Here is a 55,110-nt window from a genome sequence, read left to right as displayed (position 1 = left end):
TGCAGGCAGAATCTAGGCGTTTTGCGGCCCTGCGTCACGCGATTACACGCAGGAAACGAATGTCAGGGCCCGAACGGTGCGCGAATGCACGCAGGCAGACAGGCCGGACTACTCCTTTGGCGGCGCCAGCTTGCAGGTGAACATGTCGTTCACGACGGATGCAAACTGAAGCTGTTCCTCGGTCGAAAGCGAGGTCACGAAGCTTTCCACGTCCCGCTTTTCGCGGCCGATGGTCTGGGCGGTGCGCTTGAACAGGTCGGGGTCCAGCTTGGCTTCCATCGCATCGGCAATGCAGGTGCAGGTTTCGACCGCTTCGCCTTCAGCCGTGCAGGACTTCACGATGGCCTTGTTGTCGCCGCCGCTGCAGGCCCCGAGCACCGCCAGGGCTGAAATGGAAAGGATAAGGTGGCGCATTGCGTCGGCTCCGTGATCGATTGAACGCGGAACTGACCATGAATCTTGGGTAAGGGAAAGCGCCTATTCCCGGCCGAGAATCTTGTCGATCTGGACCTTGGTGCCGAAATTCTCAAGGAATTCAGTCTTGACCGCCATCCGGTCATAATCCTCCTCGACCCAGTCGAGGAAGGGCTTCCACGCCTCAGGCGCGCGCCCGTCATTATAGCGCTCATAGGCATCGAAAAAGGCGTCGAGCATGCCGGTCTTGCCATGCTTGACGTGCAGGTATTTGAGCGAGAGCTGCTGGCGCGCCTCGGCAAAGGGCACCTTCTCATGCAGCAGCATGTACAGCACAGACATGATGCCCGCCCGGTCTGCGCCGGACTTGCAGTGCATCAGGGCGGGGTATTCGATCCGCTCAAACAGGTCGCGCGCGCCGAAAATGGCTTCCTTTGTCGGCGTATCGCGGGAAAAGACCTGGAAATCCACAAGGTCTATGCCCGCCGCCTCGCAGGCCTCTTTTTCCAGCAGGTAATAGCCCTTCGTGCTGGCGCCGCGCAGATTGATGATCGTCTTGATGCCGCGTGCCTTGGCATGGGCAACCACCTGACGCGGCGAGGGCTGGTTGGCCCGCCACATGTCTGGGGCAATCCTGTGCAGGTTGCTGAAACGGGCACGCAGGAAGCCGTGATCGCCCCAGACCAGCTCGCGCCGCGCCCGTTTGCGCCCCTCGGCGGTGGCGAGATCAGCGGCCTCATGCGGGCGCTTCTTCTTTTTGGGCGTGAGTTTCACCATGCTGCCCACGCGATTACAGGTGTGCCCCGCCCCCTGCAAGCAGAGGCGGCAGGACATTTTTCTGAGCGCGGTGCATCCAAACGGGCATCTCGCTGCATCTTACCCATGAAGCCGGACATTCGGAGCCGGTGAAACAATGAGAAAGACACCCTAATGGAAGACGTCCTTGTCCCTATTGTCCTGTTTTCTGTCCTGCCGGTCTGCATCTGGCTCGTCAGCCTGTTCAATTACAAAAAGCGCCTCACGGCCCACGAAACGGTCCGCCACGCCATTGACAGCGGCCAGACCATCTCGCCGGAACTGATCGAGAAAATGTCGCTGCTCGTCGACCCGGTCCGCGCTGACCTGCGCCGCGGTGTCCTCTTCATCGCCTTTGGTGCTGCTTTCGGTGTCCTTGGCCTCATGGTTGGACAGCAAGATGGCGATGCGATCATGCCGATGATCGGCGTGGCATCATTTCCGGTTTTCCTCGGACTGGCTTATCTTGGCCTCTGGGCATTCGGTCATGGCCGCAAACCGGCCTGATCTCTGGATCGTCGCCGCGGGAGGCAACGACATGCGTACCGACCCTGACCTGGCTGCCGATGCCGCACGTGGCAGCGAAAGCGCCTATGCCGAACTCGTGCGGCGTCACCAGGCAAGGGTGCGGGGCATGGCGCGCCGCCTGACCGGCACGGCCAGCGACGGTGACGATATCGCCCAGGCAACCTTCCTCACCGCCTGGCAGAAGATCGGCACCTATGTCGGAGGCACGTTTGCCGCCTGGATCTGCACGATCTGCTATCGCGAATTCCTGCAGGTACGGCGCCGCCAGAAAATGGAGATCGCGTTCGACGAAACGGCCGAGATCATCCCCTTCGGCCGCACGCAGGCCGACACGGCGAATGACAAGATGGACCTGTCACGCGCCCTCGAAAAATTGCCCGAGGCCCAGCGCATCTGCGTCACGCTCTGTGTCGCTGCTGGCCTCAGCCACCGGGAAGCCGCAGAAGCGACCGGCTGGCCGCTCGGCACGATCAAATCCCATGTGAACCGCGGCGTCGCCGCCCTTCGCAAACACCTTGCCGCCACTGAAGTGGCATGATGGAGTAGAAACCATGCGAGACGAAGATACTTACGCCGACCTGACCGCCCTGTTCGCGACCGAAGACCGAGCACTGGAGGCGAAGCCTTTCACGGAAGACGTGATGGGCCAGATCCGCGCGCAGGGCCGGGTCCGCAAGCTGTTACTGGTATTTTCCGGTATTGCCGGCGCGCTGGTGGCCGCCTCTCAACTGCCCAAACTGCTGGCCGATACGGTCGGCCTCGACACATCCATCACGACATCCATCGTGCAGGCGCAGACCGACATGGCAACGCTCGCCAGCTCCAACCCGCTCTGGCTGGGCGTGGCGGCGATTGTCGGCTTGAGCCTGTTCGCCGTGGCAGCGATGGAGCGGGCCTAGGCTTTCGCCCGCCAGCCCATGCCCTCGAGCAGCGCCTTGGTCTCGTAAAGCGGCAGGCCGACGATCGCCGTATAACTGCCATTGATATGGCTGATGAAACCACCCGCCATGCCCTGGATGCCATAGCCGCCAGCCTTGCCCTGCCATTCGCCGCTGGTGACATAGGCGGCAATCTCGCCGTCGGTCAGCCGCTTCATCCGCACGCGGGCGAGCACGGTGCGCGCGTTCACGCGGCCATCCGGCGCCTTCACGGCAATTCCCGTAATGCACTGGTGCGAGCGCCCTGACAGCAGGCGGAGGAAGGCCTCTGCCTCCATCGCATCCGCCGCCTTTTCCAGATTGCGCGTGCCGAGCGCGACGACCGTATCGGCGGCCAGCACATAGCCCGCTTCCGGACAGGCCGCCGCCTTCTCGCGCGCCAGGCGCTCGGCCAGCGCACGCGGCGACTCGTCCTTGCGGCGCGTTTCGTCAATGTCGGTGGGGGCGATCAGGTCCGGGACAATGCCGATCTGGGCGAGCAGTTCCCGGCGGCGCGGACTGGCGCTCGCGAGAATGAGCGGCGCATGTCCGGTAGACGCCATCGGTTTAGCGGAAGCGGTAGGTGATGCGACCCTTGGTAAGGTCGTAAGGGGTCATTTCAACCATGACCTTGTCGCCGGTCAGAACGCGGATACGGTTCTTGCGCAGCTTGCCCGCTGTGTGGGCGATGATCTCGTGTTCGTTCTCGAGTTTGACGCGGAACGTCGCGTTCGGCAGCAGTTCGACAACTGTGCCTTCAAATTCAATTAGTTCTTCCTTCGACATGAAGTCTCCAAATAATCTGCGGACCGTTGCGCCGCCGAAACGCATATAGGGGTGCGCCATAGCCCGTAGAAGGGATTCCGGCAAGCGCGTAAGGTCAGAGGGGCCCGCGCTTGTCCGCACGGCCATGCTGGCTTACGCCTGTAAGTCAGGGAGGATACCATGCTGGATCTTGATCAGTTCGTCGAAGACTGCCGGGCCGCTGTGACCGCCGACCCGACTCACAAGGCCGTTGCAGAGATCGTGACGCGCGCGCTGAGCGATCCGTTAAATGTGCTGGCTGCGGTGGGCGAGCCAACCGCCGGCGGCATTTTCCCGATCCATCGGGCAGACGACCTCACCATCCTGAATGTGGTCTGGAAGCCCGGCATGACGCTGATGCCGCACAATCACGAAATGTGGGCCGTGATTGGCGTCTATGGCGGCAGGGAAGACAATATCTTCTGGCGCCGGATCAAGGACGAGCCCTCCGGACGCATTGAGGCCGCTGGCGCAAAAGCCCTCTCCACAGGCGATGTCGCCCCGCTCGGCAAGGATGTGATCCACTCGGTCACCAATCCGATCCAGAAGCTGACCGGCGCCATCCATGTCTATGGCGGCGATTTCTTCGCCGTCCATCGCAGCGAATGGGACCCGGAGAAGCTGACCGAACAGGCATATGACGTGGAAAAAGCGAAAGCCATGTTCGCTGGCTGATGCAGGTGGCCCTAGCGCGTCTGCCCCGCATGCAGGGCGCAGATCAGCGTGAACAGGCGCCGGGACGTGTGGAAGTCCACATTGACCTTGCCCTCGAGACGCTCGGCGAGCAGTTCCGAGCCCTCATTGTGGATGCCGCGCCGGGCCATGTCGATGGCCTCGATCTGGTGCGGGGTCTGGTTGCGGATGGCGTCGTAATAGCTGTCGCAGATCATGAAATAATCGCGGATCACGCCCCGGAACGGCCCCATGGACAGGATGAATGTATGCACGTCCTCGCCCGCCTCATCGCGGATGGCGAAGACCAGCTTGCGCTCGACCTGCGACAGGCTGAGGGCATAGGGGCCCTTGTCATGGTCCGGCAGGCCGAAACTGTTCTCTTCAATCAGGTCGAATATGGCGACGCGGCGCTCATGCTCCGCATCAGGTCCCGACGCGCCGAGCGTCTCGTCGTCGATATCAATCGAGATCAGCCGGTTCTCACCCATCGGCCCCGCTCCGGTTGGTACGAATGGACACGGAACGGGCATGCGCCGGCAGGCGCTCGGCCTCGGCAAGGCGCAGGGCCGCCGGTGCAAGCGCCGCAAAGCCCTCCGGGCTGACGCGCTGGATGCTCATGCGCTTCAGGAAATCATAGAGGCCGAGGCCGGAGCCAAAGCGCGCCGCGCGGCTGGTCGGCAGCACGTGGTTCGAGCCCGTCACATAGTCGCCCAGTGCCTCAGGTGTCAGGTGGCCGAGGAAGACTGCGCCCGCATGCTGGATCAGCGGCAGGAGCGCGTCCGGATCGGCAATGGCCAGCTCCAGGTGCTCCGGCGCGATCTGGTTGGCAATGGCCGCTGCAGTTTCAAGGTCAGGCGCATCAATGATGGCGCCGTGGGCCTCCCAGGAAAGACGCGCGCGTTCGCCGGTCGGCAATTCCATCAACTGGTTTTCCACAGAGATTTCCACAGCCTTGCCCACAGACTTGTCCACGGTGATCAAGATGGACTGACTCGAGGGATCATGCTCGGCCTGCGAGAGCAGATCGGCGGCCACCCAATCGGGATTTGCGGTGTGATCCGCGATGATCAGGATCTCTGACGGGCCCGCAATCGTGTCGATGCCGACGCGGCCGAAAACCTGGCGTTTCGCCTCGGCCACGAAGGCATTGCCGGGGCCGACAATCTTGTCGACCGGCTTCAGGCGGCCCGCGCCAAAGGCCAGTGCGGCGACGGCCTGCGCGCCGCCAATGGGGTAGAATTCATCCACACCGGCTTTCAGCGCCGCATAGGCCACGGCAGGCGCGAGTTCCCCACCGGGTGCTGGCGCGACCATGACAATGCGCGACACGCCGGCAATCTTTGCCGGCACAGTGTTCATCAGGACGGAAGACGGATAGCTCGCGCGACCGCCGGGCACATAGACGCCAACGCTTTCCAGCGCCGTCCAGCGCCAGCCAAGCTCGACGCCCGTTGTGTCGGTGAAGCGGTGGTCCGCCGGGCGCTGGGCCGTGTGATAGGCGGCAATCCGGTCATGCGCGAAATCAATGGCCTTGCGCAGGTCAGCCGGGCAATCCGCCGCAAGGGCGTGAAGGTCGACATTATCAGACTGAAGGGTCGTCGGGTTGACCTGCAACTCATCGAATTTGGCCGTATAATCCGCCACAGCCTGACCGCCGGATGCCTCAACATCGTCGAGAATCTTGCGCACAATGCTGGCCACATCATGCCCCGTGCCGCGATCCTCCGCGAGGAAGGCAGCAAAACCGGTTTCGAAATCCGGCTGACGGGCATCAAATTTACGGACCATGAGGGGGGACCCGGCTTTCCAAAACCCGGTACATGGACTGTCATATCCCGGCTGGCAAGGCGCTGGTTAGGCCTCCATGCCGCATAGGCAGGGCAATGGCCTATTTCCGGCGGCGCTCGTGGCTCGGCAGGTTGCGCGTCGGCCAGACATAATCACTGTCCAGCAGCGTGGCATCGAGCACTTCAACATCCAGCGTGATCTCGCCGTCGCCAGCAAACAGGAGGGTCACCGTGCCGCCCGGCGGCTCCTCGGCTGGCGTAAAGGTGACTTCGAGCAGCGAGAGGATCAGTTCCGGGTCAACCTTTGTCACAGCCCGCGTCTTCGCCCCAAGCACGCCGTCAAAGGCCAGCAGCGAGCGCACACGCGCGCCCTCCCTGGGGTTCGGCTGGCCCGCCTCCCAGCGGAACCGGTTCAGCTCCAGTGAAAAGCGATGGATCCGCGACTCGTATTTCAGGCTGCCGGCCTTCACGACCGAATCCTGAACCGCGGCTGCAATGACTTGAAGGTCTTCGGGCGTCTCCGCCAGGAGACGCAGCGCTTGTGGTTCGGACATATTGGCCCCTTATTCGTCCTCGCCCGACAGGCGCTTGATATTGGCGCCGCAGGCATTCAGTTTTGCTTCCAGCCGCTCGAACCCGCGATCGAGATGGTAGATACGGTTCACCACAGTCTCACCCTCGGCTGCAAGCCCTGCAATCACAAGTGACACTGATGCGCGCAGGTCTGTCGCCATAACAGGCGCACCGGTCAGGTGCGGCACGCCCTTCACGACGGCCTCCTGTCCGCGCACCAGAATATTGGCGCCCAGGCGCTGCAGCTCCGGCGCGTGCATGAAGCGGTTCTCGAAAATGGTCTCGCGGATGATGCTCGTGCCATCGGCAACGCTCATCAGCGCCATGAACTGGGCCTGCAGGTCCGTCGGGAAGCCGGGGTGCGGCTGCGTGGAGACGCTGACCGCTTTCAGGCGCGTGCCATTGCGGCGGATGCGCAGCGTGGAGGCCGCCTCGTCGGCGTCCACCGTGACGCCCGCCTCGCGCAGCTTGGCGATCATGGCGCCAAGCGCCTCGACCGGGCAGCCGTCCAGCGTAACGTCGCCGCCCGCCGCCGCCGCCGCCATGGCATAGGTGCCCGCCTCGATCCGGTCCGGCATCACGGCATGCGTGGTCCCGTGCAGCTTCTCTACACCCTGGATGCGGATCGTGGACGTACCGGCGCCGGTAATCTTCGCGCCCATCTTGTTGAGGCAGTCTGCCAGGTCCTCGATCTCGGGTTCGCGGGCGGCGTTCTCGAGAATGGTCTCGCCTGAGGCCAGCGTGGCGGTCAGCATCGCGTGCTCTGTCGCGCCGACGCTCGGCATCGCGAACACGATATGCGCGCCCTTGAGGCCCCGGATGGCCGCCGCCTTCACATAGCCCTGCTCGACCTTCAGGTCCGCGCCCATGGCTTCCAGCGCCTGCAAATGGAGGTCAACAGGTCGTGCACCAATCGCGCAACCGCCCGGCAAAGACACGGTCGCGTGCCCGGAACGGGCAATCAAGGGTCCAAGAACGTTGAAGCTCGCCCGCATCTTGCGCACCTGTTCATAGGGCGCGATCGTGCTTTTCAGCTCTGCAGCATTGAGGTGGCAGGTCGACTCGCCCTTCGGCCAGTAGACCTCCACACCCAGAGTCTCCAGCAATTGCGCCAGGAAGCGCGTGTCCGCCAGGCTCGGCATATTGGTCAGCGTGATCGGCTCGTCCGTCAGCAGGCAAGCCACCATCAGCTTCAGCGCCGAGTTCTTGGCGCCGGAAACGGGAATGCGGCCGTTGAGCTCAGCGCCGCCAATAATGTTCAGTCTATCCATAAGGCGCACTTATAGAGCGGTTCACGGCGCGGGAAAGGCGTGATTGTGATACCTTGTGGCACGAGGTCAGAGACCTTGGATCAGGAAAGCCTGAGCGGCAAGGCCTGCAGCCCCCTCAGGCCTGACCGCTTTATCCACTTCAGCTGGTCCGCTTCACCCCTGATCTTCAGGTCCGGCCAGCGCCTGACCAGCTCTGCCAGCGCAATCTCGGCCTCCGCCTTGGCAAGGTACAGGCCCAGGCACATATGCGGACCGGTGCCCCAGCCGAGATGCCTGTTCGGGCGCCGAGCAAAATCCAGGTCCAGCGCATGGTCGAAAACCGCCGGATCAACATTCCCTGCGGCGAGCAGCGCCATGATCTTCTCGCCCTTGCGCAAGGTCCTGCCGCAGAACGTCATATCCGCGCGCACAAAGCGCGGCTTCGTGAATTGCACAGGCCCCGTGTACCGCATGAGTTCATCCACAGCGACCGGCAGGGCATCCGCGTCCAGCTGCCGGAACGCCTCGAAGGCGCCCGGCTCTGTCAGCAAGGTGAAGACACTTGTCGACAGCAGGTGCGTCGTTGTCTCATGACCTGCAACGAACAGCACGAACACCATCGTGACCAGTTCGTCCTCACTCAGCTGCTCGCCATCCTCTTCGGCATGGACGAGATCGCTCATCAGGCCGGGCCGAGGTGCACGCCGCACATCCGCGATCTCCGCCCGAAGGCTTTTCAACATCGGCCGCAACGCCAAAACGGCGCGCAACATCGCCAGCGGGGACTTGCCAGCATTGAAGCCCATCATGGTGACATTGAAATGGGCCTGCGTCGCCTCGCTCATGCCAAGCACGGTGTAAATGACCTGCAAGGGGAGCCTTCTGCAGAAGCCAGCCACAAGGTCCGGATCGCCGCTGGCTGCATATTCGCTGAGCAGCCTGTCGACCTGCGCCAGGATCTGAGGCCGAAGGGCATCGATGCTGATTCGCCGGAACGGCGCATCTGCAAGGCTTCGCAGACGGCGATGATCCGGGTCGTCAAGTGACAGGAGATTATTTGAAAGATCGCGGAAAACCTTGGGCAGGAAAGGCAGCCCAAAGGGCGATTTGTGCCCGGCATTGCGCGCATCCACGGCAAAATGATCACTATCCTTCAGCAGCCCCTGGATTGCCGCATGCTGCGTCACGGTCAGGACCGGGCCAAAGACCGGTATCCTCGCCTCACAAAAAGGCCCCTCTTCCACCAGTTGCGACAGCAAGGCATGTGGCGACCTTTTAAAAGACCGGGAGGCAAGGTCCGGGCGTATCATTCCGGTTTGCGGTCTTCAGGCGCGGGCGTCTTGTCGCTGGCCTTGCGGGAAGCGGCTTTTCGGCGCTTGAGATTCGCCCTCAGGGCCTCGGCGCGGCGGGCAGCTATTTGCGGGTCTTTCGGCGTGTGGGACATAAGTACAGCTTTTCGCGGCGAAACGGTCTTTTCATATGGGAACGCTTAAGCTAAAGCCGCGACTTGCAAACGGCAACGCCGCGGTAGCTCAGTGGTAGAGCGCGTCATTGGTAATGACGAGGTCGGGAGTTCAATTCTCCCTCGCGGCACCAGTTTTCCCCGAAAGTCAGGCTTGAGGCGCCACCCCGCGAGCGAGGTGGCGACAAGTCGTTTCAGCTATTTCAGGCCGCACTCTCCATAGAGGAAGTCCTCAATGGCCTTCAGCGACTGGCGCTGCTGGTCCGGCGTCCAGGGCAGGCTGTGAGGCTGGTCAGGAATGCTGACATATTTGGCCTTCGTGTGCCCCTTCACGGCGTTGTAGAACGCTTCGCCAAACGTATTCGGCACGCGCACGTCGCGGTCGCCATGGAAGATCAGCACCGGAATGCTCGCCTGATCGGCATCGCGAATCACGTCCTTGCCTGACAGGGCGCTGGCATAGGCCATGCGGCCAAAGCGGCTGCGGTCCACGCCAACATTGATCTTGGCGGATTCGGCATAACCGGCGCCGGCAATGGCGCACTGGAAGGGACTGTTTGTCCGCGTCGTTGCCGCCATCGCTGCATATCCGCCATAGGAATAGCCGAAGATCGCCATGCGGTCGGCCTTGGCCAGCCCTGTGGAGACAAGCCACGCGGCGCCGTCTTCCAGATCATCCTGCGCCTTGTACCCATACTGGCCGTCACCGGCGCGCCACTGGTCAAGCCCCCAGTCGGTGCTGCCGCGATATTGCGGCTGGAGAACGGCGAAGCCGCGCGATGTCAGGAACGGCATCCAGCCGCTGGCATCCCAGCCGCCAAAGTCCCGCGCCCAGGGTCCGCCATGGGGGAGGACGATTGCCTTGCCCGGGGCATCACCCTCTTTCCAGCCGGCAGGTGTGGTCAGCAGGGCCGGCGTTTTGCGGCCATCGCGGGCGTCGTAATAGACCAGCTTGGTATCACCAATGTCGGCCGGATCGATCCAGGGCCGGGCAGCGCCGAGCGATTGAAGATTCTTGCGGTCACCCAGCACATAATAGCGGCCGGCGTTCTTCACCGACGAAGCTTCGAAGATGATCTGATTGCGGTCGTCAGAGGCATAGATCACGTTGATATTTTCGCCCGGCATCGCCTGTTCGAGGCCCAGGACAATTCCGCCCAACTCCGGATCGACCCAAGTCGTGCGGACAATATCGGCATAGTATGTAAAGCCCAGAACCTTGCCGAATTCTGCCGGGACAGTGGAGGTTATCATGCCCGCAGCATCAAAATCAGGATGTGCGAAAACCGGCTCGTCGCTCAGCTTCTTTGTCTTTGGATCATAGGTATAGATCTGTGCCTTGTCCGACATCTTGTTGGTCAGGATATAGTAAAGCCCGGATGTCCTGTCCCAATGAATGACGTCCAGCTTGCGGCGATCAACGAGGTCGATCCGCAGCGCATCCTGTTTCTCCAGGCTGCCGCCTTTTTCGACCTTCAGATACGTGTCCTGGTAGAAAGTATCGGAAGTTTCGTCGAAATCGGCCTCTGACATCACCTCGCCGTCCCAAGGGTCGGCATAGCCAGCCGAGCGAGTGCCGGAGTTTTGGTAAACGACATCAACCTTGCTGTCTTTGAGGTTCAGACGGGCAAGCTCTGTTTCAAAGGATTTCGCGCTGAGGCGTGAAATCAGCACGGTGTCCGGGTCGCCGGCCATGCGGGAAACGACCGATCCACGGGCCTCCATGCGCAGGCACGTTTCAGTATTCTTGCTCATGCCGCGCATGCTGCCCATGTCGATAAAGGGCTCGTCAAACTTCTTGAAAGTCTTGTCGGTGATGAGCGTCTTGACTACCCATGTGCGCGTCGATCCGGTCGATTTACCCTCGCTGCACCCGCGCAATGAGCCCGTGAAAGGCCTGCGCACAGCCGTCAGAACATAGCCATTCTTTAGTGCCTGCAGGTATATAAACTCGCTGTCGCTGCCATCTGGCCCCGCGATGACCGGCGCCTTTGACAGGTCGCCGAGATCCCATGCCGCAACCACGGCGCGATCCTGGTCATTCCCTGTGCTTGGTCCGAGCAGAGCGAACATTGTCTTGCCGTCCGTCGTTACGGTGACGTTCTCAATGGCCGGAAGGCGGGCCAGGTCATCAATCGGAATCGGGTCCGCGCTGGCTAGGCCCACGATGGGCGCGGCAAGGCCACATGCGAACAGAAGCGAAGTCAGGATCGGTTTCATCATGGTCGGTTTGGTCTCCCTGATATCCGGTTTCGCCCGGCAGGCGCGGGCATGTCAACTCACGGTGTCTACGTGAAGCAGACGTTTCTTCCAGACGGCCTTTTCTCGGCATGGTCTTGCTGAAATAGACTTGCCGAAGCGCAAACCGTGCAGAGCTTGTGCAATCCGCGCACGAATTATGGCAAATATGTCACTAATGTCACTCTTTTGACCAATTTTGCATAATCGGCATTGATCTCTAGATTACGAGATCGCAACAATTCATGCAGGGGTAGTCGTCTTATTGCCGGAGTTGAGGCCGGGTCATTGACGGATGCTCTCCATGAAATGAGGGAAACGGAGAAGCCACTCATGAAACCAATGAATTACAGCGGTGCGCTCTTGCGCACGGTTGCCATTACGGCGTTGTGCGCCGGACTTGGCAGCAATGTTTTCGCGCAGGAAGCAGATGTAACGGAAGACGAGGCAATTGCCGTCGTCGCACCGACAACTGACGATGGAGACGAAAAAAAGCTTGATGTCGTGCGCGTTACGGGTTCGCGCCTGTCGAGCGAGTACACGAGCGTCGCACCTGTTGACATCATCTCGGCCGACAAGGCTTCGCTGGCAGGTATTTCGGATGTGGCATCGCTGCTGCAAACCGCAACTGTCGCAGCCGGTTCGCCTCAGGTGACCGCAGCCACGTCCGCTGCCTTCGTCCAGAACGGCGGTATCGGCACGGAAACAATTTCGCTTCGCGGTCTTGGCGCCAGCCGGACACTGACACTGATCAACGGTCGCCGCGCCGGTAAGGCCGGCACGCGCGGTGGCGTTTCGGCATTCGACCTGAACGCCATTCCACTTTCCGCCGTCCAGAACATCGAAGTTCTCAAAGACGGTGCGTCTTCGGTCTACGGATCTGACGCCGTGGCCGGTGTGGTCAACATCATCACCAAGTCGGGCGACACGTCCGAAGTCGACTTCTTTTATAGTGGTCCGGAAGAAGGCGGCGGCGAAGAGCTGCGCGCCAGCGGCGCATGGGGCAAGGATTTCAGCCGTGGCAACGTGCTTCTCACCTTCGACTATAATAAGCAGGAAGAACTTGCACAGGGCGACCGCGACTATTTCAACTGCGGTGAAGACTATGTCTTCGACCCAGAGACGGGCGAGCGCGCTGACCTGATCAATCCGGCCACCGGCAAGTACAAGTGTACGGATGCCCTTTGGGGTCACCAGTGGGTCTATGACTATCTCGACCCGAACTACGCGTCGCGTCCTTGGCAGCGCCAGAACTCGCTTCTGCAGTACGACTATGACGGTACGCTGGCCCAATACCTGCCAGCCTTCGGCCCAAGCGGCGCGGGCATTATCGCCCCTCCCGGTTGGTATGCTGTCGGCCTTGGCGAACTGCTCCTGCCAGGGGCAGATCCTGACCCGTACTACGGGCCGACAGCAGGCCTCTCCGAAGCCCTCGTCAGCGCCGACCACCCGTTCCAGGACGAAGCCACGCTCGTCCCTGAATCGGAGCGCATAACACTGTTCGGCACCGGTACGTTCGAGCTGACAAGCAGCGCTGAACTCTACGGCGAATTCCTGCTGAACCGTCGCGAAACGAAAGTGAACGGTTACCGCCAGTTTTGGTCCTACCAATACCTCTACGGCTACGACTACGGTGCGGGCTTTGCCTTCGGCGGCGACCCGGTGGCACTGGCCAATGGTTGGGGAGTCCAGCAACCTGACGTCCTGACCGGCGCAGGCCTCACGAGTTACTTCGGCCTCAGCGGCACTGGCGCGACCAACCATGCTGATGACCAGGTCACCGTGAACTACGTGAACCTTGTAGGCGGCGCACGCGGTAATTTCGACGGTGCTTTGACTGACTGGAACTACGATGTGTTCCTTCAGTTCTCGCAGTCCGATGGTGATTACACCACCGATGTCATCTATGATGATGCCATCACGCCCTATGAGTTCCGCAACAGCCTTTGCGAAGGCACGGTCACACCCGTTCGCGGCGTGCCATGTGTCGACGTGAACTGGTACAACCCGGACCTATTGAACGGCGAACTGCCACAGAACGAGCGAGACTTCCTGTTCGGCACGGCAACCGGCAACACGATCTATGAACAGGCCCAGATTGAAGCCTTCGTTGATGGTCCGCTGTTTGAACTGCCTGCAGGTACCGTGGAAGCCGGCTTCGGCTTCAACCGCACCCGTGAGCGCATCAACGATGTCCCAGCTGAAGTCTTCCAGGTCGGTAACGCCTGGGGCGCCAGCAGCGCCGGCATCACGCGCGGTTCGAAAACCTCGACGGCCCTCTTCGGCGAATTGGCCATCCCCCTGCTGAAGGACAAACCACTGGTCGAAGCGCTCGACCTCTCGCTGTCCGCACGCTGGACAGACGTGGACGTGTACGGCGACGGCACAACCTACAAGGTCGGGCTCGGCTGGCAGGTCACGCCATCCCTCAAGGCACGTGCAACCTACGGCACATCGTTCCGGGCACCTGCCCTCTACGAACTCTACCTTGATGCCCAGACATCCTTCGCGGGCCAGCGCACGATCGATCCATGCGTCAACTACGTGAACGCATTTGCCGATGGTGACATTTCGGAGCGTCGCTTCAACAATTGTGCAGCTGATCTGCCACCCGGCCTCGTGCCAGGCGGCGGCGGTGGCAGCGCAACTGTTTCAGCCAGCGGCAATGCGGGCAACCTGGAAGCCGAAACATCCGATGCCCTTAACATCGGCCTGATCTGGGTTCCAACATTTGCCAACTTCCGGGCGTCGATCGACTATTACGAGATCGAAGTATCCGACCAGATCACCCAGCTTGGTGCCGCAAACATTCTGCTCGGTTGCTACGAGTCGGACAATTTCGGCAGCGAGCCTCTGTGTAACCTGTTCACCCGGAACGACACCAACTACCTGATCGATACGGTCACCGACAACTTCATCAACGTCGCCACCCAGACGAACAAGGGTGTCGATATGCAGGCCGAGTACAGCCACGACTTTGCATTCGGGTCCATGACCCTCGAAGGTCAGGCCACGTACCAGATGGAAGACGAACTGATCCTGTTCGCCTCAAGCGACCCGCTCGACTCCAATGGTGAAGCCGGTGATCCTGAATGGGTCGGTGAAGCCAGCGTGACCTTCGAACGTGGTCCATGGTCGGCTTACTGGGGTGTCAACTATATCGGCGACACATCCAACATCGACAGCTACGGCGGCAACACGGGCACATCGCTCGGCAACCCGATCCGCTTCAAGCTGAAGACGGAACAGGTCGTCTACCACTCCGCCTCGCTGACCCGCGAACTGCCTAACGGCTTCAAGGTCCGCTTCGGTGTGGCCAACGTATTCGACGAAGCCCCACCAGCGGTGACCACGCTGAACCTCGGCGAATACAACACCGTCGGTCGGTCGGCCTTCTACTCTCAGTATGACTGGTTCGGCCGTCGCTTCTTCGTGAACATCAACAAGAAGTTCTAGTTAGACCAAAACACCTGATGGAAGCGGCGGAACATGTTCCGCCGCTTCTTCTTTGGGCGAGATGCGATAGTCTCACCTCCGGAACACAAAAGGAGATACCCCAGTGCCCCGTATCACGATGAAGCAGGACAATCTGAACGAGCGGAACAAGGAGTTCGTCCAGGCACCGCTGCAGCAGCCCGTGTTTCTCAATTCCGTACCGAAGTGCGGCACTCATCTCATCCGCAACATCATGCGTATGTTCGTGCCGGTCGAGCAGCAATACCACGACACGTTCCTGCAGATCCCCAACCTGCGCGGCCACCTGCGCGCCCTGTCGCCCGAAGCGCCCAAGCTCAGCTGGGGCCATATGCTCTTCTCCGACGATTCCGCGATGGCGATATCGCCGGCCCGCCACATCCTTCTCGTGCGCGACCCGTATAGCTGGGTCCTGGCGCGCGCCCGTTTCTTCCTGTCCGAAAATTTCGATGGCGGCATTGGCCATTTGCGTAGCGACAAGCTGGAGCCCGAAGTGCTGATGAACCTGATGATTTTCGGCATCCATGGCAAGGCCCCCGAACTGAAGGACATTTTCACCTTCAACGCCGCCGCATGGCTCGGAACCCACGCGTGCCTCTATCGCTACGAAGACATGGTGCAGCACCTTAAAGACATCAATTCCCTGCGCGCCGAGCAGTATTTCAGGCAACTGCTCACCGATTGCGGCATTGCCGTGCCAGATGACTGGCGCGAACGCGTCATCATTGGCAGCGACAAGGCCCAGAGCAGCACATCGCGCGACAACCTTGATGTCGACGATTCCCGCCTGCCGGATGTTCTGCCCGACGCGCAGAAAAAACTGGTCGACTATGCCGTGCCTGGCCTGCGGGCGTTGCTTGGCTACGCCTGACCAGCGCTCTTAGGCCAGCGTTCTGCGCATGGCGTCGTTCCAGCCCTTGATCAGGCCCTTTCGCTCGGCGTCGGCCATTTTCGGTTCGAACCGGATGCCCTGCACGGGGCGATCCTGCCATTCCTTGGGTGCCAGCCAGCCGAGCTGCATGGCCGCGAGGGCCGCTGCGCCGAGCGCCGTCATCTCGCGATAGTCGGGGCGCAGCACGGGCCGGTTGCAGATATCGGCCAGGAACTGCATCAGCCAGTCATTCGCAACCATGCCCCCGTCGACACGCAACTCGCGAATGCCCGCACCATCGGCCTCGAACGCCTCCAGCAGGTCCAGTGTCTGGTAGGCAGCCGATTCCAGACCGGCGCGCACCAGGTGCGCCGCCGTGGTCGCCCGTGTCAGGCCGCTGATCGTGCCGCGTGCATCCGCGTTCCAGTGCGGCGCGCCAAGCCCGGTGAAGGCCGGCACGATGAACACGCCGCCATTGCCCTTGAGACCCGCCGCGACGCTTTCGGTCTCCTCCGCCGAGTCAATCAGGCCGAGGTCGTCGCGCAGCCATTTTACCACCGTTCCCGCATTGAAAATCGAGCCCTCCAGCGCCATCGCGCCGCCACCCGGCAGTTCATAGCCGACCGTACCAAGCAGGCGGTTCTGCGAATCCGGCCGCTCAGCCCCCGTGTTCGCAACGAGGAAAGCGCCGGTGCCATAGGTGATCTTGGCCATGCCCGGCGCGAGGCAACCCTGCCCCACCAAGGCTGACTGCTGGTCACCCGCCGCCGAGAGAATCGGCAGCGCCGCGCCAAACAGGCTTTCATCGCTCATTCCGAAATCGGCGGCATTGGGCTTCACCTCCGGCAGCATGCCCATCGGCACCTTGAACAGCGCCGCCATGGCCTCGCTCCAGCCGCCCTCCTCACCAAGCCCGAGCCTATACAGCAGCGTACGCGAGGCATTGGTCACGTCGCTCGCATGCACCTGCCCGCCCGTCAGCTTCCAGATCAGGAAGCTCTCCACAGTGCCAAAGGCCAGTTCCCCCGCCTCGGCCCGTGCCCGCGCGCCATCCACCGAATCCAGGATCCAGCCAATTTTTGTTGCCGAGAAATAGGGGTCCAGCAGCAGGCCGGTCTCGGCCTGCACGGCGGCCTCGTGGCCCTCCGCCTTCAACGCCTCGCACACGCGCGCCGTGCGGCGGTCCTGCCAGACGATGGCGGGCGCAATGGGCTTGCCCGTCGTCCGGTCCCACACCAGCGTCGTCTCGCGCTGATTGGTGATGCCGATGCCCGCGATCTGACTGACGCCGCCCGCCACCTCTATCGCCTCACGGCACACTGCCAGCGTGCGTTCCCAAATCTCCTCGCCATCCTGCTGCACCCAGCCATCTTCCGGATAGGCCAGCGTCAGGTCCTGCTGCGCGAGGGCAACCTGCGCAAAGCCGCGATCGAACACGATGGCCCGCGTAGAGGTCGTGCCCTCGTCGATAACGAGCAGCCTGTCCTGTGTCGCCATGTGTAAGATCTCCCGCCGTAATTACTGTGACGGCGATGAGGGCGCCGCGATTCCCAATGGATTACACGGTGAGCCCGGCTTCTTCCAGCAGACTTGCAAGACCGAGCGTCGTGCGGTGCTCATAAGGCCCCCCGATCAGCTGCAGTCCGATCGGCAGGCCTTCGCCCGATTTCGCCACAGGCACGGCCGTCGCCGGCAGCCCGGGGAAGGTCGCAAGGCCCGCCCAGGCGAGCTGCGCGCCATAGGGCTGCATCCTGCCATCCACCGAAAGCGTGCGATTTCCCCAATCGGGTTCTGTCTTGTAGGGGAAGGCTGGCGTGCTGAAGATCGGTGCGATCACTACATCATATGTCTCGAACAGCTCGCGCCAGGCGCGTGTCACGCGCATCTGCTCGTCCATCAGTTCCATCCATTCATGCGCATTGATCGGCCGGGCGCCCGGCGTACCCCGCGAAAGCGCCGTATTGAGCATCTTCACATAGGTCTGATGGATTGCCGTCACGTCGGGCAGCAGGCTGGTGTCGTCAGACACCGTGGCGCCCGCCTCCGCCAGCGTATCGGCCAGATTGGACACGGCCGTCCGCGTATCGCTGTCGGCGGGAACGTCGGGCAGACCATCCAGCACAAGCACGCGATACTTGGCCAAGGCCGCATGGCGTGCCGCCGGCAGGTCGAGCCGATAGGCTGCGCCTGCTTCCGGCCCCGTTATCACGTCCAGTGCGACACTCAGGTCCTCCGCATGGCGTGCCATCGGCCCAACCACACCGAGGGGAACATCCACACCATCCGTTCCCGGAAAACCATGCCCCTTCAGCGGAATGATGCCATAGGTCGGCTTATGCCCGAACACGCCGCACATGTGCGCTGGCACGCGGATTGATCCACCGATGTCGGAACCGACTTCCAATGGCACCATGCCGGTCGCCAGCGCCGCCGCTGCGCCGCCTGAGGACCCACCCGGCGAGCGCGTCTCGTCATATGGGTTCACGGTGCGCCCATAGACCGGGTTCTCGGTCTGCCAGTCGGCAAGGGCGACAGGCGCATTGGACTTGCCAAGGATCACCGCGCCCGCAGCCTTCAACCGCTTCACAAGAAGCGCGTCCTCGGTCACCGGCAGGTCCTTGAACACCTCCATGCCCCACGTCGTGGGCAGGCCGGCGATATCGATGGATTCCTTCACCGTCATCGCCACGCCCAGCAGCGGGCGCGCATCATTCGGCTGGCGCGTCTTGTCGATATGCTTCGCGGCGGCGCGGGCGCGATCAAAATCACGCACGACGACCGCATTGATTGACCCATCCGTGCGCTCTATGCGTGCGATGGCCGCCTCGCAGACTTCGAGCGCAGACACATCTCCACGCCGCACGGCCGCTGCCGTTTCGCAGGCGCTTGCCGATCCGAGGTCCAGCCTTTCCTTGGTGGCCATGACGCCGTCCTCCTTATGGTTATAAGGAAGAGGCTACCACGCCGCCGAAATCTATCAACGCGGATCGCTGCGTGGCCCCCGGTCACCGAACCACCAGAGTGTAGCTGCCGTGGCCGCAAACGTCGCTGTCTCGACAATCTCCCCACGTGCCGCCGCACCACTGCCGAAGAAAACCATGCCGATGATCAGCCACAGCAGCAGCGTCAGGAAAGGCCGCATCACCCCGCGCACGGCTTGAACCCATTTATAGCTCTCTCCAATCGCCGCCTCAGCCGCCAGCGACGCCTCCAGCCCGCGCCAGCCACCCGCCACATCCTCCAGTCGCAGGTCCGCCTCGCTCGCCTGCTGCTTCGCACGCATCTGCGCGTCCAGCATACGCGCCTCATGCTCCCATCGCGCCCGTTCCTGCGCCTGTTCCTGCCGCCGCTCAACAAGCCCCGCCGCGCGCCCGATGACGCTACCGATGAGACCGAAAATGCCGCCGCCCGCCGCGCTGGCGGCGAGGCCCGCTATATCTGCCATGACCGTGTACTCCCCTTGTAATACCAGCGTGCAGGCTTGGCCCGCCGGTCGAGATGGATGAAGGTTTTCGCAAGGCCGACACCGGTAAAGCCCAGCCGCTCTCCCGCATTCAGCAGGGCAAACCGGTCGTGGCCTGCCAGCGCCAGATCGACCGCAATCGTCAGGTGCATCGACTGCGCTGCGCCGCCCACCGCCGCATTCCAGCCCTCGCACCGATGCCCGGAATTGACCACGAGGGGCCGTCCCATCGCACTTCGCAGCGCTTCCAACACATCAAGGAAATCCGGGTCATGCCAATAGGCGCCTGCGCAAAACCGCCCGCCACACCGGCAGGCGAGCTCGCGTGGCGTAAAGTGCGGCCAGCGCCAGCTGGCCAAATCAAGATCGGGAAAATGGGCAATCAGCATGGACGCAATCATGCGCCTCACGCCATTGCCGTCGGAAAAGAAAAACCCGCCTGCCGGTATCAGCGGACAAGCGGGCCATTCATTTGAGGGAAACCGCGTCGCCTATTCAGCAGCGACCTTCGCCTTCGCCGTATAGGCCTGACGTTTCTGCAGCGCCGCGCGCGCGCCATCATACTCGCGCTCCAGCTGGTCGACATATTCAGCCGTCGACATCCGCGTCTTGATCGACCCGATGCCCTGGCCGCAACCCCAGATGTCTTTCCAGGCCTTGGCTTCCTGATTGCCACCGGAGCCGAAATTCATCGCCGACGGATCGGATTCCGGCAGGTCGTTCGGATCGAGGCCCGCCTTGGCAATCGATGGGGCAAGATAGTTGCCATGCACGCCGGTAAACAGGTTCGAATAGACAATGTCGCCCGCCTTGGAGTCGACGATCATATCCTTGTAGCCTTCCACCGCATTGGCCTCATGGCAGGCAATGAAGGCCGAACCGATATAACCGAAATCGGCGCCCATGGCCTGCGCCGCCGCAACGGCATTACCTGTCGCAATCGACCCGGAAAGCGCCAGTGGGCCGTCGAAGAACTCGCGGATTTCCTGGATCAGCGCAAAGGCCGACAGCGTGCCGGCATGGCCGCCTGCGCCGCTCGCCACGGCGATCAGGCCGTCAGCGCCCTTCTCCAGCGCCTTATGGGCGAACACGATATTGATGATGTCATGCAGCACGATGCCGCCATAGGAATGGATCGCGTCATTCACTTCCTGCCGCGCGCCCAGCGAGGTGATCACCACAGGCACTTTCCACTTCACACACATTTCCACGTCATGCTCGAGCCGGTTGTTCGTCTTGTGCACGATCTGGTTTACGGCATAGGGCGCAGATTTCCTGTCCGGGTTCTTTTCGTCCCATTCGGCCAGTTCCGTCGTGATCTTGTCGAGCCATTCATCCAGCACGGGGCCGGGGCGCGCATTGAGCGCCGGGAAGCTGCCAATCACGCCAGCCTTGCACTGGGCAATGACCAGATCAGGATTGGAGATGATGAACAGGGGCGAGCCAATCACGGGTACGCGCAGGTTTTGCAGAACAGGTGGCAGGGCCATGGATTTTCCTCACAGGGTAATAAGCTTTGGTCTTTAACTAGATGCCCCCCAACGGGCGGCAAGCGGTAACGTCGGGACAGGCAACCTGCCCCCTATCTCAGCTTGAGGCTGTCGACACTGACAACCTCGTCGATCAACTTGTCTGCGTCCGTTCCGGCGATCTGTCCGCTGAGGATCAGCATGGACAGGCCGTGCACCAGCGACCAGGCGCGCAACAGGGCGGCCCGCTTCTGCGCCGCAGTCGCCTTCTCTCCCGCCAGTCCCGCTATCGACTGCCGTAGCAACCAGCCGGGCGACTCTTCCTGGTTCACACAGTTGGGATCGGCCGCAGAAGGCAGCGATGTATAGATCAGGCGGAACAGCGCCGGGTTGCGCACGGCAAAACGGACATAGGCCCGCCCCATTTCGGCAAAGGCTTCCTTGCCGTCTTTCCCCTTCGCAGCCGCCTTCTGCTCACGTGCCAGCTTGGCCATGCCTTCCGCCGCCAACGCGGCAAGAAGCGCATCCTTGTCCGGGAAGTGACGATAGATCGACGTCGCACTGACACCAATCTCACGCGCGATCTCGCGCAGGCTCAGCGTTTCTGCGCTGCCCTGCTCCAGCAGTTTCAGACCCGTCTCGATCAGGGCCGACCGGAGGTCGCCATGATGATAGCCGCCTTTGTTCGAACGAATGTTGACAGTGTTATCATTTGCGCTCATGTTGTCGCTGTAAACATTATTTGCGTGTGTTTCAACCCCGGAGATTCCCCATGGCCAGTTCAGTCGAGACTATTATCCGCGATAACGTCACCAAAGGCATCATGAAGGTCGTGGCGTTCAATCGCACCCGGCCCCGTCTTGGGAACAAGGAGAATACATTCCTGACGGGCATCCATGAGCCCGTCGAAGCCGAGCTGACGCTGGAAGACCTGGAAGTCACGGGCGAAATCCCTCCCACGCTGGACGGCCGCTACCTCCGCATCGGCCCCAATCCCGTCACTCCGCAAAATCCTGCCACCTATCACTGGTTCTCCGGCGACGGCATGGTCCACGGCGTGCGCCTCAAGGATGGCAAGGCCCTCTGGTACCGCAACCGCTGGGTCCGCTCGAAAGCCGTCTCAGCCGCGCTGGGCGAGCAGGATGCTCCCGGCCCGCGTCACGGCACGCAGGACAATGCCAACACGAACGTCATCGGCCACAATGGCAACACATGGGCCCTGGTCGAGGCCGGCGCTTTCCCGGTGCGCCTCAATGACGAACTCGATACGCTCGCCCATGACCCGTTCGGCGGCACACTCAAGAACGCCTTCTCCGCCCATCCGCATCTCGACCCTGCGACGGGCGAAATGCATGCCATCACCTATTACGCGATGGACCCGACCACGATCCACCACACCGTCGTCGATGCCTCCGGCAAGGTCATCCGTGAGGAACCCATCGCGGTCGAACACGGCCCCTCCATCCACGACTGCGCCGTGACGAAGCAATACGTTGTCATCATGGACCTGCCTGTCACCTTCTCGATGAAAACGCTGCTCGACGGCCAGTCCTTCCCCTATCGCTGGAACCCGGCCCACAAGGCCCGCATCGGCCTCATGCCCCGCCAGGGCACGAATGACGACGTCATCTGGTGCGATATCGCGCCCTGCTACGTGTTCCATCCGTGCAATGCCTACGAGGCCGAAGACGGCGCGGTCATCATGGATGTCGCCGTCCACGACACGATGTTTGCCGATAGCAAGCAGGGCCCGGACTCCGAGAAAATCACATTCGAGCGCTGGATCATCGACCCGGCGGCGCACAAGGTCACCCGCACAGTGCTCGACGAATCCCCCCAGGAATTCCCGCGCCCCGACGAGCGCTATACCGGCCGGAAATATCGCTACGCCTACACCATGGCCCTGCCCGAGGATCGCGGCTTCGAAGCCTTTGACCAGACCAAACTCTTCAAGCACGACCTCGACGCCGGCACCCGCGAAATCCATGATTTCGGCCCCGGCCGCGTGCCCGGTGAATTCGTGTTCGTGCCCCGGTCAGACGACGCGCCCGAGGGTGACGGCTGGCTGATGGGCTATGTCATCGACACCAATACCGACACGACCGACCTTGCGATCCTCGACGCGACAAACTTCACCGCGCCCCCGGTCGCCCTTGTCCACGTGCCCCATCGCATCCCGCCGGGCTTCCACGGCAACTGGGCCCCGACGACCTAGCTGCCTGCGCCTGACTTGAAGCGCTTGTAGACATACTCGCAGGCGAAGCACGTCGCCACGGTAGCGGCTGCGATGATCAGGTTCAGCTTGCTCGTCTGGAAATTGTGGACGAGCAGGGCAGCGAGCGCAGCAAGGCACAGGAAAGCGCTCATCGCCGCGACAATCCGCGAGCATCCGATCTCCGCCGCCTTTCTGAAGCCCACCATGTTCACCGCCGCAAAGATAAGCAGGAAACCGATACTGCCCGTCGAGGAAATGCTTTCCAGTTCCAGCGTGTTGACCAGCAAAAGCGTCAGCGCCGCCGTCACCAGAAGGCCAATTGGCTGGTTCCAGAATTGCGATGTGAACTCGTGCGGCAGCTCGTCATCCTCGGCGATCTCATAGCTCACCCGGCTGCCGCCATAAAGCGAGGCATTGATCGCGGAGAAGGTCGAGATCAGCGCCGCGACGGTGATGATCGTGAAGCCGGCCTGGCCCAGCATCGGCTTCGCCGCCTCGGCCAGCACATAATCCTGCGCATCCGAAATCTGCTTGAACGGCAAAGAGCCAACCGTGATCACTGCAATCGCGAGATAGAGCGCAATCACGAAAATGACGGCGATATAATAGGCGCGCGGCACGTTCTTCTCCGGCGACTTGATGTCCGGCGCCGCATTGGCGATCAGCTCAAATCCCTCATAGGCGACGAAGATGATCATCCCCGCCGTCACCAGCGTCAGCGGCGAGGGCCAGTTGCCAAGGCTGAGCTGCGAAAGGCTGGGATTGCCCACCAGTCCCACCGCACCAATGCCGACAAAGCCGAGCAGGATCACCAGCTTGATGACGACCGCATAGGACTCGATCGCGCTCACCACCTTGATGCTGTAATAATTGATTCCGGTCGCCAGCAGGATGATCGCGCTGGCGAACAGGTGCTGGTCCAGCGCCTTGTCGCCCGTAATCGGGATCAGGTTGGGCGCATACGAGCCAAAGGCGGAGGCATAGAGCGACAGCATGATCACATAGCTGACCCATAAGAGGTTGTTCACGCCGCCGCTGAACACGCCGCGCCCGAACCCCTCATTGATGAAACGCACCGTCCCGCCCCGGTCCGGATAGGCCTTGGAGAGATGGGCATAGCTATAGGAAGTCATCAGCGCGATCAGACCGGCGAACAGGAAGGCCACCGGCGTGCCGCCCTGCGCCAGGTCCGCCGCCAGACCGAGTACGGCAAAGATGCCGCCCCCCACCATGCCGCCAACGCCAATCGACACGGCCTCACGCAGTCCGACTGTCTTCTTGTCAGCCATCGCTCGCTCCCTTGATCCCCAAAAATGCGCAAGCGCGCCAAGCCGAGTATGAAACGCGCCAACCCATGCGCCAAGCCCAAGGGCACACGCCCTATCCTATCCTCCGCGCCAGACAGAATTCCGCGCAATCTGTTGTGAATACAATGAAAAGAAGCCCCCGAATTGATCGTTTCGAAACCTTCAGGCTTTAGGGCGACGTGTATGTGTGCGTCGTGGGAGCGGTTTGCACTGGCAATTAAGGCTGCGTTGGGGGGAGACGACTAATGTCTACCGGAGTGTATTTTCAGCTCATGAATCCGCTCGTTTTCGGGCTGTTCTCCGTCGGCTTTCTCTGCATCTACAACATGCGCCCGACGCGAAGTGCGCTTGCCATCTCGCTTTCCTATGCTGTTGGCGCGCTCTCATTCATTGCAGACCTCATCTTTCAGGACAGCACACTTCTGATAACGCGGGTCCCCATTGCGGGCCTCTATGCCATCACGATTGTATTTCTCGTCGGCGGCCTGTTCCTTCACTACAAGAAGGCGGCGCCGTGGAAGCTTCTTGTTGGCCTCACGGTCGTTCATCTTTGCGTCTACGGCTACCTGATGGCGATAGAGGCTGACTGGATCCGGTCCTTCAGCGCCAATGTGGGCTGCGGCATCCTCTCCGCGATAGGCTTGCTGGCGTTTCGGGGAAACCTTGACCGGACGCTTGATCGCGTCATGGCCGCGATTTTCGCTATCACCAGCCTGCAATGCTTCATCCGCCCTGTGGCCATCGCGTTATGGGTTGATGGGCCCCTCACCCAGGCCAATCATAGCGAGACGACCTTTATCTTCACGATGCATTTTGTTGTCGGCGCCTGCGCCGTTACGACCGGCATGTGCCTCCTCGTCGTTTTCAGCCGGGCCATCTTCAACGATCTGCGCGACAGCTCGGTGACGGATGTCCTGACGGGCATCAACAATCGCCGCGGGTTTGATGAAGCAGGCAGTCTCGTCCTGCAAAACGGTGCCGCCCAGCCCGTCAGCCTCATCCTGGCCGATCTCGATCACTTCAAATCCGTCAACGACAATTACGGCCATGCTTTCGGCGATGGTGTGATCGCATCCTTCGGCGCACTGATGGGCGACTATGCCCGCTTCGGCCGCGTGGCCGGGCGCTTGGGCGGCGAGGAATTCGGGCTTCTGCTGCCCGGTGTCCCCCTCTCCATGGCTGCAGAACTGGCCGAGTCGATACGTCGTCGCTTTGCGGCTGCTAACATACAACCGGGCGAGCCCCGCGACGGCTTCACCGCCAGCTTCGGTGTCGCACAGTATAAGAAGGGGGAATCGCTCTCCCAATTGATGACCCGCGCTGACCAGGCGCTTTACCGGTCAAAAGACTGCGGTCGCGACCGTGTGACTTGCGATACCGAGATCCCTGAGACGGCCGCTGAGCCCGCCCGGAACCCGCGCCCGGTCACCAGCGCGACTGTGCGGAAACTCCCGGTCAAATACGGCTGAGAGAGCCGCCACGCATCCGGCTCCGCTCAACCCACCCGCACGCTGCCGCCGCCGTCCACTGGCAATATGGCGCCCGTGATAAACCGCGCCTCGTCACTCGCCAGGAACAGCGCGGCGTGCGCAGTGTCCCAGCCCGTCCCCATGAACTTCATCGGCACACTCTTTGACCGTTCTTCGCGCAGCGCCTGTTCGGAAATGCCTCGCGCGGCCGCAATGCCCCCAACCGCCATGGGCGTATCCATCAGGCCGGGCGTGATCGCATTGCAGCGAACGCCCCGCGATGCGCCGCTCATCGCCACACTCTGGGTCATCCGGTTCATCGCAGCCTTCGAGACTTCATAAGCCATCTGGAAACCGCCCCCGACCGAGGCCAGCGAAGAGATGTTCACGATGGCGCCGCCCTGCTGCTCACGCAGGCTCGGCAGCACGGCCTTGGTCACCAGCCACGCGCCCTTCAGGTTCACGCGCATGATCCGGTCAAACGCGTCTTCGGTCAGCTTGTGCGCTGGCCCGTCGCCATTGCCGCCAATCCCCACATTGTTGACCAGGATGTCCACGCGTCCGAACGCGTCGAGACACTCCTGAACAATGCGGCTGGCATCGCCCATCTTGGTGATGTCTGCATGACAGCTCGTCGCCACCCCGCCTTCACCTTCAATCTCCGCAACAGTCTCGCTGGCCCGCGCTTCCTCCCTGTCCACACACAACACACTCGCACCGGCACGGGCAAAGAGCAGCGCAATGGCCCGGCCATTGCCGATATTCTCACCCGGCGTCTGGCCTGCACCTGAGACAATCGCGACCTTGCCGGCCAGCCGGCCCGAGACGTCACCCAGGCTCATTTGGCAAGGTCCGTGTCCAGCTCCAGGTCATCGTCCAGCTGCACGCCGAAGGAATTCAGCATCATCGATACCTGCGTGTACTGGCCGACGGTCATTACCAGGTCCATGCGCTGCTTCTCGCTCAGCTCGGACAGCTCGCCCCATGTCTGCTCGGAAATGAACGCATCGGTCGTCAGCTCGTCCACCGCACGGATCATGGCACTTTCCAGTGGCGTCCAGCTCGGCGCCAGCGGGCCGTCCTTGATGTGCTGGATTTCCAGATCAGTCAGGCCGCATTCCTTGCCGATACGCACATGCTGGGCCCACTCATAGCCGGACTTCCAGTTATACCCCGTTCGCAGGATGATGATCTCGCGCTCACGAGGGGCGATGCTGTTATGGTCCGACAGGATATAGCCGCCCCAGCGCATGAATGACTTGTAGGCCTTCGGCGCCCGCGCCAGCGTCCGGAAGATATTATAGACAGGCCTGCCGTTGAAATTCTTGGCCAGTGTTTCCTTCATGTCCGGGTCGAGTTCGGAATCCGCCAGCGGTGCGATCCGCGATTTGTTCAGTCTCATGCGCTCTGTCTTTCCTCATTAGGCCTGTTTTTTGAGGCACTAGAGACCAGCCAGTCGCACGCGGCAAGGGCTACCCGGCGACAGACTTGCGCCGGTTGACGGCCGTATGCTCCCACGCCCCGACGATAACCACCGCCACCGTTGCCACCACGCCCAGCGCAAGCGGACCGGCCATCGGCATGGCAAACGCCGCGGCCCCCAGCATCGCGATGCCAACAATATGAGAACGCGCAAACTTGCCGAACACCGCCTTCTTGAAAAACAGGTTGCCTGCCAGGAACAGCGCCGGCCCGCCCAGCAAGGCCAGCCCCTCCAGCGGCGCCGTGGCACCGTGATGTCCCATGGGATGCAGCAGAACGATCTCGTCTGATACCGCCGTCAGCAGGATGCCCGCAATGATCGGTATGTGCAGGTATGTATAGGCGAGCCTTCCCAGCTGGCCGGGGTCTTCCGCTTGCGCGATGCGATGCGCGGCCCGCTCTGCGCCAATATTGAAATAGACCCACCACATGGCCACCGTGCCCACAAAGGCCGTCACCAGCCCCGCAATCGGGATCAAGGTTAGTGCCTGCTCGGCAAAGGTCGCCCCGGTCACGAGCAGAGACTCGCCTAGTGCAATGATCATCAACAGGCCGCAACGCTCGGCCATATGCTCGCCGCGAATATCCCAGTCCCGTATGGTCGATGCGCCAAGGCCGGGCGTCCAGTAAAGGGCGTAAGGCCCGGCAATTTCAATTGCCATTGCAATGCCCCACACAATCCAGCGCGCTTCATGCTCAAGGAAGGCGCCTGCGATCCAGAAGACCCCCGAAAACATCAGCCAGATCGAAATACGCAGGAAGCTCCGGAAGTGCCCCGCATGTGCCCGCAGGGCCCAGGCCGTGAACAGTGATCGGCTGACCTGCATGAACACATAGGCCCCGGCAAAGGCGAGCCCGCCCGCACCGAAAGCATGCGGAATGGCCAGCGCCAGAACCAGCCCGCCAAACATCTGGAAGAACAGCATCAGGCGCACGGAGGTCGCCGCCGGATTCAGCCAGTTCATCGCCCAGGTCGTATAGACCCAGACCCACCAGACGGCGACCAGAAGGAAGGCCGTTTCGGCGAGCCCGATTCCGGTAAAATGGTGAAGCAATGAATGCGACAGCTGAGTGATAGCGAAAACATAAACGAGGTCGAAAAAAAGCTCGACGAAACCGACCTTGCCGCTCTCATGCCCCTGGCCCGTCCGCAATGTGGACGGCCTCTCATGTGTCGTACTCATGCAAATCCCCCGTTGGCCCGTCTCACCTGACTATCCTGACCGGAACAGACAGCACTTGGCAATAAGCGACGGGCCGTCCCATGCCCCGACGGCAGCACCCGTTTCAATTTCGCATATCCTATCCGGGGCCTTGCCTTACGCCCGCGTCAACTCCATTACCTAGCCAGACACAGGAATACAGGCACCTTACCACATGGCAGATGACATCCTCCCCCTCAGCAGCGCGTTCGCGGACGCAACCGAAGCCGAATGGCTGGCCGCCGTCGACAAGGCGCTCAAGGGCAAGGGTATCGACACGATCACCCGCACGACGGCAGACGGACTGAAGGTTCATCCCCTCTATCGCGAGAGCGATTTCCCCTCCTCGACCGACCCGCTCGGCGTGCCCGGCGCAGCGCCTTACCTGCGTGGCCCCACAGCGGCGCCTGATGCATGGCTGCCCTGGGACATACGCCAGGCCTTCACCCACCCGGATCCCGCCACCACGAACGCCGAAATCCTGCGCGACCTTGAGCGCGGCGTCTCCTCCGTGGAACTGACGCTTGATCCAGCAGGCGAGACCGGTGTCCAGGTGCTCGGCCTTGCCGACCTCCAGACCGTCCTCGACGGCGTCGATGCCACGATTGCGACGATCGCACTGGATCCAGTCGACGAACCCGGCTTCATCGCCGCCGGCCTGCTCTCCACATGGGCCGAAGGCGCTGCCGATCTTGGCGCCCTGAAATTCGCCTTCAACCTCGACCCCCTCGGCGCCCTCGCCCGCACCGGCACGCTGGCCGCCTCGCTGGATGATACTTTCGTCAGCCTTGCCGACACGCTTTCCCACCTCAGCCCGTTCACCAATGCCAGCCTGATCCGCATTGATGCTCGCATGGTGCACGAAGCCGGCGGCTCAGATGCGCAGGAACTCGGCGCCCTGATCGCCAGCGCTGTCGACACACTGCGTCGCCTGCCCGAGGCTGACCTCGCCGCCCTCGCGCCGCGCATCACCTTCTCGCTGGCCCTTGATGCCAATTACGGCCTCGGCGTCGCCAAGCTTCGCGCCGCCCGCCGCCTCTGGGCGCGCTGCCTCGAATTGCTGGAAGTCTCGCCCGTGCCAATGCGCATCCAAGCCACGACATCGGCCCGCATGCTCGCGCGCTACGATGCCTGGACCAACATGCTCCGCTGCACTACGGCCGCCTTCGCGGGCGCTGTCGGCGGCGCAGACGTGGTCACCGTCCGGCCGTTCAACTCCTCGCTCGGCACGCCGGAAGAACTCGGCCGACGCATCGCCCGCAACACGCAGATCATCGCCATGGAAGAAAGCCAGCTCGGCCGCGTGGCTGATCCGACCGGGGGCGCATGGTTCACCGAAACCTTCGCCGACGATCTCGCCAAGGCCGCGTGGGAAGAATTCCAGAATATCGAACGCGAAGGCGGCTATGCTGAAAGCCTTCTCTCCGGCGCCTTCCAGTCCCGCGTCGCCGCCACACGGGACGCCCGCGCCAAGGACATCGCCAAGCGCAAGGTGCCGATCACCGGGGTCACAGAATTCCCGACACTGGACGCCATCGACGCCCCCGTGGCCGATGCCGTGACACCAAAGCCCGCGCCCAAGGCACCCGCCGCCGTGCTCACTTGCACGCCGCTCGCGCCCATCCAGCTCGCCGCGCCGTTCGAAGCCCTGCGCGACGCTGCAGCCGCCGCGAAGAAGGCGCCCGCCATCTTCCTCGCCACGCTCGGCCCCGTCGCTGAACATTCCGGCCGGGCAGACTTCGCCCGCAACCTCTTCGCCGCTGGCGGCCTCGAATCCAAAGAGCCGCCCGTCGTGCCGAAATCCGTTCCCGAACTCGCCGCCGCCTTCAAGGCCTCCGGTTGCCAGATCGCCGTCCTCTGCGGCAGCGACACGCGCTACCCTGACGAGGCCGAAGCCGCCGCTGCCGCCCTCAAGGCCGCCGGCGTCCGCCACCTCTGGCTCGCCGGCAAGTTCGAAGCGCCCGGCATCGACTCCAACATCTTCATGGGCTGCGATGTGCTCCACACATTAAAGCTCGCACACGCAGAACTGGGGCTTTCCCAATGACCAAATTCCCTGATTTCACCAAAGCCGAACTCGGCGATCCACACGCCAAGACCGCCGCGCCATCCCTCGGCGAGCCATGGCACACGCCTGAAGGCATCGACGTGAAAACGGCCTTCACCGCCGAAGACACGAAGGGCCTCGACTTCCTCGACGATTATCCCGGCCTCGCCCCGTTCGGCCGTGGCCCCTACCCGACCATGTACACGAACCAGCCCTGGACCGTGCGCCAGTATGCCGGCTTCTCCACTGCCGAAGACTCCAACGCCTTCTACCGCCGCAACCTCGCAGCGGGCCAGAAAGGCCTCTCGGTCGCCTTCGACCTTGCCACCCACCGCGGCTATGATTCCGATCACGTCCGCGTCTCCGGCGATGTCGGCATGGCGGGCGTCGCCATCGACTCCATCTACGACATGCGCACGCTCTTCTCAGGCATCCCGCTCGACAAGATGTCCGTCTCCATGACCATGAACGGCGCCGTGCTGCCGATCCTCGCGCTCTACATCGCGGCGGCTGAGGAACAGGGCGTCACGCCCGACAAGCTGGCCGGCACGATCCAGAACGACATCCTCAAGGAGTTCATGGTCCGCAACACCTATATCTATCCGCCCAAGCCCAGCATGCGGATTATTTCGGACATTTTCGCCTACACGTCGCAGAACATGCCGAAATACAACTCCATCTCCATCTCCGGCTACCACATGCAGGAAGCCGGCGCGACGGCCGACCTCGAACTGGCCTACACGCTGGCCGACGGTATCGAATATATCCGTGCTGGCGTCGCCGCCGGTCTCGATGTCGACAAGTTTGCCCCGCGCCTCTCCTTCTTCTGGGCCATCGGCATGAACACGTTCATGGAAGTCGCCAAGATGCGCGCCGCACGGCTCATCTGGGCGAAGCTCGTCGAGAAAGAGTTCAAGCCGAAGAACGTCAAATCCCTCAGCCTGCGGACGCACTCGCAAACCTCCGGCTGGTCGCTCACCGCGCAGGACGTCTACAACAACGTCATCCGCACCTGCCTCGAAGCCATAGCCGCCACGGGCGGCCAGACACAGTCGCTGCACACGAACAGCTTCGACGAAGCCCTCGCCCTGCCGACGGACTTCTCCGCCCGTATCAGCCGCAACACGCAGCTTTTCCTGCAACAGGAAGCCGGCGCCTGCCAGACGATCGACATGTGGGGCGGCTCCTACTATGTCGAGCGCCTGACGCACGATCTCGCCGCCAAGGCCCTCGCCCATATCGAGGAAGTCGAAGCCATGGGCGGCATGCGCAAGGCCATCGAAGAAGGCCTGCCGAAGCTGCGCATAGAGGAAGCCGCCGCCAATACGCAGGCCCGCATCGACAGCGGCACGCAAACCGTTGTCGGCGTCAACAAGTTCCACCTCGATGAAGACGAAGACGTGCCCGTGCTGAAGGTCGACAATGCCGCCGTGCGCCGCATGCAGCTCGACAAACTTGCCCGTCTGAAGGCAGACCGCAACCAAGCTGAAGTTGACGCAAAGCTGGACGCCATCGCCAAGGCCGCTGCAGGCACAGAGGGCAACCTGCTCGCCCTTGCCGTCGACGCTGCCCGCGCCAAGGCCACTGTCGGCGAAATCTCCGAAGCCGTCGAACGCAGCCAGGGCCGCCACAGCGCCGTCATCCGCTCGATCAAGGGTGTCTATGGCGGCGGCGTCAAAGGCAACCCGCGCGCAGAGGACGCCAAGTCCCTCGCCGCTGTCTTCGAAAAGAAACACGGCCGCCGCCCGAAAATCTACATCGCCAAGATGGGTCAGGACGGTCACGACCGGGGCCAGAAGGTCGTCGCCTCGGCCCTGATGGACCTTGGCTGGGATGTCGAGATCGGCCCGCTCTTCCAGACGCCGGAAGAAGCCGCCGCCGACGCCCGCAAGGCCGGTGTAGACATCGTTGCCGCGTCCTCGCTCGCCGCTGGCCACCTCTCGCTGGTGCCGGAACTGAAGCGCGCGCTCGGCAATGAAGGCGCGGCCAACGCCCGCATCATCGTCGGCGGCGTCATCCCGCCACAGGATTTCGATGCCCTCTACGCCGCTGGCGCCACCGCCATCTTCCCCCCCGGCTCCGTCATCGCCGACAGCGCCATCAAGATGCTGGAAGTTCTGGAAGGTGATGGTGCAGACGTGGCAGCGGAGTAGCGGCCATGATCGTCTCCACCACACCCACTATCCAGAACCGCACCATCAGCGCCTATAAGGGCATCGTCTGCGGCGAAGTGATTATTGGCGCGCATATCGGAAAGGATATCCTCGCCAGCTTCACCAACATTGTTGGCGGCCGGTCGGATGCCTACGAGAAGACCATCCGCGAGACGCGTGATGGCGCCTTGGATGAAATGATGCGCGATGCCGAGCGTCTCGGCGCCAACGCCATTGTCGGCGTCAAGTTCGACTACCAGGTCATCGGCCAGTCAGGCTCCATGATGATGGTCGCCGTGTCCGGCACGGCGGTCATTCTGGATTAAGCACCCGTCATAACAAATGTTATGTACAGCCCGCGCGCGCCTCGCATAGAATATATGTGACGGGTGAGGAGCAAGTGTCCATGACGACACGCAGATCGAGACTGGGTGAACTCGATCTGGTCGATCGTCTGCCCCGCTTCATACCCCCCATCATCATCCAGATCGGTTTTGGATTTATCTGCGTGCTCGCGGCTGTCGGCGCCCGCATGTTCGTCAACCTGTTTGCCGCGTCGGCCGGCCCCTATTCCCTTATTTATCCGGCCATCCTGATCTCCACGCTCTTTGGCCGTTGGCAATCCGGGCTCGTCACGTTTGTTGGCGCCTTTGCCTATGCCTGGTATGCCGTGCTGCCATATCACTATTCATTCGAATTCGCTGATCCTGCCGACGGCGCCCGGACAATCGTGAATGGCGCGGCCGCGCTGGTCATCGTCGTCTTTGCCGAACTCTTTCGCGCAGCAGTCCGGCGCGCCGTGCTCGAGCGCAATGCACAGATCCGGACGCATGAATTGCTCCTGCGCGAGCTGGACCACCGTACCAAGAACAATTTCTCCATGGTCGCCAGCCTGCTGGAAATGCAGCGCCGCCATCATCCCTCCGAGGACGTCCAGGAAGCATTGGCGGTGGCCGGTTCGCGGGTCCACAGCTTCGCCGCGATTCACAATGCCATTTACAGCGGCGGTGACTATGTCGAGGAAATCAACATGCGCGACTATCTGTCGGCATTGATCCGCCAGCTGTCAGGCGCCCTCTTCCTTAGCGATACGGTCTCCATCACCCTTGACTGCGATCCGGCAGACCTTCCGCGAGATACAGCCGTTGCCATCGGTCTCGTCACCAATGAAGTCGTCACCAACGCCGCCAAGCATGCCTTTGCTGAAGGTGATACGGGAACCATCCACGTCACCTTCCGGTCCGGCGAGCACCAGCCATGGTGCCTCACCATCACGGATGACGGACGCGGTACGCCCGGGAATGCCAAGCCCGCCAGCCGCAGCAGCGGGCTCGGCGCGCGTCTCATCGATGCCTTTGCCCGCAAGGCTGGCGGCGAGCTGCGCACCGAGTGGCCCGGCAAGGGTACCCGCGTCAGCCTCACGCAGTCTGCCGAAGCCTTCGACGACACCTAGTCTCTTCCCTTTCGCGGCCTGACGTCCCAGACTGGCAAAAAACCGGAGGACGCAAGGCAATGGATGACTATACCGATTATGACGCGCTGGGCCTCGCCCAACTGGTTCGCACAAAACAGGTCAAGCCATCGGAATTGCTGGACGCCTCCCTCTCCCGTGCAGAGGCCGCCCAGGAAGAACTCAACTGCTTCTCCGCCCTCTTTCCTGAAATCGCCCGTGAACAGCTGGACCAGCAGCTGGGTGACGGCCCCTTCGCCGGCGTACCCTTCGTCACCAAGGATCTCGCGGTAGACATCAAGGGCGCCCCCATCACGCAGGGCTCGGTCGCCTGGAAAGGCCATGTCGCGACGGAGGACAGCACGCTCGCCGCGCGTTACCGCAAGGCGGGCCTTGTCTTCTTCGGTGCCACAACATCCCCCGAGTTCGGCCTGACAACGACCACGGAGTCCACCCTCTACGGCCAGACACGCAACCCATGGGACACCACCCGCACGTCCGGCGGCTCCTCCGGCGGCGCCGCTGTGGCCGTCGCGTCCGGTGTCCTGCCGCTTGCGCAGGCCAGCGATGGCGGCGGCTCAATCCGCATTCCGGCAGCATGCTGCGGCCTGTTCGGCATGAAGCCCTCGCGCGGGCGCATCCCCATGGGCCCTGGCCGCACGGAGGGCTGGAACGGACTCTCAACGGTCCACGCACTCAGCCGCAGCGTACGCGACAATGCCGCCCTGATGGACGCCACGCACGGTCCTGAAACGGGCAGCCGCTACCATGCTCCGCCCCCGGCCCGGCCCTTCCTGGCAGAGCTGGACCATGATCCCAAGCCATTGAAGATCGCCCTCTGGCGCACCGCGCCGAACGGCACAAAGCCTGACGCTGACGCTGAAGGCGGCCTCAAATACACAGCCAACCTGCTGGAAAGCCTTGGCCACACCGTCGTCGAAGCAGCCCCCCAGATGGATGGCGAAGCCCTCGGCAAGGCTGCCCTCTTCACCATTTCCGCCAATATCGCCGCCATGATCGACGACCGCGCCAAGGTGCTCGGCCGCCCCGTGCGCGAGGATGAGCTGGAGCCAATCACCTTCTCCATGGCGCACCTCGGCCGCACCGTCCCCATGATCGAACTTGCCAACGCCAACAATGCCTTCCAGGCCGCCGCCATCGCCTATGAACGCTTCCTCGACGAAGGCGGCTTTGACATGACGCTATCCGCCACGCTCTCACGCGCCCCCGAAAAGCTGGGCGTCATGGCGCTCACCGCTGATCGTGAAACGATGGGCGCCGCTGTCGCCAGCTTCACGCCACACTGCCCCGTGTTCAACCAGATGGGCGCCCCCGCCATGACGGTGCCGCTCCATTGGACAGATCCAACAGCCACTGCGCCTTCCGGCCTGCCCATCGGCATGATGTTCGGCGGTCGCTACGGGACGGAAAGCCTTCTCTTCGCGCTCGCCGGACAACTGGAACGAGCTGCACCCTGGGCACACCGCCGGCCCCCGGTCTGGCTTGGTTAGGCCACGGCACATATTGCTCTGAGACCTGAAAATGTGAGACATTTCGGAAAGACCCGCCACTGATTCCTGAAAGGATACCCGCATGCTGAAGCCACTCGCCCTCGCAATTGCCGCCGCCAGCATGGCTTTCACAGCATCCGCCGATGCCGGTAATCCTGACGCCGTGGCGGAAATGCTGCGCAATACAGACAGCACGAATGTCGAAATCGAGTGGGTGGATGATACGATTGCCCGTATTGATGCCAATCGGAATGGCTACAATTATTCCGTCCGCATGATGGATTGTAACGCAGCAAAGTATTGCGTTTCCAACATGATCTTCGCAACGTTCGACATGGATGGCTCACCGGCCCTCGCTGACTACATGAAGGTCAATGAGTACAATGACAGCTATCCGTTCGGCCGGGCTTTTCTGATCGGCGGGCCGGATGAAGACGGTTATGTCGTCGGTGTCGACTACACATTCATGACGTCCGACGAGAACGTGCTCGGCGAAGAGGAAGTGAACCTGTTCTTCGTCATCCTGGACTCGTTCGTGGATCATATGCAGGAAGAAGGCTGATGCCTTTGCGCAGCCATGCAGGTGGCTGCCATTGCGGCGCCGTCCGCTTCGAGGTCGACCTGCCGGATGCCTTCGAGGTCGAGGATTGCAATTGCTCGATCTGCGCCATGAGCGGCAATATCCATGTCATTGTTCCCGCCAGTCGTTTCCGGCTGCTGAGCGGCCAGGACATGTTGACCGAGTACACATTCAACACTGGCGGCGCGAAGCATCTCTTCTGCAGCAAGTGCGGCATCAAGAGCTTCTACGTGCCGCGCTCCAATCAGGACGGGTTTGCCGTGACATGGCGCTGTCTGGATGACTGGCAGTCGCTGGACGTGACCATCAACAAGTTCGATGGCCAGAACTGGGAAGCCAATGCAGATGCACTTGCGCACAAGTCACTAGGCTGAAGCGCCCAGCTCACTCCTCGTCAGGCGGTGGCGGGCCATGCGGGCCGTCATCATCATCGCCCATTCGCAACCTGCGGCGACCACGATCCTCCCCCGGTTCCCGTGACAACATTTCAGCCAGCGACTTGCGCTGCGCGAGGGTCAGGTCGCCCATCCTATGGACCAGCGCCTCCTGGATCTTGGAATGCACCGTCTCGTCCGCAATCCGCAGGCTGGCAAAAGCCCGTCGCACCGCTTCCGGGTCATAGGGGTCAATCTGCAGCGCCTCGCCCAGTGTCTGGCGAACGGCGCGCCGGTTTTCCACTTCTTTCTCGGCAGACTGGAAAGATTCCATCATCATCTTGCGAACGACCATTCGGTCTTCCTGACTCGCGCCTTCCATCATCGGTGGACGACGTCCGTCCATGCCGCCAGGCCCTCGCCCATATCCAGGCGCGCGCAGCGCCATGCCGATCAGCAGGCCGACCAGCAACAGGTTCGCCATCACCGAAAGGGTCAGCCAGAAAGGGATCCGGCGGGTTGGACGGGTCTCGCTCATTGAGCGGCCTCCTGCGTGTAAGTCGTGTCAAAGCCCAGTGCGGCATAGATGAGCGTATCGACGGCCTCTTCAGTGGTATTTGTCGGGGCAGTTTGGGTTGTTCCGAGTCCGATCGCCAGCCCAATGGCGAGCGATGCCAGCGCGCCGACAGCCGACCAGCGCGGCATTGCGGCAAACCAGCTGCGGCGCTGGGCCCGCGCACGCGGCGCGCTGCCGATCAGCGCGGCTGTCAGCGCGGGCGAGGGCATCACGTCCGGCACGCCGCCCAGCAGCGCATCCATGTCCCGCGCCGCCTTCAGTTCCGCTGCGAAGCGCTCAGGGGCCTTCATCAGAAGCGCCTTGGCAGCATCGCGCTCGCTTTCCGGATAGGCAGTCGCATCCGCGCCCCAGGCTTCGATCAGTTCGATCAGCCGTGCATCGGTCATTGTCTGCGTCATGCCTCACTCCTTTCCATCAATACGGCCCGCAGCGCTCGGCGCGCGCGTGCCAACAAGCTCTCCAGCGCTTCCACGCTGATTTCCATAATGTCCGCCGCTTCAGCCTGAGAATGGTCCTGCAGTGCACACAGCGTCAAGGCAGCGGCCTGGCGTTCGGGTAATGCGGCGATAGCGGCTTCCACCGCTTTCACCCGCTCTGCCTGGTCAAGCGCATCGTCTGGCCGCAAGGCCATGTCGACCTGCTCGGGCGGTTCGGCCATGGTCGCTTCGCGGCGCTTGCGCAGCCGGTCATAGCAAAGGTTCAGCGCCACCCTGTGCAGCCAGGTCGAAAACTTCGCCCGTGGCTCCCAGTCCGGAAGGGCCTTCCAGGCGCGGATGAATGTTTCCTGCGTCACGTCCTCGGCCTCCCCGCGGTCGCCCAGCATGCGTGTGGCGAGCGCCAGCACACCGGGGCTGTAGCGATTGACCAGCGCGGAAACCGCCTGCCGTTCGCCGGCAGCCGCACGCGTGATCTGGTCGAGGTCTGATGAGAACGCCACGAAACCGTGTCTATCCTGCGATGGGGCAAAGTGGAAACGCCTTCACCACAGGTCGGCAATGAAAAGCGGGTTGCCAGGCGCGCCGGACGCAAGTGAGTCTGCGATGCAAGGAAAGGAATTCGCATATCATGCCTCCGGCCCGCCTGGCTTTCCGTTAGCCCGGCCTATTCAGCGTCTGGCGCTTCAGGCGGTGGGCCGTCTCCGCGATGACCCCATTTGCCACGATGTTCTTTCATCTTGGCACGGGCCGCTTCACGTTCTTCCTCGGTCACTGTGCCGTCACCATCGGTGTCCATGCGTTCCATTCCGCGCATGGGCCGGCTCTCGAATTCAGCCTGGCTGATCTTGCCATTGCCGTCGGTGTCGAGCTTGGCAAACATGGCTTGCTGGCGTTCTGCCTTGCGCTTGGCTTCCATGGCTTCATGGTGCGCATTCATTTCGGCCAGTGTCAGCGAGCCATCCTTGTTGGCGTCGGCCTCGGCAAAGATCTTGGCCTGGAAGGCCTCGACTTCCGCTTTGGAAATGTCGCCATCGCCATTGGCATCCACGGCTTTCATATGTTCGCCGCGCATGCCGCCATGACGGTCACCACCGCGTTCGGCCTGTGCCGCCATCGGCAGGGCAACAACCAGTGCGGCTGATCCGAGAAGTGCTGCGAGTGTTATACGTTTCATGAGGTATTCCTCCGTTATCATTATAAACCCATCACAGGTTCAACGAAGGTCGGTCGCTAATCCGTCGCGACCAGGTGCAGTTTCCTTACAGCAATCTCATGAACCTTGGCTTTCAGGTCGGCGAGACGGGCCTCCAGTGATGCGAAATCCTCGGCGCCAACAGCGCGGCACAGCCTGTCTTTCAGCCCGTCCGGAATCTCGTCCGCTTCCATGTCGCTGCCTATGGCAAGACGCTGAACCTGCTGCAGTGCCTGCAGGTAGGTCAGCGCTTCCTCCAGCACACCATAATCCGGATCAGGCTCGGCGGTGCTGGCTGGAATGCCCTTCAGGGCATCCGCGACATTCGGCCAGATACACTCCGGCTTGCCGGCCAGCAGCATGGCTTCCTGCACGATGAACTCGATATCGATCAACCCGCCCTGTTCCGTTTTCAGATCCCAAAGGCCCTTGCCCGGCTTTTCCTTGTAGAGCCGCATCCGCATGTCGGAGACATCCTGCGCAATCTGCCCGGAATCCTTCTCCGCCCGCGCCGCAATCGCCGCCTTCGCCACCGTCAGCACGCTTGCGCCCAGCCCGGCATCCCCCGCCACGAAGCGCAGCCGCGTCAGCGCCATATGTTCCCAGGTCCAGGCCTCGTCATTCTGATAGCGCTCGAAGGCCGAAAGGCTCACGGCCACCGGCCCGCCCCGGCCTGAAGGCCTGAGGCGCATGTCCACCTCATAGAGCGCGCCCTCCGCCGTTGGTGCCGTCAGCGCCGTTATCAGGCGCTGGGTCACGCGCGTGAACCAGCTCTGCGCCTCCAGCGACGGGGCATCGTAGATCACGATAATGTCGAGATCCGATCCGGCCGTCAGCTCGGACCCACCCAGCTTGCCCATCGCAAACACGCCCCAAGTGCCGGGCACCTCGCCATAGCGGCGCACGGTCTCTGCTTCGGCGGCCGAGGCCATCTGCCGGATCGTCTCATCGGCCAGACGCGACCAGTGCACGGCCGCATCAGAGGCGTTGATCAGCCCGTGCAGCAGGCGGTGCCCGATCAGGAAACTCTGCTCGCGATGATACCGGCGCCAGTCATCAAGTGCGGCATCGAAATTCGTCGCCGCATCCGCGCGCGGTGGCACAGGCGCATCGCCGCTCACCAGCGCTTCGAGCAGGTCCGGCCGGCGTGACAGGATCTCCGCGAGGCGCGGCGCCAGTGCCAGCGTCGCCACAAGGTCGTCCAGCAGGTCGGGCTTCGCCAGCAACATGGACAGCGTCTGCACGCCCGAGGAAAGACCGCTGAAAAAGCGCGAGAACCAGCGGAACGCCTCGTCCGGTTCGCCTGTCTCGCCCATCGCGGTCAGCATGCGCGGCAGGATTGCCGTCAGCAATTCGCGCCCGCGTACCGTGCGTGTCGCTGGCACATTGCCCCGGTGCCAGTTGCGGATCGTGCCGATGGCGCGGCTTGGGTCGGTAAAGCCGAGGCCATCCAGCGTGCGGACCGTCTCCGGGTCATCATCCACGCCCGTGAACACAAGGTTGCCAATGTCGTTGGCATCATCCTGCTGGCCCTCATGCGCGAAGAGGCCGTCATAGGCTTCCTGAACCAGCTGCCGTGTCTGCAGCAGGTCACGGTCGAATTCGGCAAGTGAGGCATAGCCGCAAAGCGCCGCAACGCCTTCACGTTCAGCCGCATCCGCCGGGATTGTATGCGTCTGCTCGTCATGGCGCATCTGGATGCGGTGTTCGACATTGCGCAGCGCCTTGTAGGCCACTGACAGGGCCTCGGCCGTGCCGCCCGTAACGATGCCCGCATCGCGCAGCGCTGCCATGGCGCCCAGTGTGGAATTGTCCCGCAGGGCCGGGTTGCGGCCACCAAGGATCAGCTGCTGCGTCTGCACGAAGAATTCGATCTCGCGAATGCCGCCGGGGCCAAGCTTGATGTCCGGCGCCGGGTTCTCCAGCCCCTTGGCGCCGATCTTGGTATTGATCATGCGCTTGATCGCCTGGATGTCGTCAATCGCCCAATAGTCGAGATTGCGCCGCCACACATAATGGCTCATCCGCTGGATGAAGCGCGCCGCCGCCGCGCTGTCGCCTGCCGCCGCACGCGCCTTGATCCAGACCATCCGCTCCCAGTTCTGGCCGACGCTCTCATAATAGAGGTCCGCCATATGGGTCGACACGGCGAGCGGTGTCGAAGACGGGTCCGGCCTCAGGCGCAGGTCCGTGCGGAAGACATAGCCATCTGCCGTGGTCTCATCGAGCAGCCTGACCACATCCTTCATCACACGCTGGGCCGTCTCGCCAGGCGTGCGGTCACCGCCGTCAAAGCTGTCCGCCTCATAGAAGGCCGCGATGTCGATATCGCTTGAATAATTGAGTTCAAACGCGCCCATCTTGCCGAGCGCGAAGATGAAGATGCCTGTATCCGTCAGGCCCCGGCTCCCCAGCGCCACACGCAAGGCGGCCTGCACCGCCGCGGTCGCCAGCTCTGTCAGCGCCGCCGTCACCTGCATCACATCCCGCTGGCCCGACAGGTCGTCCGCCGCCAGCGACAGGTGCACCGCCGCCTTGGCCTTGCGCAGCACACGCATGGCGTCCTCGATCGGCGTATCGGCCGGTAGGCCTGTCACATCCGCTAATGCCGCCTCGAAACTGCGCGCCTCAGTCCGCTCGGACAGGCGCCGCAAGTAGGGCGCGTTCGGCAGCGCCGTTGCCAGCGCAGCCTCAGGCGTGGCGGCGAGAGGGCGTATATTCAGCATGGATCAGGCCCTCGGCAGACGCAGCGTCGCCTTCAGGCCGGGACGGTCAGGCGGGCCGCCCGCGTCCTGCAGCATCAACCGGCCGCCATGCATGTCAGCCACGGAATCGACCAGCGACAGTCCAAGGCCCGAGCCCGGCTGTGTCCGCGCCGAATCCAGCCGCTGGAAGCGCTGCACGACAAGCGCCCGCGATGCCTCCGGCACGCCCGGCCCGGAATCCACCACGGTCAGGTCAATTGTCCCGTCCGGCCCGCGCTGAACGGTGAACGAGATCGCCCCGCCCGCAGGCGTATATTTCACGGCATTGTCGAGCATATTGGCCAGCGCCTGCCCGATCAGGTCGCGGTCACCCAGGATCATCATGTGCCGCGCGATCTGGCTCTTGAACGACAGCTCGGCCTCCTCGCACGCCGGGTCGAACAGTTCCGCCAGCTCTTCGGCCAGTTCGCTGACATCCATGCGCACCCGCTCGCCCTCGGCGCCCGCTTCGAGGCGCGCCAGACGCAGGATGGCGTTGAACGTGGCCAGCACGCGGTCGACTTCCTCAACCGTCTCGCTGAGCGTCGCATTCGCAGCGTCCTGCGACAGCGGCTGCGACAGCGCGATTTCCAGCCGGTTGCGCAGGCGCGACAGCGGCGAGCGCAGGTCGTGCGCGATCGCGTTGCCCGTGTTGCGGGTGGCGTCCACCAGCTTCTCGATCTGGTCGAGCATGGCATTGATACGCTGGCCCAGCCGGTCGAACTCGTCGCCTGATCCGCGCACCGGCACGCGCCGTCCCAGCTCGCCGCCCATCACCGCTTCCGCCGTGCGTGCGAGTTCGTCCGCCCGGCTCGCCGCGCCACGCGAACTCAGCACGCCGCCCAGCAGCGACAGGAACAGGCCGATGGGCGCCGCAATGAAGATGGCCCGCTGGATGCGCCCCACAATGGCGGTCTGCTGCGCCGTATCGAAGGCCACCAGCAGCGCCCCGCCATTGTCACGCAGGCGAACGAACTTGCCGGCCGCCGAGCGCACGATGACAGAGCCATCCGGCTCCGGCTGGTCAAAATCGAAATAGACCGTCTTGGAATCGGCTTCCGGCGGCGCCACGGGCATGCGCCCGAAATGCCCGGCAATCTTCCGGCCGGAGGAATCTTCTAGATAATAGAAATAGGTCGAGCCCGTGCGCGTCATGCGTTCCAGAACGGACTGGCTCAGCCGTTCCATGCCGCCGGTAAAATACGCGTTGCCCAGCTGCTCGAACTCAAGGTCGAGCCGCCGGTCGGATTCGTTCCGGATATAGTACACCGTCGAATAATAGAGATAGACCAGCAATGCGGCCGAGAACGCCGCAAACATGGCGCTGTAAAGCAGCGCCAGTTTGAACGTTGTCGTCCGCAGGAAGGTCGGCAGGCCGAGTTTCATGACTCGCCTCGTGCCAGTCTGTGGGCGGGCCGTCTAGCCCTGCAAACGATAGCCAGCGCCGCGAACGGTGTGCAACAGGGGCTCATCGAACTCCTTGTCGATCTTCGCGCGCAGGCGCGAGATGTGCACGTCGATCACGTTGGTCTGGGGGTCGAAATTATAGTCCCAGACCTTTTCGAGCAGCATCGTGCGGGTCACGACCTGTCCGGCGTGGCGCATCAGGTATTCCAGCAGGCGGAATTCGCGCGGCTGAAGGTCGATCTTCTTGCCGGCACGGGTCACCTTGCGGCTGAGCAGGTTCATCTCCAGGTCGCCGGCTTTCAGCGCAGTGACCTGTGGCTCACCAGCCTGACGACGGCCAAGGGCTTCGACACGCGCAGCCAGTTCCGACGGGGCAAAGGGCTTGGATAGGTAGTCGTCTGCCCCGGCCTTCAGGCCCTGGACCCGGTTCTGGACATCGCCCAGCGCCGAGAGGAAGAGGGCCGGCGTGGTGCCGCCGGCCTCCCGGTATTCCTTCAGCAGGGTCAGGCCATCCTTGGCGGGCAGCATGCGATCCACAACCAGCGCATCGAAATCGGCCGAGCGGGCCAGTTCGAGACCGCGCTCGCCATCAATCGCCTTGTCGACGCTGTGGCCTGCTTCCAGCAGCACCTTTTCGATGAAGTTCGCCATCTCGGCATCATCTTCAATGACCAGTACGCGCATAGTGTCTCCCACCGCTGTATTCTCCACCAAGGTGTCCTGCATCATCTATCCTATCCTTTTGTCGTCAGGTCGAGGGTGCGGTAGTTGGTAATCTGACCGATACGCACGGCGACAAGCACCTTCGTCCGGCCGGATTTCTTCGCATCCGCGATCGCTTTCTGGAACGCGTCGACCGATGTGGCCGGTGCATTATTGGCTTCCAGGATCACCATGCCGACCTGAAGCCCGGCTTCTTCGAACACGCCCTTGCGGCTCACATCCGTAATGACAAGGCCGTGCTCACCGCTCTTCAGGCCGAGCTTATCACGGGTTTCCTCGTCCATCGGCTTGAAGGTCACGCCAAGGTCGCCGAGTTCCGTGCTGTTGTCTTCAGCTGCCGGGGCTTTCGATCCCGAAGCGGGCACAACACGCGCCGTCAGGTCATCCGGGCGTTCACCAACGGTCACGCTGATGGTCTTCTTCTTGCCGCCGCGCAGGATTTCAAACTTGTTCGACGTATTGGCGATCAGCTTGCCGACAAGACGCGTCGTGGTCGTGGCATCCTTCACCTTCTGGGTATTGACCGAGAGGATGATGTCGCCGCGCTCGAGGCCGCCTTTTTCTGCCGGGCTGCCGGTCGTGACGTCGGCGATGATCGCACCTTCGTCATCCTTCAGGCCCTGAGCCTCGGCCATGTCTTCGGTCAGGTCCTGGATCGCAACGCCCAGCCAGCCACGTGATACGCGGCCATCCTTGATGATCGACTGCGTCACTTCATCGGCCAGTTCGGCCGGGATGGCAAAGCCGATACCGACCGAGCCGCCTGTTGGCGAGAAGATCGCCGTGTTGACGCCGATCACGTTGCCGTTGAGGTCAAAGGTCGGGCCGCCGGAGTTGCCCCGGTTGATCGACGCGTCTATCTGGAGAAAGTCTGTGTAGGGACCGGCACCGATGTCACGGCCGTCAGCAGACAGAATACCTGCCGTTGCCGTGCCGCCGAGGCCGAACGGGTTGCCGAGTGCCACGACCCAGTCGCCCTTGCGCATCGTGTGCGAGTTGCCGAAGCGGACGTATGGATAGACGCCCTTTTCCTTGATCCGCAGCACGGCGAGGTCGGTCTGCGGGTCGGTGCCGACAAGTTCGGCTTCCATCTCGCGCCCGTCCTTGAGCGTCACTTCGATCTCTTTGGCGTTCTCGACGACGTGGTTATTGGTCACCACATAGCCGTCCTTGGAAATCAGGAAGCCCGACCCGAGCGAACGCGCTTCCTGGGTCTCGGGCTCCGGATTGTCCTGTTCTTCCTTTTCGCGGTTCTGGAGGAATTCGTCGAAGCCAGGCATGCCGCGGAACTGTTCGAAGAACTGTTCCATGTCCGCCAGCTTGCCCACTTCGCGCTCGCTCACCACGTTGACACTGACAACCGCCGGCTCGACCCGTTCGATCAGGTCAGCAAAACTGAGGGGCGCGCCTTGAGGCGCTTCGATGGCAATGGGCTGTGCGTCCGCGTGCGGGCTGAAGACCTTCGGCGACAGCGTCAACGTGCCTACGGCCGCCGCGCCGAAGACAGCCGCCACCAGGGCTTGTCTCGAAATGCCAAAATTCTTCATTAGTCTCTCCAAGTCACTGAAATTGTGTCGGTTAGCCGAACACTGCCTAGATAAACATGTCCGGGGCAATGTGGTCATTAAAAGACAGTTAGGTAGATTTCATTGGGTTTTCTACCGTTCGCACCCGCGCACCGGCCTCAAGTGTCTGATGGACCGGGCATTTGTCAGCGATGTCCATCATCCGGGCACGCTGGTCCGGGTCCAGAGCTCCCTCAATTGTGATCGCGCGGTGGAACACATCAATCTTGCGGCCCTCCTCGCAATGCTCGCAATCGTCCGGATAGTCCTTGGTACGGGTGATCGATACGCTCACACGGTCCAGCGGCCAGCCCTTCCTGTCGGCATACATGCGCAGCGTCATCGAGGTACAGGCGCCCAGCCCGGCGGCCAGGTATTCATACGGGTCCGCGCCCCGTCCGCCGCCGCCCACGTCAATCGGCTCGTCCGCAATCCCCACAAAATCGCCAATCACAATTGCGTTTTCATACTTTCCGCGCCCTGTTTCCCGCACGAATACGTCGCGCGTGCCGCCCGTCTCCTGCGCGGGCATCGCCACGCCGCCCTCGTAAATATAGGGCTCGGCCCAGGCTGCGATCATTTTCCCGGCCCGTCTGGCGTCCGCCTGGGAGGTCAGCAGATGATCCGCCTTGTCGAGGCTGATAAAGGATTTCGGATGGCGCGCCGCCACGAACAGGCCGGTCGCATTCTCGATACCGACCGTTTCGTCCAGCGGCGCATGCAGCACCAGAAGCGGCCGCTTCAGGTCCGCCGCGGCTCCGGTCACCTTCGCCCCGCGCACATCCTCCAGGAACTGACGTTTCAGGCGGAACGGGCGTCCGTCCAGCTGAACCTCGGCTCCGCCTTCCGTCTCGATTTCCTCGACATAGGTGCGGATCGAATGGATCACATGCGCCGCATCCGACGGCGCCCCTATCGTGGCCACTGCCTTCACCTGCGGAATCTCATGCGCCGCAACCACTACTGCAGCGCCGCCCAGCGAATGCCCGATCAGCAATTGCGGGCCGCCATGCGCCTGCTCCAGCCAACCGGCCGCCGCGACCAGATCCTGCACATTGCTCGAAAAGTTCGTATTCGAAAAATCGCCTTCCGAATGGCCGAGCCCGGTAAAATCAAAGCGCAGCACGCCGATCCCCTGCTCCACCAGCGCAGCCGTAATCTCCCGCGCAGCATAGATGTCCTTCGAACAGGTGAAACAGTGCGCAAACAGCGCCCAGGCGTGCGGCGTGAAGACCGGCACATCCAGCCGTGCGGCCAGCATGCTGCCGTCATAGCCGGGAAATTCGACGCGATAGGATTGGCCCATGTCAGCTCCCTGAAAGTCTGCAGCTACCAGAACTGCGGGAGTCCGGCGCCCGGCGCAAGGCCGGGCCGGGCGCGCCCTGCTCCCGAAACACGCGTCACAGGCTTGACTTGCCCGCCCCGCATGCCGTTCGTGACACACAGACCCAATCGCGCGGAAACCCTTCGAAACACAATATGAAGCCCGTCCATTTTCTCGTCGCGATTTCCCTGCCGCTGATGGTCGTCAGCGCCTGGCTGCTGGCGCCTCCCGGCACCATCCTACTGTCGCTCAGCCTGGGCGCCCTGCTGATCGCCCTCGCAGCTGTGGACATGGTCACGCTGCGCCTGCCCGATGCCCTGAACTTCACCGTCCTCATCTTCGGCGTCATCATGGTTGCCCTGACGCGGCCAGACATGTGGCCCCATCATTTCATCGGTGCCGCCCTCGGCTATGGCGCACTGGTCGCTTTGGAGCTTGCCTACAAACGCCTGCGCGGACGTGACGGTCTCGGCCGGGGCGATGCCAAGCTTCTGGGCGCCATCGGCATGTGGGTCGCGTGGCCGGGCCTCGCGCCGGTCCTGCTCGTGGCGTCCATGACTGGGCTTGTGGCCGCGCTGATTGCCGGCCTTGCAGGCAAGCGTCCCATGGCCTCCGACACGGCCATCGCCTTCGGGCCCTTCATTGCGCTGGCAGGATGGATTGTGTGGCTCGCCAGCCCGCATCTGGGGCTTCTGCAGCTTTATTAGACGTCTTCCGGTGCCACCGGCTCGACTTCGCTTGCGCCCGCTTGCCGCCGCCGTGCGACGCCGAACGCAATCAGCCCCCCGACGATCAACAGGCCAAACGGCGCGCCCCAGAGAAGCAGACCGCTCAGCCCCTTGCCCGTCGGCCGGAACAGCACGAACTCGCCATAGCGGCTCTCGAACCAGTCGCGCACCTCATCGTCGCTCGCACCCTCGCCGACCATCGTGCGCACCCGCGCTCGCATGTCCTCGGCAATCGACGCCGACGATTGCGAAATCGGCTCGTTCTCGCACGCCACGCAGCGCAGCTCCCGCATCAAGGCCTGCGCCCGCGCCTCTTCGGCGGGGTCTTCTAGCGCCTGCGCCATGCACGTCAGCGCCAGCGCACAGGCGGCGATACTCAGGAACATGCCACGCAGCAAAATCATGCAGGCTTCCTCCGAACAGGCAGCAGGCTGAAAAACGCGCCCAGCCCCATCAACAGAACACCAAGATACACAAAATCAATCAGCGGATTGAAGTAGACCCGGAACACCCAGCGCGTCTCGCCATCCACATCGCGCCGGTCACCCAGCGCCACATAGAGATCACCCGTGCCGGTCTTGTGGATCGCCGTTTCGGTCGTCGGCATGCGCGCCGCGGGATAATAGCGCTTGGTCGGCGCCATCTCGGCCTTGGCGCTGCCACGGCGCGCGGTGATGTCCGCCTTGTCGGCATACCAGTTCGGGCCCTCGATCGCGTGCACATCCTTCAGCGTGATGTTCCAGCCGGCAACCGTGCCCGAGCCGCCCGCCGGCAGGGCCAGCGTCGCCTCATAGCGCTGCGTGGTTTCCACAACCGCGCCGATCACGAATACGCCAAGCCCGATATGCGCCAGCGTCATGCCCCACACGCGCAGCGGCATCCTGAACACCCGGCCCCAGGTCACTGCCCGGCGCCGCAATTCCCCCACAGACCCGAACAGCAGCCACACGCCCAGCGCCAGCCCGAAAGCCGCGCCCAGCGGAATGTCCCAAAGGCCCACACCCAGCGCCAGGAACACAGCCACAAGCGCCACACCGCCCGCCGCCCATTTCCACAGCATCGAGAGGTCAGCCTTGCCCCAGCTCCACACCTGAACCACCGGCAGGATCGCCAGCAACGCGGCCAGCATCGGCACGAAGGTCAGCCGGAAATAGGGTTCGCCAACTGAAATCGTGCGGCCCGCCGCTTCGGCCATCAGCGGGAACAGCGTGCCCAGCAGAACGGTCAAAGCCGCCACCACAAGCACCACATTGTTCACCGCCAGCGCGCCCTCGCGGCTCAGCATTTGCCACGGCTTGCCACCTTCCAGCTTCGGCGCCCGCAGCGCAAACAGGCCGAGCGCAAACGTGCCGTAAACCACCAGCCCGGTCAGCAGCACCATGCCCCGCTTCGGGTCCACCGCGAATGCATGCACGGAGGTCAGCACGCCGGAGCGCACAAGGAACGCCCCCATCACCGAGAACAGGAAGGCCAGCACCGCCAGCAGCGCCGTCCAGGCCGCAAAATTCCCGCGCTTCTCCGTCACCGCCACCGAGTGCAGCAGCGCCGCACCGATCAGCCACGGCATCAGCGAGGCATTTTCCACCGGGTCCCAGAACCACCAGCCGCCCCAGCCAAGCTCGTAATAGGCCCAGTAGGAGCCGAGCGCGATGCCGATAGTCAGCGGCACGAAGGCTGCCAGCGCCCAGCGCCGCGCCTCCCTGGCCCACACGCGGTCAATCCGCGCCTCCATGAGGCCCGCCGCCGCCAGTGCGAAGACAAACGAAAAGCCGACATAGCCGAGGTAAAGCATGGGCGGATGGAAGGCGAGCGCCGGGTCCTGAAGGATCGGGTTCAGCCCCGCCCCCTGCAGCGGCGCCGGGTCCAGCCGCAAATAGGGTGAGGAGGCAAAGAGGAGGTACGACAGCGCGCCCGTCGCCAGCCAGCCCTGCACGCCTAGCGTCCGCGCCTCGAACACGTCGCGCCCCGTGCGCATCCACAGCGCGCCCGCCCCGCCAAAGCCCAGCGTCACGAGGCACCAGAGCGCCATCGAGCCCTCATGGTTTCCCCATGTGCCGGCGATCTTGTAGAGCATCGGCTTCAGCGTGTGGGAATTGTTCGCCACCAGCGCCAGCGAGAAGTCCGACCGCGCAAAGGCCACAACCAGCGTCAGGAAGGACAGCGACATCACGCCAAACGCCACCAGCGCCGCGCGTCCGGCCAGCGCGCGTGCGCCCATCAGGCCCAGCACGCCCTGCGCCAGCGAAGCGGCCAGCGCCAGGAACGCGGCAAGGTGGCCAAGCTCGATCATCTAGCTGGCGTTCTGGTCCGGGCCAGCGCCCAGCGGGCGCAGCTCGCGCGGCTGGTAATTCTCGTCATGCTTGGCCAGCAACTGGCGCGCGGTGAAGAGGCCCGCCGCATCAAACGAGCCGATCGCCACAACGCCCTGACCCTCGCGGAACAGGTCCGGCGCAATGCCGGTAAAGCTCACGGTGATCGTTTCGGGGCTATTGTCGATAATGGTGAACACCATCTCGCTGCCATCGCCGGGATAGGTCAGCGAGCCGGGCTCGACCCAGCCGCCCACTTTCACGTCCTTGCCGGGCGCAGGCAGGCCTTTTTCGGCCAGCACTTCGGGCGTGTAAAACAGGTTCGCATTCTGCCGCAGGGCAAAGAATGCAAGCGCCGCCGCCGCCAGCAACAGGGCAGCCGCCACACCAAATGTCCACAATCTGCGGGTCCGGGCTCTCATGACGGCCATCTATACTGGGAACCGCCCGATTTGACAGTGCGGCAGATACAGCAAGGCTAGGGCCTACTCCTCCGCAGGGGCCTCCCGGCCAATCGCATCCAGCATCGGTGCAAAGCGTTCCCGGCGCGGGTCATCCTCCGGCAGGTTGGCAAACACGGCGCGCATCATCTCCGCGGCCTTGTCCTGATCGCCCGCCTGTGCCGCGCCCATGGCCGCCCACATGCCGGCCCGCACTTCGGTCGGGTCCAGCTCGTAGGCCCGCGCATAAAGCCGCGCCGCATCCTTGCTGACGCCGCCGCCATCCAGTTCCACCAGCACATCGGCGAGGCCGATCAGCGCCGGCACATAGGTGCCGTCGCGCCGCAGCGCCGACTGGAAGGCCCGCGCCGCATCGTCCGGCCGGTTCTGCTGCCGCATGATCACGCCGATATAATATTGCGGCTCCGGCGCGTCCGGCTGGTCGATGGAGGTCTGCTCCAGCCGCGCCAGCGTCTCGGCGGGCGTCAGCGTTTCAGGCGCCGTGCGGATCTTCTCCATGATCTCGGCCTGGCGTTCCTTCATGGGCAGGTCGCCCATGCCCGGCCGCCCGAACACGGCATAGCCTGCGACGCCCAGCACGAGGCAAACGCCAACGATAATCGCCTGCAAACGTGTCATGATTTCGGAAACCTCAACCTTGCCTGCAGGCCGCCCATTTGGCTCTCGCCCAGTTCAAGGCTGCCCTTGTGCAACTCTGCCAGCTCCGCCACGATGGACAGGCCAAGGCCCGTGCCCGGCGTCGTCTCGTCCAGCCGCACGCCGCGTTTCATGGCGCCTTCGCGTGCTTCGGGCGGCAGGCCGGGGCCGTCATCCTCGACATCAATGACCAATGCCTCGGCGCTGTCGGAAATGCGCACGCACACCTCCGCCTTCGCCCACTTGCAGGCATTGTCCATCAGGTTGCCGATCATTTCCTCGAAATCCTGCTTCTCGCCGCGGAACACTGCGCCTGCGCCATCCTCGACGCTGACATTCACGCCCTTCGCATCGAAGAGCCGGTTCAGCAAGCGCGCCAGGGCCTCAACCACCTGCGTCACATCGGTGCGTGCGCCCAGCGTCTCGGCCCGCGCCGCCATCCGCGCCCGCTTCAGGTAATGTTCGACATTGGCGTGCATGGACTCGGTCTGGCGCCGCACGACATCGTCCAGCTGCGTCTCGCCCTTCGCCTCATTGCGCAACACCGCCAGCGGCGTTTTCAGCGCATGCGCCAGGTTGCCCACATGCGTCCGCGCGCGCTCCACCACGACACGGTTATGCCCGATCAGCTTGTTCAGCTCCTCGGTCAGCGGGCGCACCTCGATCGGGTAGCCGTCGCGCAGCGTCTGGCGATTGCCTTCGCGGATGTCTGCAATGTCGCGCTCGATCCGCTTCAGCGGCTGCAGCGAAAAGCGAATGCCCGCCACCATGGCCGCAAACACGCCGCCGAAGAGGGCAATCATCGTGCCGAACAGCAGGTTGCGGAAGCGGGTTGCGGCCGCATCATTCGGCGTCCGATCGGCTGCCGCCACAAGGATCAGCGGCGTCTCGCGATTCTCCACAAGAATCGCCTTGGCGCCGGAGCGCACCTTCTGGTCCGCCGGTCCGGCATAATCATCAAACTGTGTTGTGCCGGGGTCAGCCACGGCGCGCCGTATCTGCGCCTCGGTCACGGGAACCGGCTCGTCCCAGAGGCTCTTGGAGCGAAAGTCGCCGGAGATTGTCAGATCCGGCTTCAGCCCGACAACGGCCCAGTACTGGCCGGAATACTGCGTCTGGAAACGCGCATCGCTGGTCAGGAACTGGCGCTCGGTATCGGTCACGCGGCCATCTGCCAGGAAGGCCTCCTCGCGCGTCATCTCGCGCGTCAGCGTCACCAGTGTCTGGTCGAGGTCTTCTTCCAGCAGGGTCAGCGTCTGCGCCCGGTAAAGCGCTGACAGGGCCAGCGCCCCGCCGATCAGCACAACGAAACCCCAGATCGCCGCCGCAATCATGATCCTCCGGGCGAGCGAAACGCTCGACCAGCGGTCAATGAAACGGGATCTGGATGTGTCGGCTGCGTCCATTCAAACGGTCTGGCACCGCAGGCACCTATCCTGCAACGCGCGCCTCGTTTTCCGGCACGATCAGGCGATAGCCAAGGCCGCGCTCGGTCTGAATCCGGTCAACGCCGATCTTGCGGCGGAGGCGCCCGATGAACACCTCGATCGTGTTCGAGTCGCGGTCGAAATCCTGGTCGTAAATATGCTCGACCAGTTCCGTGCGCGGCACGACCCGGCCCTGATGATGCATCAGATAGGACAGCACGCGGTATTCATGCGCGGTCAGCTTGATTGGCTCGCCATTGACCATGGCCCGAGCGGCGCGGGTATCCACCATCAGCTTGCCGGCTTCCAGCGTCGCTGCCGAATGGCCCGCCGCCCGGCGCAGCAGCGCCCGCAGGCGCGCCAGCAATTCCTCGGTCACGAAGGGTTTTGACAGGTAATCGTCGGCGCCGGCATCGAAGCCTGCCACCTTCTCACTCCACTGGTCGCGGGCGGTCAGGATCAGCACGGGGAAGGATTTCCCGTCCGCGCGCCATTTCTTCAGGATGCTGACGCCGTCCATCTTGGGCAGGCCGAGGTCCAGGATCACCGCATCATAAGGTTCGGTATCGCCAAGGAAGTGGCCGTCCTCGCCATCCGCTGCCAGATCGACCGCATAGCCCGATTGCGACAGCACATCTGCCAGCTGGCGGCGCAGGTCGTTATCGTCTTCAACTACCAGGATACGCATGAAAAATACCTTCCGTAGAACGGGTTAACACGATTCAGCCGCCGCGACGATCCGTGATCGCGCCCGACTGGGCGTCCACGATAAAGCGCATTTTGCGCCCGTCTTCGGTCATCCAGTCAATGTGATATTCGGCGCCGCCACCCTGCTTGGACACAAGGTCTGCGCCCAGCTGGTAGCCGCCATATTGCTGCTTCAGCATGCCGAATATCCGGCTCAGCGGCACCGTCTTGCCATTGCGCACGGCGTCGCGCGCCTGATTGGGCGAAAAGGAATCGCCCCAGCCCTGCGCGGTGGCAGGGCCGGTCGTCAGGAGTGCAATGGCTGCAAGAGAGGCAAGAATCCGCTTCATGGGCCCAGCGTATAGGTCGAAAGCCCTGAATGTGAAGTGAACGCGTACAATCAGTTTTGTTCAGGATAGGGGCCCCGTCCGGGCCGCTAATCGCCTCACGCGCGACTCGCGCCCGCCGGGGCCATGGGCCGCAGGTCAATCTGCGCTGGTCTGTTTCTGCGCCTGCAGCGTCACCAGCCAGCCCGGCGTGCTGTTCCGCCCGCCACCAAACCCGGCATAGCGCATCTCGACATAGAGCGGGTCGGCCGCGAAATCGCCCACCTGTTCCTCCGGCTCGACCGGCTTGAAGACCGTCTTGCCATACACCTCGTATTGCGAGCTCTCGGTGTCGGCCTCAGACGTCCACCCATCCCCCAGACAGGCCTTCACGTTGCTGACAGCCCCCTCATAGGCCGCTTCGGCCAGCTTGCCGTCGGCATCCTTGTCCATGGTGCCCGCCTCGAACAGGTCGCAGGTATAGATATGGATATTCGTGTCGCCACCAAAGAATCCGCGCATGACACTCACCCGGCAGGCACTATCGTCAAAGGTCGCGTTGGATTCCCAGGCATCCGGCAGCGGGCTGTCCCCCAGCATACGTTGTTCGCCCCGCAGGCTGGTGAACGGCTCATCCTCGCCGCGCGCTGTCACGATCGTGGAAATCTCGGCGCAGGGATCTTTCAACTCGGTCGTTTCGCCTTGTCCGCATGCGGCCAGCGCTGCCAGCGGCAGCAAGAACAGGTATCTTTTCATCTTATCCCCATAGGTCTGCATTTCAGCCACCACACTAAGGCCGGCCTGCCCTGCATGCATCCCCCTGGAGGGGGGTGCGGGCCACTGCGCCCGGCCTTACCCGTAGCCTCTTTCCCTGAAAATGGGTTTGCACGAAGAGAAAACCCGCTGTGGTGGAACGAAAACACGGGCCCGCGCATAGGTCACGCAGGCGAGGTAAAGCAAGAAATGTCCATAGTTTTCAATTCGTTAACAATGCATCACGATTTTATGCATATCGTGATTGCCGTGCTCGTGCTCGGCTTCAGCCTCGTCTGCGCCCTGTTGGTATTCCAGCGCAGCATGATCGGCCGCAGCGAGACAGGCAGTCGCCGCTGGGTCATCGCCGCAGGCATCGTGACCGGGCTTGGCGTGTGGGCCACGCATTTCATCGCGATGCTCGGCTACCAGCCGGGCTTTCCCGTCAAGTTCGATGCTTTCGTGACCCTCATGTCCGCGCTTATTGCCGTGATCGGCCTGACGGTCGCCACGGCCATCGCGAGCAATGGCAACGCGACCCTGCGCAAGTTTTTTGCAGCATTGGTGGCCTCAGGCACCGTGATCGTGATGCACTATTTCGGCATGACCGCGATGAAGGACAGCGTCCGCATCACCTATGATGCCGGTCTCGTTCTCCTGTCCATCATCGTGTGCGTCGGCTTCTATGGCCTCGCCTATGCCTGCCGCATCAGCACCATTGCCCTCGTCCGCAATTTGACGAGCTGGGCGTGCGCCATGCTTGCCATTCTCGGCGTGCATTTCCTCGGCACAGCCGCAATGACCATGACGCCGCTCGCCACCATGCCCGAGAGCGGCTGGCTCCTTGGCGCTGGCGCCCTGAGCGCTGTCATCGCCACCAGCATCTGTCTGATCCTGATGTTTTCCGCGCTCGCTGCGGGCCTCGATTCACTTGTCGTGCAGATGCGCAGCATTGAATCGCTCAAACTGTCGGCCCTCGCGGACTCCTCGCAGGAGGCCCTGTTCATGGTGTCTGCACGCGGCAAGGTGATCCAGGCGAACATGGCAGCCGAAACCATGATCGGCATCCCGCGCGACGACATGCCGGGCGCCGACATTGTCGACATCCTCCAGCTCGGCGATCTGGGAAACTTCACCGATGGCGAAGACAGGCTCCTCGGCGAGCATGTGCTCCACATGCCCGGCGGCCATGATGTGACCGTGGAAATCACCATCCGCGCCATGCAGAATTCCGAGGCCCGTTTCACGGTATTCGCCGTCCGCGACCTCACACGCCGCCTGCGTCAGGAAGCCAAGGTCCGCGC

The 55,110-nt window shown here is 62.8% G+C and carries 55 protein-coding genes and 1 tRNA gene (1 of these 56 cut by a window edge); 18 read left to right on the top strand and 38 right to left on the bottom strand.

The window, feature by feature from the left end; translation table 11 throughout:
• Nucleotides 1-108 precede the first annotated feature (108 nt).
• On the bottom strand, nt 109-414 hold the full coding sequence (locus HY30_RS08695) for a hypothetical protein (protein WP_051615147.1): 306 nt from the start codon (nt 412-414) through the stop codon (nt 109-111).
• A gap of 63 nt (nt 415-477) precedes the next feature.
• Nucleotides 478-1,191: a fused DSP-PTPase phosphatase/NAD kinase-like protein gene (locus HY30_RS08690; RefSeq protein ID WP_034739051.1), complete on the bottom strand. Its 714-nt coding sequence runs from the start codon at nt 1,189-1,191 to the stop codon at nt 478-480.
• 153 nt (nt 1,192-1,344) lie between these two features.
• On the opposite strand from HY30_RS08690, the gene HY30_RS08685 reads away from it, so the two are divergent.
• Genes HY30_RS08685 through HY30_RS08675 form a run of 3 tightly spaced genes read left to right on the top strand, consistent with a single transcriptional unit; the run spans nt 1,345 to nt 2,636 of the window.
• Entirely contained in the window at nt 1,345-1,716 is a 372-nt protein-coding gene (locus tag HY30_RS08685; RefSeq protein WP_051615145.1) for a DUF6249 domain-containing protein, read from the top strand.
• Between the two features lie 31 nt (nt 1,717-1,747).
• Complete coding sequence (locus HY30_RS08680) at nt 1,748-2,275, top strand: RNA polymerase sigma factor (RefSeq protein ID WP_034739205.1); 528 nt, start codon at nt 1,748-1,750, stop codon at nt 2,273-2,275.
• Nucleotides 2,276-2,288: 13 nt separating this feature from the next.
• On the top strand, nt 2,289-2,636 hold the full coding sequence (locus HY30_RS08675; RefSeq protein WP_034739049.1) for a hypothetical protein: 348 nt from the start codon (nt 2,289-2,291) through the stop codon (nt 2,634-2,636).
• Here the strand turns inward: HY30_RS08675 and HY30_RS08670 are convergent.
• Nucleotides 2,633-3,217, bottom strand: coding sequence for a Maf family protein (locus tag HY30_RS08670; RefSeq protein ID WP_034739047.1), 585 nt, complete (start codon nt 3,215-3,217; stop codon nt 2,633-2,635). The two genes, HY30_RS08675 and HY30_RS08670, sit on opposite strands and share 4 nt — an antisense overlap.
• Nucleotides 3,218-3,221: 4 nt before the next feature.
• Entirely contained in the window at nt 3,222-3,440 is a 219-nt protein-coding gene (gene infA / locus HY30_RS08665; protein WP_034739045.1) for a translation initiation factor IF-1, read from the bottom strand.
• Between the two features lie 159 nt (nt 3,441-3,599).
• Between infA and HY30_RS08660 the strand changes: the two genes are divergently transcribed.
• Complete coding sequence (locus HY30_RS08660) at nt 3,600-4,133, top strand: cysteine dioxygenase family protein (RefSeq protein WP_034739043.1); 534 nt, start codon at nt 3,600-3,602, stop codon at nt 4,131-4,133.
• Nucleotides 4,134-4,144: 11 nt separating this feature from the next.
• Here HY30_RS08660 and HY30_RS08655 read toward each other — a convergent pair whose 3' ends face one another.
• From HY30_RS08655 to HY30_RS20275, 6 genes are all read right to left on the bottom strand, one after another.
• Nucleotides 4,145-4,621, bottom strand: a complete 477-nt coding sequence (locus HY30_RS08655) for a UPF0262 family protein (protein ID WP_034739041.1) — start codon at nt 4,619-4,621, stop codon at nt 4,145-4,147.
• On the bottom strand, nt 4,614-5,921 hold the full coding sequence (hisD, locus tag HY30_RS08650) for a histidinol dehydrogenase (RefSeq protein WP_034739039.1): 1,308 nt from the start codon (nt 5,919-5,921) through the stop codon (nt 4,614-4,616). The genes HY30_RS08655 and hisD overlap by 8 nt, the downstream gene beginning before the upstream one ends.
• Before the next feature lie 100 nt (nt 5,922-6,021).
• The gene (locus tag HY30_RS08645) at nt 6,022-6,474 is read right to left on the bottom strand and encodes a DUF2948 family protein (protein ID WP_034739037.1); all 453 of its coding nucleotides are present in this window, start codon (nt 6,472-6,474) and stop codon (nt 6,022-6,024) included.
• A 9-nt stretch (nt 6,475-6,483) separates the two neighbouring features.
• The gene (gene murA / locus HY30_RS08640; protein WP_034739035.1) at nt 6,484-7,764 is read right to left on the bottom strand and encodes a UDP-N-acetylglucosamine 1-carboxyvinyltransferase; all 1,281 of its coding nucleotides are present in this window, start codon (nt 7,762-7,764) and stop codon (nt 6,484-6,486) included.
• Between the two features lie 80 nt (nt 7,765-7,844).
• A complete protein-coding gene (locus HY30_RS08635; RefSeq protein ID WP_241765680.1) occupies nt 7,845-9,002 on the bottom strand; it encodes a cytochrome P450 in 1,158 nt (385 codons plus the stop codon).
• Nucleotides 9,003-9,049: 47 nt separating this feature from the next.
• On the bottom strand, nt 9,050-9,187 hold the full coding sequence (locus tag HY30_RS20275) for a hypothetical protein (protein WP_164473927.1): 138 nt from the start codon (nt 9,185-9,187) through the stop codon (nt 9,050-9,052).
• A gap of 77 nt (nt 9,188-9,264) precedes the next feature.
• Between HY30_RS20275 and HY30_RS08630 the strand changes: the two genes are divergently transcribed.
• A tRNA-Thr gene (locus HY30_RS08630) sits at nt 9,265-9,339 on the top strand.
• Nucleotides 9,340-9,403: 64 nt separating this feature from the next.
• Here HY30_RS08630 and HY30_RS08625 read toward each other — a convergent pair.
• Nucleotides 9,404-11,428 carry an alpha/beta hydrolase family protein gene (locus HY30_RS08625; protein ID WP_034739032.1) on the bottom strand — a complete coding sequence of 675 codons (2,025 nt, stop codon included), beginning with the start codon at nt 11,426-11,428 and terminating at the stop codon, nt 9,404-9,406.
• 348 nt (nt 11,429-11,776) lie between these two features.
• Here HY30_RS08625 and HY30_RS08620 point away from each other — a divergent pair, with 348 nt between their 5' ends.
• Both HY30_RS08620 and HY30_RS08615 read left to right on the top strand, forming a co-directional pair.
• Nucleotides 11,777-14,899, top strand: coding sequence for a TonB-dependent receptor domain-containing protein (locus HY30_RS08620; protein WP_206741437.1), 3,123 nt, complete (start codon nt 11,777-11,779; stop codon nt 14,897-14,899).
• 103 nt (nt 14,900-15,002) lie between these two features.
• The gene (locus HY30_RS08615; protein ID WP_034739030.1) at nt 15,003-15,788 is read left to right on the top strand and encodes a hypothetical protein; all 786 of its coding nucleotides are present in this window, start codon (nt 15,003-15,005) and stop codon (nt 15,786-15,788) included.
• A 9-nt stretch (nt 15,789-15,797) separates the two neighbouring features.
• Here HY30_RS08615 and glpK read toward each other — a convergent pair whose 3' ends face one another.
• The 6 genes from glpK to HY30_RS08585 form a co-directional block, all read right to left on the bottom strand.
• Entirely contained in the window at nt 15,798-17,285 is a 1,488-nt protein-coding gene (glpK, locus tag HY30_RS08610; RefSeq protein ID WP_034739027.1) for a glycerol kinase GlpK, read from the bottom strand.
• 61 nt (nt 17,286-17,346) lie between these two features.
• Complete coding sequence (locus HY30_RS08605) at nt 17,347-18,711, bottom strand: amidase family protein (RefSeq protein ID WP_034739025.1); 1,365 nt, start codon at nt 18,709-18,711, stop codon at nt 17,347-17,349.
• Nucleotides 18,712-18,765: 54 nt separating this feature from the next.
• A complete protein-coding gene (locus tag HY30_RS08600; protein ID WP_034739023.1) occupies nt 18,766-19,233 on the bottom strand; it encodes a hypothetical protein in 468 nt (155 codons plus the stop codon).
• Nucleotides 19,221-19,652 (bottom strand): D-Ala-D-Ala carboxypeptidase family metallohydrolase, encoded by a 432-nt coding sequence (locus HY30_RS08595; protein WP_051615140.1) that lies wholly within the window; start codon nt 19,650-19,652, stop codon nt 19,221-19,223. Before HY30_RS08595 ends, HY30_RS08600 begins: the two co-directional genes overlap by 13 nt.
• A gap of 90 nt (nt 19,653-19,742) precedes the next feature.
• Entirely contained in the window at nt 19,743-20,741 is a 999-nt protein-coding gene (locus HY30_RS08590; RefSeq protein WP_034739021.1) for an NAD(P)H-dependent flavin oxidoreductase, read from the bottom strand.
• Between the two features lie 92 nt (nt 20,742-20,833).
• Nucleotides 20,834-21,442 carry a TetR/AcrR family transcriptional regulator gene (locus HY30_RS08585; RefSeq protein ID WP_034739019.1) on the bottom strand — a complete coding sequence of 203 codons (609 nt, stop codon included), beginning with the start codon at nt 21,440-21,442 and terminating at the stop codon, nt 20,834-20,836.
• A gap of 50 nt (nt 21,443-21,492) precedes the next feature.
• Here HY30_RS08585 and HY30_RS08580 point away from each other — a divergent pair, with 50 nt between their 5' ends.
• Nucleotides 21,493-22,935, top strand: coding sequence for an 8'-apo-carotenoid 13,14-cleaving dioxygenase (locus HY30_RS08580; RefSeq protein WP_034739017.1), 1,443 nt, complete (start codon nt 21,493-21,495; stop codon nt 22,933-22,935).
• Here HY30_RS08580 and HY30_RS08575 read toward each other — a convergent pair.
• On the bottom strand, nt 22,932-24,224 hold the full coding sequence (locus HY30_RS08575) for an APC family permease (protein WP_034739014.1): 1,293 nt from the start codon (nt 24,222-24,224) through the stop codon (nt 22,932-22,934). The genes HY30_RS08580 and HY30_RS08575 overlap by 4 nt on opposite strands.
• A 263-nt stretch (nt 24,225-24,487) precedes the next feature.
• Here HY30_RS08575 and HY30_RS19220 point away from each other — a divergent pair, with 263 nt between their 5' ends.
• Nucleotides 24,488-25,711, top strand: coding sequence for a GGDEF domain-containing protein (locus HY30_RS19220; protein WP_081812132.1), 1,224 nt, complete (start codon nt 24,488-24,490; stop codon nt 25,709-25,711).
• Nucleotides 25,712-25,737: 26 nt separating this feature from the next.
• Here HY30_RS19220 and HY30_RS08565 read toward each other — a convergent pair whose 3' ends face one another.
• The 3 genes from HY30_RS08565 to HY30_RS08555 form a co-directional block, all read right to left on the bottom strand.
• Nucleotides 25,738-26,553, bottom strand: a complete 816-nt coding sequence (locus HY30_RS08565; RefSeq protein WP_034739012.1) for an SDR family NAD(P)-dependent oxidoreductase — start codon at nt 26,551-26,553, stop codon at nt 25,738-25,740.
• Nucleotides 26,550-27,113, bottom strand: coding sequence for a carboxymuconolactone decarboxylase family protein (locus HY30_RS08560; protein ID WP_034739010.1), 564 nt, complete (start codon nt 27,111-27,113; stop codon nt 26,550-26,552). The genes HY30_RS08565 and HY30_RS08560 overlap by 4 nt, the downstream gene beginning before the upstream one ends.
• Nucleotides 27,114-27,183: 70 nt before the next feature.
• Nucleotides 27,184-28,377: a low temperature requirement protein A gene (locus HY30_RS08555; protein ID WP_034739008.1), complete on the bottom strand. Its 1,194-nt coding sequence runs from the start codon at nt 28,375-28,377 to the stop codon at nt 27,184-27,186.
• 193 nt (nt 28,378-28,570) lie between these two features.
• Here HY30_RS08555 and HY30_RS08550 point away from each other — a divergent pair, with 193 nt between their 5' ends.
• The 7 genes from HY30_RS08550 to HY30_RS08520 all read left to right on the top strand — a co-directional run bounded on the left by HY30_RS08550 (nt 28,571) and on the right by HY30_RS08520 (nt 36,510).
• Complete coding sequence (locus HY30_RS08550) at nt 28,571-30,442, top strand: methylmalonyl-CoA mutase family protein (protein WP_034739006.1); 1,872 nt, start codon at nt 28,571-28,573, stop codon at nt 30,440-30,442.
• Nucleotides 30,439-32,595 carry a methylmalonyl-CoA mutase gene (gene scpA, locus HY30_RS08545; protein WP_034739004.1) on the top strand — a complete coding sequence of 719 codons (2,157 nt, stop codon included), beginning with the start codon at nt 30,439-30,441 and terminating at the stop codon, nt 32,593-32,595. Before HY30_RS08550 ends, scpA begins: the two co-directional genes overlap by 4 nt.
• 5 nt (nt 32,596-32,600) lie before the next feature.
• On the top strand, nt 32,601-32,921 hold the full coding sequence (locus HY30_RS08540; protein ID WP_034739002.1) for a YbjQ family protein: 321 nt from the start codon (nt 32,601-32,603) through the stop codon (nt 32,919-32,921).
• Between the two features lie 80 nt (nt 32,922-33,001).
• A complete protein-coding gene (locus HY30_RS08535) occupies nt 33,002-34,048 on the top strand; it encodes a sensor histidine kinase (RefSeq protein WP_051615135.1) in 1,047 nt (348 codons plus the stop codon).
• A gap of 59 nt (nt 34,049-34,107) precedes the next feature.
• Entirely contained in the window at nt 34,108-35,556 is a 1,449-nt protein-coding gene (locus HY30_RS08530) for an amidase (protein ID WP_034739000.1), read from the top strand.
• Between the two features lie 82 nt (nt 35,557-35,638).
• Nucleotides 35,639-36,118 (top strand): YbjN domain-containing protein, encoded by a 480-nt coding sequence (locus HY30_RS08525; RefSeq protein ID WP_034738997.1) that lies wholly within the window; start codon nt 35,639-35,641, stop codon nt 36,116-36,118.
• Nucleotides 36,118-36,510, top strand: a complete 393-nt coding sequence (locus HY30_RS08520; RefSeq protein WP_034738994.1) for a GFA family protein — start codon at nt 36,118-36,120, stop codon at nt 36,508-36,510. The genes HY30_RS08525 and HY30_RS08520 overlap by 1 nt, the downstream gene beginning before the upstream one ends.
• Nucleotides 36,511-36,520: 10 nt before the next feature.
• On the opposite strand, the gene HY30_RS08515 is transcribed toward HY30_RS08520, so the two are convergent.
• The 9 genes from HY30_RS08515 to HY30_RS08475 form a co-directional block, all read right to left on the bottom strand.
• Nucleotides 36,521-37,048, bottom strand: coding sequence for a periplasmic heavy metal sensor (locus HY30_RS08515; RefSeq protein WP_034738992.1), 528 nt, complete (start codon nt 37,046-37,048; stop codon nt 36,521-36,523).
• On the bottom strand, nt 37,045-37,485 hold the full coding sequence (locus HY30_RS19215; protein ID WP_051615133.1) for a hypothetical protein: 441 nt from the start codon (nt 37,483-37,485) through the stop codon (nt 37,045-37,047). Before HY30_RS19215 ends, HY30_RS08515 begins: the two co-directional genes overlap by 4 nt.
• On the bottom strand, nt 37,482-38,024 hold the full coding sequence (locus HY30_RS08505; protein WP_051615131.1) for an RNA polymerase sigma factor: 543 nt from the start codon (nt 38,022-38,024) through the stop codon (nt 37,482-37,484). Before HY30_RS08505 ends, HY30_RS19215 begins: the two co-directional genes overlap by 4 nt.
• A 164-nt stretch (nt 38,025-38,188) precedes the next feature.
• A complete protein-coding gene (locus HY30_RS08500; RefSeq protein WP_162176914.1) occupies nt 38,189-38,698 on the bottom strand; it encodes an EF-hand domain-containing protein in 510 nt (169 codons plus the stop codon).
• Nucleotides 38,699-38,754: 56 nt separating this feature from the next.
• Entirely contained in the window at nt 38,755-41,442 is a 2,688-nt protein-coding gene (locus HY30_RS08495) for a bifunctional [glutamine synthetase] adenylyltransferase/[glutamine synthetase]-adenylyl-L-tyrosine phosphorylase (RefSeq protein WP_034738990.1), read from the bottom strand.
• 3 nt (nt 41,443-41,445) lie between these two features.
• Nucleotides 41,446-42,846 (bottom strand): HAMP domain-containing sensor histidine kinase, encoded by a 1,401-nt coding sequence (locus HY30_RS08490; protein ID WP_034738987.1) that lies wholly within the window; start codon nt 42,844-42,846, stop codon nt 41,446-41,448.
• A 33-nt stretch (nt 42,847-42,879) separates the two neighbouring features.
• Nucleotides 42,880-43,551 carry a response regulator transcription factor gene (locus HY30_RS08485; protein ID WP_034738986.1) on the bottom strand — a complete coding sequence of 224 codons (672 nt, stop codon included), beginning with the start codon at nt 43,549-43,551 and terminating at the stop codon, nt 42,880-42,882.
• Nucleotides 43,552-43,601: 50 nt separating this feature from the next.
• On the bottom strand, nt 43,602-45,137 hold the full coding sequence (locus HY30_RS08480) for a Do family serine endopeptidase (protein WP_034738984.1): 1,536 nt from the start codon (nt 45,135-45,137) through the stop codon (nt 43,602-43,604).
• An 88-nt stretch (nt 45,138-45,225) separates the two neighbouring features.
• Nucleotides 45,226-46,599, bottom strand: coding sequence for a bifunctional alpha/beta hydrolase/OsmC family protein (locus HY30_RS08475; RefSeq protein WP_277812964.1), 1,374 nt, complete (start codon nt 46,597-46,599; stop codon nt 45,226-45,228).
• A 35-nt stretch (nt 46,600-46,634) separates the two neighbouring features.
• On the opposite strand from HY30_RS08475, the gene HY30_RS08470 reads away from it, so the two are divergent.
• Nucleotides 46,635-47,186, top strand: coding sequence for a prepilin peptidase (locus HY30_RS08470; protein WP_051615127.1), 552 nt, complete (start codon nt 46,635-46,637; stop codon nt 47,184-47,186).
• On the opposite strand, the gene HY30_RS08465 is transcribed toward HY30_RS08470, so the two are convergent.
• The 8 genes from HY30_RS08465 to HY30_RS20185 all read right to left on the bottom strand — a co-directional run bounded on the left by HY30_RS08465 (nt 47,183) and on the right by HY30_RS20185 (nt 53,809).
• Nucleotides 47,183-47,611 carry a cytochrome c-type biogenesis protein gene (locus HY30_RS08465; protein ID WP_241765679.1) on the bottom strand — a complete coding sequence of 143 codons (429 nt, stop codon included), beginning with the start codon at nt 47,609-47,611 and terminating at the stop codon, nt 47,183-47,185. The two genes, HY30_RS08470 and HY30_RS08465, sit on opposite strands and share 4 nt — an antisense overlap.
• Nucleotides 47,608-49,497: a heme lyase CcmF/NrfE family subunit gene (locus HY30_RS08460; RefSeq protein ID WP_034738978.1), complete on the bottom strand. Its 1,890-nt coding sequence runs from the start codon at nt 49,495-49,497 to the stop codon at nt 47,608-47,610. The genes HY30_RS08465 and HY30_RS08460 overlap by 4 nt, the downstream gene beginning before the upstream one ends.
• Complete coding sequence (locus HY30_RS08455; protein WP_034739183.1) at nt 49,498-49,938, bottom strand: cytochrome c maturation protein CcmE; 441 nt, start codon at nt 49,936-49,938, stop codon at nt 49,498-49,500.
• A gap of 63 nt (nt 49,939-50,001) precedes the next feature.
• Nucleotides 50,002-50,595, bottom strand: coding sequence for a tetratricopeptide repeat protein (locus HY30_RS08450; RefSeq protein WP_034738977.1), 594 nt, complete (start codon nt 50,593-50,595; stop codon nt 50,002-50,004).
• Nucleotides 50,592-52,019: an ATP-binding protein gene (locus HY30_RS08445; RefSeq protein WP_051615125.1), complete on the bottom strand. Its 1,428-nt coding sequence runs from the start codon at nt 52,017-52,019 to the stop codon at nt 50,592-50,594. Before HY30_RS08445 ends, HY30_RS08450 begins: the two co-directional genes overlap by 4 nt.
• A 25-nt stretch (nt 52,020-52,044) precedes the next feature.
• Nucleotides 52,045-52,728: a response regulator transcription factor gene (locus tag HY30_RS08440; protein ID WP_034738975.1), complete on the bottom strand. Its 684-nt coding sequence runs from the start codon at nt 52,726-52,728 to the stop codon at nt 52,045-52,047.
• Nucleotides 52,729-52,762: 34 nt separating this feature from the next.
• Nucleotides 52,763-53,077 (bottom strand): PepSY domain-containing protein, encoded by a 315-nt coding sequence (locus HY30_RS08435; protein ID WP_034738973.1) that lies wholly within the window; start codon nt 53,075-53,077, stop codon nt 52,763-52,765.
• Nucleotides 53,078-53,212: 135 nt separating this feature from the next.
• A complete protein-coding gene (locus tag HY30_RS20185; protein ID WP_162176913.1) occupies nt 53,213-53,809 on the bottom strand; it encodes a hypothetical protein in 597 nt (198 codons plus the stop codon).
• Nucleotides 53,810-54,058: 249 nt separating this feature from the next.
• Between HY30_RS20185 and HY30_RS08425 the strand changes: the two genes are divergently transcribed.
• Nucleotides 54,059-55,110, top strand: partial view of a bifunctional diguanylate cyclase/phosphodiesterase gene (locus tag HY30_RS08425; protein WP_034738969.1) — the beginning only. It continues 1,303 nt past the right edge of the window; only the first 1,052 of its 2,355 coding nucleotides appear in the window; its start codon is at nt 54,059-54,061; its stop codon lies off the right edge, out of view.

The organism is Hyphomonas chukchiensis (genome assembly GCF_000682695.1).
Lineage (GTDB): Bacteria > Pseudomonadota > Alphaproteobacteria > Caulobacterales > Hyphomonadaceae > Hyphomonas > Hyphomonas chukchiensis.
Note: the sequence above shows the minus strand (reverse complement) of the source record. Positions and strands in the feature narration are given on the sequence as shown.

What these genes read in the sequence shown, in the direction of transcription:
- HY30_RS08695 (WP_051615147.1), bottom strand. Translation starts at nt 414, where the DNA reads ATGCGCCACCTTATCCTTTCCATTTCAGCCCTGGCGGTGCTCGGGGCC.
- HY30_RS08690 (WP_034739051.1), bottom strand. Translation starts at nt 1,191, where the DNA reads ATGGTGAAACTCACGCCCAAAAAGAAGAAGCGCCCGCATGAGGCCGCT.
- HY30_RS08685 (WP_051615145.1), top strand. Translation starts at nt 1,345, where the DNA reads ATGGAAGACGTCCTTGTCCCTATTGTCCTGTTTTCTGTCCTGCCGGTC.
- HY30_RS08680 (WP_034739205.1), top strand. Translation starts at nt 1,748, where the DNA reads ATGCGTACCGACCCTGACCTGGCTGCCGATGCCGCACGTGGCAGCGAA.
- HY30_RS08675 (WP_034739049.1), top strand. Translation starts at nt 2,289, where the DNA reads ATGCGAGACGAAGATACTTACGCCGACCTGACCGCCCTGTTCGCGACC.
- HY30_RS08670 (WP_034739047.1), bottom strand. Translation starts at nt 3,217, where the DNA reads ATGGCGTCTACCGGACATGCGCCGCTCATTCTCGCGAGCGCCAGTCCG.
- infA (WP_034739045.1), bottom strand. Translation starts at nt 3,440, where the DNA reads ATGTCGAAGGAAGAACTAATTGAATTTGAAGGCACAGTTGTCGAACTG.
- HY30_RS08660 (WP_034739043.1), top strand. Translation starts at nt 3,600, where the DNA reads ATGCTGGATCTTGATCAGTTCGTCGAAGACTGCCGGGCCGCTGTGACC.
- HY30_RS08655 (WP_034739041.1), bottom strand. Translation starts at nt 4,621, where the DNA reads ATGGGTGAGAACCGGCTGATCTCGATTGATATCGACGACGAGACGCTC.
- hisD (WP_034739039.1), bottom strand. Translation starts at nt 5,921, where the DNA reads ATGGTCCGTAAATTTGATGCCCGTCAGCCGGATTTCGAAACCGGTTTT.
- HY30_RS08645 (WP_034739037.1), bottom strand. Translation starts at nt 6,474, where the DNA reads ATGTCCGAACCACAAGCGCTGCGTCTCCTGGCGGAGACGCCCGAAGAC.
- murA (WP_034739035.1), bottom strand. Translation starts at nt 7,764, where the DNA reads ATGGATAGACTGAACATTATTGGCGGCGCTGAGCTCAACGGCCGCATT.
- HY30_RS20275 (WP_164473927.1), bottom strand. Translation starts at nt 9,187, where the DNA reads ATGTCCCACACGCCGAAAGACCCGCAAATAGCTGCCCGCCGCGCCGAG.
- HY30_RS08625 (WP_034739032.1), bottom strand. Translation starts at nt 11,428, where the DNA reads ATGATGAAACCGATCCTGACTTCGCTTCTGTTCGCATGTGGCCTTGCC.
- HY30_RS08620 (WP_206741437.1), top strand. Translation starts at nt 11,777, where the DNA reads ATGAAACCAATGAATTACAGCGGTGCGCTCTTGCGCACGGTTGCCATT.
- glpK (WP_034739027.1), bottom strand. Translation starts at nt 17,285, where the DNA reads ATGGCGACACAGGACAGGCTGCTCGTTATCGACGAGGGCACGACCTCT.
- HY30_RS08605 (WP_034739025.1), bottom strand. Translation starts at nt 18,711, where the DNA reads ATGGCCACCAAGGAAAGGCTGGACCTCGGATCGGCAAGCGCCTGCGAA.
- HY30_RS08600 (WP_034739023.1), bottom strand. Translation starts at nt 19,233, where the DNA reads ATGGCAGATATAGCGGGCCTCGCCGCCAGCGCGGCGGGCGGCGGCATT.
- HY30_RS08595 (WP_051615140.1), bottom strand. Translation starts at nt 19,652, where the DNA reads ATGATTGCGTCCATGCTGATTGCCCATTTTCCCGATCTTGATTTGGCC.
- HY30_RS08590 (WP_034739021.1), bottom strand. Translation starts at nt 20,741, where the DNA reads ATGGCCCTGCCACCTGTTCTGCAAAACCTGCGCGTACCCGTGATTGGC.
- HY30_RS08585 (WP_034739019.1), bottom strand. Translation starts at nt 21,442, where the DNA reads ATGAGCGCAAATGATAACACTGTCAACATTCGTTCGAACAAAGGCGGC.
- HY30_RS08580 (WP_034739017.1), top strand. Translation starts at nt 21,493, where the DNA reads ATGGCCAGTTCAGTCGAGACTATTATCCGCGATAACGTCACCAAAGGC.
- HY30_RS08575 (WP_034739014.1), bottom strand. Translation starts at nt 24,224, where the DNA reads ATGGCTGACAAGAAGACAGTCGGACTGCGTGAGGCCGTGTCGATTGGC.
- HY30_RS19220 (WP_081812132.1), top strand. Translation starts at nt 24,488, where the DNA reads ATGTCTACCGGAGTGTATTTTCAGCTCATGAATCCGCTCGTTTTCGGG.
- HY30_RS08565 (WP_034739012.1), bottom strand. Translation starts at nt 26,553, where the DNA reads ATGAGCCTGGGTGACGTCTCGGGCCGGCTGGCCGGCAAGGTCGCGATT.
- HY30_RS08560 (WP_034739010.1), bottom strand. Translation starts at nt 27,113, where the DNA reads ATGAGACTGAACAAATCGCGGATCGCACCGCTGGCGGATTCCGAACTC.
- HY30_RS08555 (WP_034739008.1), bottom strand. Translation starts at nt 28,377, where the DNA reads ATGAGTACGACACATGAGAGGCCGTCCACATTGCGGACGGGCCAGGGG.
- HY30_RS08550 (WP_034739006.1), top strand. Translation starts at nt 28,571, where the DNA reads ATGGCAGATGACATCCTCCCCCTCAGCAGCGCGTTCGCGGACGCAACC.
- scpA (WP_034739004.1), top strand. Translation starts at nt 30,439, where the DNA reads ATGACCAAATTCCCTGATTTCACCAAAGCCGAACTCGGCGATCCACAC.
- HY30_RS08540 (WP_034739002.1), top strand. Translation starts at nt 32,601, where the DNA reads ATGATCGTCTCCACCACACCCACTATCCAGAACCGCACCATCAGCGCC.
- HY30_RS08535 (WP_051615135.1), top strand. Translation starts at nt 33,002, where the DNA reads ATGACGACACGCAGATCGAGACTGGGTGAACTCGATCTGGTCGATCGT.
- HY30_RS08530 (WP_034739000.1), top strand. Translation starts at nt 34,108, where the DNA reads ATGGATGACTATACCGATTATGACGCGCTGGGCCTCGCCCAACTGGTT.
- HY30_RS08525 (WP_034738997.1), top strand. Translation starts at nt 35,639, where the DNA reads ATGCTGAAGCCACTCGCCCTCGCAATTGCCGCCGCCAGCATGGCTTTC.
- HY30_RS08520 (WP_034738994.1), top strand. Translation starts at nt 36,118, where the DNA reads ATGCCTTTGCGCAGCCATGCAGGTGGCTGCCATTGCGGCGCCGTCCGC.
- HY30_RS08515 (WP_034738992.1), bottom strand. Translation starts at nt 37,048, where the DNA reads ATGAGCGAGACCCGTCCAACCCGCCGGATCCCTTTCTGGCTGACCCTT.
- HY30_RS19215 (WP_051615133.1), bottom strand. Translation starts at nt 37,485, where the DNA reads ATGACGCAGACAATGACCGATGCACGGCTGATCGAACTGATCGAAGCC.
- HY30_RS08500 (WP_162176914.1), bottom strand. Translation starts at nt 38,698, where the DNA reads ATGAAACGTATAACACTCGCAGCACTTCTCGGATCAGCCGCACTGGTT.
- HY30_RS08495 (WP_034738990.1), bottom strand. Translation starts at nt 41,442, where the DNA reads ATGCTGAATATACGCCCTCTCGCCGCCACGCCTGAGGCTGCGCTGGCA.
- HY30_RS08490 (WP_034738987.1), bottom strand. Translation starts at nt 42,846, where the DNA reads ATGAAACTCGGCCTGCCGACCTTCCTGCGGACGACAACGTTCAAACTG.
- HY30_RS08485 (WP_034738986.1), bottom strand. Translation starts at nt 43,551, where the DNA reads ATGCGCGTACTGGTCATTGAAGATGATGCCGAGATGGCGAACTTCATC.
- HY30_RS08480 (WP_034738984.1), bottom strand. Translation starts at nt 45,137, where the DNA reads ATGAAGAATTTTGGCATTTCGAGACAAGCCCTGGTGGCGGCTGTCTTC.
- HY30_RS08470 (WP_051615127.1), top strand. Translation starts at nt 46,635, where the DNA reads ATGAAGCCCGTCCATTTTCTCGTCGCGATTTCCCTGCCGCTGATGGTC.
- HY30_RS08465 (WP_241765679.1), bottom strand. Translation starts at nt 47,611, where the DNA reads ATGATTTTGCTGCGTGGCATGTTCCTGAGTATCGCCGCCTGTGCGCTG.
- HY30_RS08460 (WP_034738978.1), bottom strand. Translation starts at nt 49,497, where the DNA reads ATGATCGAGCTTGGCCACCTTGCCGCGTTCCTGGCGCTGGCCGCTTCG.
- HY30_RS08455 (WP_034739183.1), bottom strand. Translation starts at nt 49,938, where the DNA reads ATGAGAGCCCGGACCCGCAGATTGTGGACATTTGGTGTGGCGGCTGCC.
- HY30_RS08450 (WP_034738977.1), bottom strand. Translation starts at nt 50,595, where the DNA reads ATGACACGTTTGCAGGCGATTATCGTTGGCGTTTGCCTCGTGCTGGGC.
- HY30_RS08445 (WP_051615125.1), bottom strand. Translation starts at nt 52,019, where the DNA reads ATGGACGCAGCCGACACATCCAGATCCCGTTTCATTGACCGCTGGTCG.
- HY30_RS08440 (WP_034738975.1), bottom strand. Translation starts at nt 52,728, where the DNA reads ATGCGTATCCTGGTAGTTGAAGACGATAACGACCTGCGCCGCCAGCTG.
- HY30_RS08435 (WP_034738973.1), bottom strand. Translation starts at nt 53,077, where the DNA reads ATGAAGCGGATTCTTGCCTCTCTTGCAGCCATTGCACTCCTGACGACC.
- HY30_RS20185 (WP_162176913.1), bottom strand. Translation starts at nt 53,809, where the DNA reads ATGAAAAGATACCTGTTCTTGCTGCCGCTGGCAGCGCTGGCCGCATGC.